Origin of the sequence: Glycomyces buryatensis, from assembly GCF_004912275.1 — a bacterium.
GTDB classification, from domain to species: Bacteria; Actinomycetota; Actinomycetes; order Mycobacteriales; family Micromonosporaceae; genus Glycomyces; species Glycomyces buryatensis.
On sequence record NZ_STGY01000001.1, the window covers coordinates 129,984 to 187,379 of the forward strand.

The window sequence follows — 57,396 nt, forward strand, 5'->3', positions numbered from 1 at the left end:
GGATCCACTTACGACAAAGAGACGCCGGTCACATTCTCCCGGTGAAGTCGTTGCAGCACAACACCTCTCACCATCACCTGCACCGCGTCCCTCCGCGCACCTTCGCACGTGGGCGCCCCACCACCCCCGGCAGCCGGACACGTTGGACCCGCCCCTTCCCACCGCTGCCGTCGTCGATGCCTTTGGCGCACAGCGACCATCACCAGACACCGGCCCCGCCGACGCACCGGTCCCCAATGCAGGCCTCCCCAAGCGCCACAACACCACCCGCAAATCCGGCAGTGAACCGCCACCCGCGCGGGCGCCCTAAACGAAAGACATTGCCCCCAGTGCCGACCGTCACCAGGAATATGCGGCCAAGGCTCAGGCGACCAGCTCCGGCGCATACCGGGCCGCGATCTCGGCGGGCGACAACTCGGCTAGGCCCGCGAACTCCGCGGCTTTGGCCCGGCCGCTGGTGGACGCGGGAAACTTGGCGGTGCGCTCCCCGACCCGGACGGTCTCGCCTTCCATGACGACACCGGCCGGCGGAGTGGCCGCACCGAGCCTCGGCATCCGCTGCTCTGAGCGCCACAAGGAACCGATGTCCATGGCCAGGTAGCGGATTGCGTCGACCAGGTCAGTGAAGACGCCTTCCGGGCGTCGCGGTCCGCCACGGGAGGTCGATTCGACGGCGAACCCGTCGGCGCCGATGACGCTGAGATACTTCTGGACCTCCAAATCGCCGATGCACAGCAAGTCATTGGTGCTGAGCGACCAGGTGCGGTGACCTGCCGCCTCGGCGAAAGCTCGTAGGTCGAAACCACCTGAGTAGATCGTCACGCGGTCGATGGCGGCCCGGGTGGCAGCGGCTGCACGATGTACGTACTCTTCGCCCCGGGCCTCGCCGTGGATGCCCCGCCAAGCCCCGCCGACATAGGTCAAATCGTTCTTCTGCCCCGGGCAACCGATCTGAATGCGGTGGTCCTCGACCATCTCGCCCACCTCGTCCGCCAGCGCGCGGATCAGCTCGACAGCCACCTGAAACGTGTCACCGATATAGACCGGCCGAGCCTCTGACGCGGTCGACACCACGTAGGTGTCTGGCCCGCCGTCGCCTGGTGCATCGCGTGTCGCAAGCAGTCCTATCGGGCCGACGGGGGTTCGGATCGACACCCCGGTCGGCTCGGCATTGATCGGCCAGCCCAACCCCATCAGCGCCTCGGCGAGCAGACGAACCTTGTCTCGGCCCCCTGCCAGCGAGAAGTCGCCTTCAACCGGATTGGGGTAAGGGTCCCACAACCGGAAGTACGGTCTGCTCAGGCGTTCGCCGTGGACTATCCGGGGTCGCAGCCACTTGTCCACGGCCACAGAGCTGGTCAACTCCGATCCGACCACTGTGGGGAGATGTGCCGACGTGGGGGCAGTTCTGGGGGTGAATTTTCCGGGCGAGTGGATCTTGACCGGTGGTCCGTCCAACGCGAAGGTCACCACGGCAGTGATATGCGCAAGGAGCTCATCGCGGCCGGTCGGCAGTTGTCCGATCGGCCCGGTATTCGCGGTCCCGTCAAGGGCGTCGCCGATCTCCTCCAAGATGACGAGCTCCGACGCGAGTCCGGGAACCGCGAGAGTGCCGATGGGCTGCAACAGGACGCCCGGCAGCAGCACGATCTCGCGCTCGTTCGGATGCGCCGACATCCGTGATACCAGGCGGCCGGTCCGGGTGAGGATCGCGGCCAGATGATCCGCGGTGAAGTTCTCACTGGCCACCCTCGGATCCTGCGAAGTCGGCAACACCTTCGGGACGCGGAAAACGGCGGCCGGTGGTTCCCCGGTAATGCCTCGGAACGTCAGGCCCGGGCGCTTGGGCATCTGAGCCAGGACAGCGATTGGTTTGCCCGCTGCGCTCACGCCGTGCTCCTTCGGTTCGGCGGACCGGAGCGGCGATAGCCGCCTGATGTTGAAGGGGCCCGGTTCGTGGGTGCTCTCCTGGTAGGAGCGAGTCCGCTTTCCGCCCCCCTGACAAAGACTCACTGAGGCGGGTTGTCTCACTCCGGTGGCAGATCTGCCACGCCCCTGCCATCGTCACTGAGAATCTGTGGCGGGGTTTGAGAACCTACACAGTGCTTCCTGCTTCACTCCGTGAAGTCGAACTCGCCGTCCCTGGCTCCGGCCAGGAAGGCGTCCCACTCGGCGCGGGTGTAGACGATCACGGAGCCTTCGGGGTGATGGGAGTGGCGCACCGCGACCCGCCCGGAGCCGTCGGCAATCGGCCCGGCCTCAACGCACTGGCCGTTGTCACTCTGGCTGCGGCTGCTCTTCCTCCAGCGAATCCCGGCCAGCTCCTGGTTCGAGAGCTCCTGCTCAGTGCCGGTCTTCATTCTTCACCCTCCAAATACCGCTTGACCAGCGCGTTCGACTCCTCAGGAGACAACGCACTCTCAACCAGATCTTTCCACACCTCCCGGATATGACTCACGGTTGGCTCCTCGATGTAGAGCGAGCCACCCACAGTCTCGACATGGGCGACGTCTGGATACGGGTCCGGCATCTCATAGAGCTGGAAGCTGCCTCGAAGTGCAGCGTGAGGTCCGACAGCGGTCGGAATCACCTGAACCTCGATGTTCTCCAGTTCGCCCAGCTCTGCCAAAAGCCGCAGCTGAGCCTGCATTTCCTCCCTGCGGCCCACCGGGCGCACCAAAGCCGACTCTTCGAGCACGATCGCGAACCGAGTCGGGTCATCCTTGTGAAGCACGTGCTGCCGCTCGATGCGGAGATCGATCCACTTGGCGATCTGCACCTCACGAGTGCGTTCCCCAGCGCCATAACGAATCAGGGTATCGGCGTACTCGCGGGTCTGGAGCAAACCATGCACGATGATGTGCTGGTAGACGCAAATTCGCTCAGCACGAGATTCGAGCCAGGGGATGTCGACGAAGTCCTGCCCGAAGTCATCGGTGTGCGGGTCCCACCAGTCCTTGCGCCAGACCTCGTCGCAAAGCTGAAGCAACCCGTTGCGCTCCAGCTCGCTGGATACCCCGTAGAAGTCGAGGAGATCGATGACATCGTTCCGGCGGAAGGGGATCTCACCGGACTCGTATCGGCCAAGCATGCTGTTGTTCCGCTGAATGTGGTCAGCGGCTTCCTGCTGGGGGATGCGAAGACCCTTGCGGATGCGTCGCATCCGCTCACCAAGCCATTGAGACCTCAAGCTGGGGCCGGGACCTGTAACACGCGTCATGAGACAACTCCTCACGCGATTGAGTGAAAATTCTCGAAGAAACTCGAATGCAAACTTGTATTCCGGTGACAATCATGCCACCATATCAATCAGGTGTGAGAGGTCCATCACGGGATTCCGGGGAGGGAGTTCTTGCGGGCGGACATTTCACGCCCTTCATTGAAGCCGACCGGGGCGGGACCCGATTTCGTAGGTCCAGTCCCGCCCCGGTCTTAGACAGCGGAGGTAAAAACCGTGTCTGCACCCATTGTCATCGATCCGACCGACACTGCCAAACTCGATTCCAGCGACGAGCCGCAGTCGTTCACCATCCGCTGCGCCGAATGCGGCGATGACCTCGGCACTCACCTGTCGCACTGCCCCGGCGTCATCGCCGCGGGCTACGACTCCCCCGGCCTCGGGGCGTTCTCCAGCACCGTCTACCCCACCGTTGGGGGCAACTTCTGCAAGCACAACAGCGCCGTCACCGCGCTCCGCTTCTACCTGATGTTCGGCCCCGTCGAACTTCACTTCGCGGACGGCCGCGTCCTCACCATGGATGACCTTCCAAACGGCCTCTTCGACTCCGCCGCATCCGAGAACGAACCGCTCGAATGAGGTTCCAACGTAATGGAAGAGGGGCGGGACGCGAAGCGTCCCGCCCCTCTTCCATTACGCCTTAAAGCAGTTCGCCTCCGGCCGATCAGCCATCAACCGCGGACTGGTCGAAGGTCCGGGTCCAGCCAACTGGGGCTGCCACTGGATCAGCCGTCGCCCGCGGACTGGTCCCTCAGTGACCTGGCATGCTGCTCCAGGCCCATGAGCTTCCCGAACAGCGACATGTACTCGTCCTTGTCCGTCGTCGGATTGATGCGCTGCAACCGCCGCTTCAAATCCGCCAGCTCCTCCTCGACCACCGGTCGCTGAATCCGCGCCAGGATCGGCCGCACGTACAGCCCATCCGGTTCCCCCTGAATGAGCAGCGGCTCCACCGCCAGCTCGTTCACCATGGCCTGCGCCGCGATCTCCCCGCAGGCACTGCCGACCGCGGCAATCCAGTTCGGACCTGCCGCGGCCTGCGCCGCTCCCCCGGCCGCGTCGATCGCCTCGCGCACCGCCCGGTAGTTCGGATCGGTATACGGCACTGAGTCGACCGCATCGAAGTACGGCCCCGCGACCTGCGGATGCTGCAATGCGACCTTCAGCAGCTCGCGCTGCGCCCGCAGCTGCGTCGAATCCGCATCCCGCGGACGCCGCGGCCTCGCGGCCTCGGCGGGCGCCTGCTGACCCGCGGCGGCCCCCGCCACCGCGCGGCGCAGCTCCGCCTTCTCCTTACCGAGCCGCCCGGCGTAGTCGCCGATGTACTCCTCGACCAGGCCGCGGTCCTTCACGCGTGCCAGCAGCGGCGCGATCGCGCGGATCGCATGCAGGCGGCCCTCCGCGGTGTCCAGGTCGTGCTTGGCGATCTCGCGGTCGAGCGCGAACTGCACCAGCGGCGTGTGCCGCTCGATCAGTTCGCGAACCGCCGCGTCGCCCGCGCTCTGGCGCAGCTCGCACGGGTCCTGGCCGCCGGGAGTGACCGCGATATACGTCTGGGAGACGAACCGCTGCTCCTCATCGAAGGCCTTGAGGGCGGCGCGCTGGCCGGCTTCGTCGCCGTCGAAGGTGAAGATGATGCGCCCATCGGCCGACTCGGAGTCGAACAGGAACCGCCGCAGCACCCGGATGTGCTCCGAGCCGAAGGCGGTGCCGCAGGTCGCGACCGCGACCGGGACGCCGGCGAGATGGCAGGCCATGACGTCCGTGTAACCCTCCACGATCACCACCCGCCCGCTCTTGGCGATCTCCCTACGCGCCAGGTCGATCCCGTACAGGACCTGCGACTTCTTGTACAGCGGGGTCTCTGGGGTGTTGAGGTATTTGGGCCCCTGGTCATCCTCGAAGAGCTTGCGGGCGCCGAAGCCGATCGTCGCGCCCGAAGAGTCGCGGATGGGCCACACCAGACGGCGGCGGAAGCGGTCGATGAGGCTGCCGGAGCGCGAAGGCTTGGACAGACCCGCATTGGTCAGCTCCTCGGCGCTGAATCCTTTGGAGCGCAAGTGCTTCGACAGCGCATCCCAGGAGTCGGGGGCGTAACCGCAACCGAAGGTCGCGGCGGCGTCGCGGTCGAAGCCGCGCCCGGTGAGGAACTGGCGGGCGATCTGCGCCTCGGGTTTGAGCAGCCCACTTGTGTAGAACTCGGCGGCCGCGGCGTGGGCGTCGAGCAGGCGCTGCTTGAGTCCCGGCTGCGCGGACGGGCCGCGCTGGACCCGGCCGTCGATGTCCTCATAGGTCAGTTTGATCCCGGCGCGGACGGCCAGGCGTTCGATGGCCTCGACGAAGCTGAGTCCGTCGATCTCGGTGAGGAAGGTGATGGCGTCGCCGCCGACCCCGCAGCCGAAGCAGTGGTAGACGCCGCGCGCCGGGGTGACGTTGAAGCTCGGGGAGCGTTCGTCATGGAACGGGCAGAGCCCCTTGAGGTTGCCACCACCGGCATTGCGCAGCGTGACGCGCTCGCCGATCACGTCGGCGATATCCACCCGCTCCCGCACCAGCTGAATATCGGCATCCCGGATCCGCCCCGCCACTGCTCACCTCATTCCCATGTCCCGACCATTCTGCCTGCCGCGTCCGACAAGAACCCAGCCGCTGCCGGGTACTTGTGAGCACCAACTTGTGAGCACAGGCTTGGGAGCACCGCCTTGTGAACACAGGATGGCGAACACCGGACCGCGACCCCAGTGCGAGCCCCGAAACCCCGGGCCGCCGGACGGCGGCGGGAGCGTCGCCGCGGTGGCGGGATTCACTAGAGACCAATGGCCGCAAGGGAGCGCCAGGTCGAAGGCTCGCGCAGGTAGACGTCCAGCTGTACCATGTTCCTCAGTCGAGTCTTTCCCGACCACGCCTCACGGTTGTGCTCGCCAATCAGCTAGAGTCGCCTATCATGCCGGACCCAACGCCCGAGCAGCCGCCTTCCTGGCCTCCGGCCAGTGAGCCGACGGCCACACCCACCAATCCGCCCCGCATCACCACCCGCGGGGTGGGGCATGTGCCGCCCCCTCCGCAGGAGGACGCGCAGCCACCAGAGGGAGTGCCGCCGCAGGCCGATCCCTACCAGCAGGCGCCACCGGCGTCCGCCGGTTACGGCGACCCCGGTGCGGGCTCCGGCATCGCCGACGCCTTCGGAAAGCGCCGCGCCGAACCCGAAGTCCCACGTCAGTCCGATTGGGGCGGTTCGGATCTCGGTGCGAGCTTCCCGCCTCGCAGCACCGAGCCCGAGGCCCCGCAGCCGACCGGCTGGGGAGCCGAACCCGAGCCCCCGCGTCAGAGCGAATGGCTCACCGAGCCCCCGGTCAAGTCCGAGTGGGCCGACTCCGACTTGGGCGGACCCGTCTCCTATCCCGCCGGTCCCCCGACCGCCGAGACCCAGCGCCCGGACTTCTCCGACCAGTGGCCTCCGCGGGAGAACTCCGAGTGGATCAGCCAGCAGTCCGCGCAGGCCGACTCCGGCTGGGGCATCTCCAATGGCGGCGCCGCCTGGCGCGACTCCGGAGTGCCCGCCGATCTGGAGCCCGAGCGCCCGGCCGACCAGTCGTACTCCCCGGACCCGAACGCGGTCCCCTATGGATCCGACCCGCAGGCGTACGGCAATCCGCAACCCGACGCGTACGGAGCTCCGCAAGCTGACGGCTTCGGGGCACCCCCGGCGGACGCCTACGGTGCGCCGCAGGCAGATGCCTTCGGGGCACCGCAGCCCGACGCCTTCGCGCCCGAGACCGGCCAGGGCGGGGCCTTCGGCTCCCAGCCGTACCAGCCCGAGCCCGCACGGAACGAGGGCTTCGGCCACGAGGGCTTCCAAGCCGAAGCGCCGCAGGCGAACCCCTACGCTCCCGAGCAGCAGCCCTACCAGGGCGGAATGTCGCAGGACGAGCAGTACTTCGCCGACCTTCGCGCCCCGGGGGCCGCTCAGAGCGACCCGTACCAGCGCGAGGAGCAGCCCTTCGGGGGAGCCGACGCGTACGCGCCGGAGCACCAGCCTCCCGCGCCCGAGTCCGCCTACCCGTCGGCCCCGGGCGTTCCCGAGCAGCGCCAGGCCGATACGGCCCCGCCGCATGAGGCCGCCCCGGCCGAACCCGCACCGCCGCAACCGGAGGAGCGCCGCACCGTCACCGCTCCGCCGACCCACCGCGGCGTCCGCTATGCCATCTACGGCATCGGCGGGCTCATCACACTCGGCCTGATCATCGGCATCGTCCTCATGCTCGGCTCCGGGGCACCGCCCGACGAGCCCGGCGACCAGGGCGGCGACGGCGACTCGGGCGGCGCGAACCCCGGCGCCGGAGACGAACTCACCCCCGAGCGCTACACCGAACTCGCCGGGTCCGTCGGCACCGCCGAATGGTTCGAATGGCGCTACGGCACCGCCGGCGAGAACGGCGCCTCCGAGGAGCTCGCGCAGGCCGGTGGCGACGCGATCGCCTCCGAACCGCTGCTCGGCGACACCGACCGCAGCATCCAGGGCCAGCTCGCCTACGCGAGCGACGACGCCGATCTCTCCGGCGTCGACCACGTCACCACCGTCGAGGCGACCGACAGCCAGCTGGGCCTGACCCCGCGGGCCGGCGGCCGGTTCTCCGAAGAGGGCCACCCCGAGCTCGAACTGCAGGACGGCTCGACCGCCGACTGCATCGCCGAGCTCGGCACCGACCTCGGCAAGCCCGTGGCGCTCGCGCGCCCCGAGCAGAGCGCGGAGGTCAACGCCCACTCGGTGATCGCGTTCTCCAGCGGCATCATCGCCACCACCGGCATCAGCGGCGCCCAGGGCGGCACCTGTCTGCAACTGCCGGACGGCCACGTCCCCACGGATGTCGCGCTCACCGACGGCAATGAACTCGCGCTCGTGACGACCTGGCAGCCCGAGTCGCAGACCGGTTCGCTGGTCGTCGTCGCGCTGTCCGACCAGGCCGGCAAGTACCAGTCCAGCTGGTCCGAGCCGTACGCGGGCCTTCCGAACACCGGCGCCTTCGGCGCGGCCGAGACCGTCGGGGTCGTGGAACTGCCGTTCACCGCGCCGACCTCGGTCGACGCGTGGTCGAACTCGTCGGGCTCGCTCTCCTTGAGCCGCGCCACGATCGAGGACGGTGCGCACGCCGACACCGTCGCGACCTCCGGCTACGCGCTGGTCGGCTCGCTCGCCGAAGGGCAGGTCACCCGCATCGACCTGGCCTCGACGCTCGCGGGCCTGGCGGCGCAGCACTACGAGGGCGCCGAGTTCGCCTTCGACGCCGCGGCCGGCGACCCGGTGGACCTCGAAGGCGGCATCGCCGACGTGGCCGCCACCGAGGACGTGCTGGCCGTCGCCACCGGCGACGGCGTGGTCCACGAGCTCGATTCCGAACTGGCCGAGCAGTCCGCCACCGAGGTCGGGGCCAACCCGACCTGCCTGGTGGTCGGCGCGCAGAGCGGCGAGTTCATCGCCACCAGCCGCGGCGACGCGAAGGTGAGCTGGGTGTCGGGCGGCGAGGTCACGCGGGAGCTGGCCGACCAGCGCCTGACCGACCCGCTGTGCGCGTCCGAGACGCCCGCGCTCGAGGCGAAGGGCTACTCGGGCTCGGCGACGATGCTGCTGGTCGCCGACTTCGGCGGCCAGGCGCTCCACTCGTACCTGGTCGGCGCGGGCCAGACGGCCGGCGGCGCCGGAATCGGCGAGGACGGCGCGATCAGCTACGCGGGGGCTTACGAAGTTGAGGGCAATCCGTTCGGCACCTCGGTGACGGTCGACCTGCCGCAATAGCGAACGCACCAACGGCTGCGGTCCCCGGCGATATCGCCGGGGACCGCAGCCGTTTCGGCTCGACGGGTCGCGGCGATGAATTGCGGCGGGCCGGCGATGTCGGACCCTCCCGGCACCATTGATAGTGGGGGGGACCCCATGGGTCCGATTTGAAGGCAAGCGCCGGGAATGCCCGGCCCGCCCGCTCTCGTCCACCCTCGTCACACTCGTTTGGCCGCGCGCGGCGCTGCTGGAATAATCGACCGGTGACCACTCAGCTCTCGCTCGCGGGCAAGCCCGTCGACCCGCCCGTGGTGCTGGCCCCGATGGCCGGCATCACCAACCTCCCGTTCCGCAAACTCTGCCGCGAGCAGGGCGCGGGCATATACGTGTGCGAGATGATCACCACCGTCGCGCTCCTCGAGCGCAACCCGAAGACCATGCGGCTCATCGAGTTCGACCCCGACGAGGAGACCCGCAGCCTCCAGCTCTACGGCGTCGACCCGGTCGCCATGCGCCGCGCCGTCGACATGGTCGTCAGCGAGAACCTGGCCGACCACATCGATCTCAATTTCGGCTGCCCCGTCCCCAAGGTCACCCGTCGCGGCGGCGGCTCGGCGCTGCCGTGGAAGCGCGAGCTGTTCCGCCAGATCGTGACCGCCGCCGTCACCGCGGCCGCCCCGGCCGGCATCCCCGTCACCGTCAAGATGCGCAAGGGCATCGACGACGATCACCTGACCTACCTCGACGCGGGCAGGATCGCCGAGGACGCGGGCGTCGCCTGGGTCGCCCTCCACGGCCGCACCGCTTCCGAGCGTTACTCCGGCACCGCCGACTGGGAGGCCATCGCCTCCCTCAAGGCCGCCCTCGACATCCCCGTGCTCGGCAATGGCGACGTCTGGGAGGCCGACGACGCGCTGCGCCTGGTCGATGAGACCGGCTGCGACGGGGTGGTCGTCGGGCGCGGCTGCCTGGGCCGGCCGTGGCTGTTCGGCGACCTGGAGGCCGCCTTCAACGGCCGCGCCGAGCGGCGCCTGCCGAGCCTCGGCGAGGTCGCGTCCGTCATGGCCCGGCACGCCAGACTCCTGGTCGAGTGGATCGGTTCGGCCGAGTCCTACGAGGCCCGCCGGAACATCTCCGCCGAGGAGCACGGCTGCAAGGAGTTCCGCAAGCACATCGCCTGGTATCTCAAGGGGTTCCCGGTGGGCGGCGAGCTGCGCCGCTCGCTCGCGATGACCTCCAGCCTCGCCGAACTCGACGACCTGCTCGGCAAGCTCGACGCCGACGCGCCCTTCCCCGAGTCCACGATCGGCAAGCCGCGCGGGCGCACCAATAGCCCCGCGAAAGTCACCCTCCCCGAGGGCTGGCTGGACGACCGCGACGACTGCACCGTCCCCGAGGGCGCCGAACTCGAGACGTCCGGCGGCTGAGCCGCACACGGAGAAGGGACCCCCTGGTGCCTGGAGGTCCCCTCGGCTAGCGGCTCGGCGCGGTTCGCGCGTCGGGCTCTAGTCCTGCTGCTTCGGCGCTTTGCCGTACTTCTTGTAGAACTTGGCGACTCGGCCTTCGTCGTCCAGGGTGCGGCTCTTGCCGGTCCAGAACGGGTGGGACGCCGCGGAGATCTGGACGTCGATCACCGGGTAGGTGTTGCCGTCCTCCCACTCCACGGTCTCCTTCGAGGAGGCTGTAGAGCGGGTCAGGAAGGAGTAGTCGGCGCCTCGATCGCGGAATACGACATAGCCGTAGTCCGGGTGAATGCCCTGCTTCATCTCTGGTTCCTCACTGCTGGTCTTTCGATTCGAAACAACCCGCGAACGGGTCCTGGTATTCCCGCCACGCCTCTCGGCCGGCGGCCAATTCGGTGTCCGTCAGCAGGCAGGCATTGAGCACCTGGGTCAGCTCGTCCGGATCGAAGTGCAGCCCGACGAACGCCAATTGCACGTCGCGGTCGCCGAAATCGGTGTCCCAATGCAGATCGGCATTGACGCGCCGCTCCGGGCTCGACTCCGCCCAGTCGGCGTCGGGGGTGGCGGCGAGCCAGGGCCCCAGCTCCCCCATCGAAACGCCTCCGCCGCTCGACTCCCACGCTACGGCCTGATCGGGCTGACTCGCGAGCCACAGGTGACCGCGGCCACGCAGCGTCTGCCCGGTCAGGGTCGGCAGCGCGGCATGGAAACGTTCGGGGTGGAGCGGCCGCCGGGACTTGAAGACCGTCGCGACGACACCGCAGTCCGCCTCGGGCTCATGGCATCCGACCGCATAACCCTCCAGCCCGCGTCCGTACAGGTCCGGCCCCTCGGGGTCGAAGCCGCCGGTGCGGCGCAGCCGGGAGGACACCCAGGCCGGCTCCGCGAGGTCGACGACGAGGTGACGGGCCCACGGGTTGAGCCGCTGGAGCAGGACCGACAGGCGGGCGTGCTCGAAGTCGGGATCGTCGTCGGGAGCCCAGAGCACGACGGTGTCGGCGTACTCGATCTGGCGGGCGACGACATCCGCGACCGAGCGCGAGTCGTCGTCGGCGGCGTGGAGCGCGCGATCGGCCAGGTCATCGGCCGAATCGAGCGAGGCCGGAACGATCTGGGGATCACACACGGCCACCACCGAGTCGAGCCGCAGCACCTCGGCGACCGGCTCGCCGTCGACGTGGCTCCAGGAGCACACCGAGGCGACGGATTCCGGTTCCAGCGCGGGCGGCAGGACCAGGACCAGGTCGCGTCCGGGATTGGCGCGGGCGAGGCGCACCAGGGTGGGGATGACGTCCTCGCGGAGCGTGCAGGAAAGGCAACCGTGGTCGAGCGTGAGGTGCTCGTCCTCGACCACGCCGGAGCCGTCTTCCACGATGCGGTGGACGCGGCCGCCGGTGAGCAGGTCGGTGAGGTCGTGGGTGACGACGAACAGCGTCGGGTCGGCCCGCATGAGCAGGTCCGCGGTCGCGCGGGTGGCCTTCGGTGAGAAGCCGGTCAGGAGCGTCAGCGCCGGGCGCAGGTCGGCGACGTTCTCGGTGCCGGCTCCCGGTTGGGCGAGCTGGGACATGGGACCTCCGATCTATTGAAAACGATTGTCATTATAGTATTCACGATCGGAAGGAGAACGACATGTCCAGACAATGCGATGTGACCGGCGCCGGACCCGGCTTCGGCAACAACGTTCCCTGGTCCAAGCACAAGACCAAGCGCAGGTGGAACGTCAACCTGCAGCACAAGCGCTACTTCCTGCCCAGCGAGGGCAGGCACGTGAACTTGCGGGTGTCGACCAAGGGGATCAAGATCATCGACCGCGACGGGATCGAAGCGGTCGTCGCGCGGATGCGCTCACAGGGAAGGAAGGTCTGATGGCGAGCAAGAGCACCGACATCCGGCCCGTGATCAAGCTGCGATCCACGGCCGGCACCGGATACACGTACGTGACCAGGAAGAACCGCCGCAACGACCCCGATCGGATGGTCCTGCGCAAGTACGACCCGGTGGTGCGCAAGCACGTTGAGTTTCGCGAGGAACGCTAGTGACGAGCGGAACCGAGAAGCACTGTAGAGAGGAGCGGTAGGCCCATGGCAAAGAAAAGCGCGATCGCCAGGCAGCGCCGACGCGAAGTACTGGTGGACCGGTACCGGGAGCGGCGGACCGAGCTCAAGCGGATCATCTCCCACCCTGACACCGACCCGGACGCCCGCGCCGAGGCCGTGCGGAGCCTCCAGCGGCTCCCCCGCGACTCCTCCCCCTCGCGGCTGCGCACTCGCGACGCCGTCGACGGGCGCCCCAGGGCCGTCTATCGCAAATTCGGACTGTCGCGTGTCCGACTCAGGGAGATGGCGCATCGGGGTGAATTGCCCGGAGTGCGCAAAGCTTCCTGGTGAAATACTCTGCCATTTCGGACAATTGTTGGTCATACGAAGGGCTTGGAGCGGCGGTCGTGGCACGAATCGGGCATGCGACCGTCGCAAAGAGCGGTTACCCTGGGCAAAGCGAGTGCGCTGTGAGACCGCTCTCAAACCCGAAACCATGTGAGCGGCTGCTGCGTTTAGCTCGTAGAACGAAGGAGCAATGACACCAATGGCCCAGCAATTGGAGACCGCCTCTCTCGAGGCTGGTGAACCGACCCGGCCCGTCGAGACGGCGGCAGTTCCTGCCAGCCCCGCCTCCTTGTGGACCTCGGAGAGCAAGGTCCACTACTCCATCACCCACACCGGCGAATTCGACCCCGCCTCCGTGATCGACTGCGACTGCGTCATCCACGGCGAGTCAACTACTACCGGTTGAGGCCGGTAGTTTGTCGCTCGTGCCCGCCGCTGGCTGCGGCGTATCGGCGACATTAGGCGTATTGACAAAAGCCCAAGTCATACGTGCGCGATCCCTGACATTGACCGCGGCTACCTGGTCGGCGGCAGCAGCGAGTCCGCAGCCGACACAGGCAAAAACATCTCGAGTAGGTCTATTGGCTTTCTCGGTGTGCCCGCATAGAGGGCACCGCCGCGAAGTGTTTCGGGCGTCGATCACCACGACCGGTACCCCGGCACGTTTCGCCTTGTAAGCGATGAATGCCTGGAGCTGGTAGAAAGACCACGAGTTGAGCTCGCCTTGCTGGGCGGCTGTGAGCCGTACCCGATCGCGGATCCCCTTGAGCTCTTCGAGCCCGATCCCACGACCGGTGCGTTCAGCCTTTGCAACAAGCTGCTTCGCGATCCGATGATTGTTGTCCTTGACCGCCCGTGCCTCCCGGCGTGAACGAGCCTTGAGCTTCCGCTTCGCCGACTTAGTGGCTTTCGCCTGCAGCTCGGCTCGGACCTTCGCCATCCGTCTGCGATAGCGCCGCAGGCCCTCGCCTTCGTAGTTGTCGCCATCGGAGGTGGCTGCGATGTTGACGATGCCCATATCGACGCCGATGAAGTCGCCCGGGTTTGTGTTCGGTGCAGCATCTGCGACCTCGGCGGTCGCCATTAGGTACCAGCTCCCATCGCGAAAGACCAGGTCCGATTCGCCCCGTCGGTGCTCCTCCAGCAGCTTCAGCTGGTCGATGTGGCCGGTGAAGGCGATGCCGCGCATCCGGCCCGCCACGGTCCAGATCGACACCGTCCGAGCGTCGTACTGCCACGACAGACACCGGTCATCGAAGGCCTGCGCCGCCTCGGCTCGGAAGGCAACCGGCTTCGCGGTGGCCTTCGCAGCGCGTTTCCCTTGTAGCCGCCCGGTCTTGATAAGTCCGGCGATCGTGGCGTAGGCGTGGCAGGTTTTCTTGATGACCAACTGCGCGATCTGGGAGCCGAGCCCACGAGCCTTCAACTCGGCGTATGTATGCTGCCGCAGCGCGTACTCACGCGGCACCCCATGAACAAAAGCGACGCCCGAGGTCCAGTTCGCGGCCACATTCACCGCCGATAGGGTCGCCGCCAACGCCGCCGCCTGAACCGGCGTCGGCACCAGCTTCACCTGCACGACCTGCTTACCCACGCGCTCAATGCTAAAGACCGGGTACGACACGAACGCCCTTCCACAACCCGAACGGTTAATATGAACACCGTCACCCACCACTCTCGGTCCCGCGGAATGGGACCCCGAGCGGCCAATCGTTCAAATACCTCCAAACTCTGAAACACTCGGGCTCCTCCACGAAACCAGCTGAATTCCCGCCACAACCACAAGGGCCATTCGGAGACACCGCTCGGTAATCCCGACTGCGATGCCCCTCTTCAATGGCGCCGTGACTCGGTCAGCTCGCCTCGACCATCGCATTGCAAGTCCGGTCGACGCCCTCGCCCGTTTCCAGCGTCACGCCGCCCTCGAAGTCGAAGGCCGCATACAGGTGCTCCACCCAGATGGAGCAGCCCAGCACCGCTCGCCGCGTCGAGCCGTCCTCTTCGGTGACGTCCACCGCCACGCTCGCCCGCCCCGGTTCCACCGTCACCAGCTGGAATCCCCGGTCCTCCTCGTACCAGGCGTTGAGCACGAACGTCGGATAGGCGACGACCTCCCATTCCGCGCCCGGCGCCACCGCGACCTCGCGCTGGTCGTCCTGCGGCAGATTGAACGGGCAGCCCTCCAGCTCCGGCTCCACCGCACATCCGGCCAGGCGATCGTGGACGAGCGACTCCACCTCGGCCAGGCCCGACTCGGTGGCTCTGACCTCCACCCACGGCAGGAAGTCCGAGGTGTACTCCTCGCCGAGCTGGCGGAACTTTCCACCCAGCGCCAGCGCAGACCGCGTTTCGACCTTCAAGGTATCGGGCACGGTCTCGTACAGCGTGTACAGGCCCGGGAGCAGGCGCATCTTCAGCTCTCCACCGGACTTCACCGAGACGCCATTGAGCTCCAGGTGCCCGACCGTGGGGTAGTAGTCGGCTTCGATGAACGGGTTGGCGATCCGGGCCCGTTCGCCCCTGATCTGGACCGAGTAGCGGTGCCCCAGCTTGGTGCCGTCGTCCGCCTCGATCTCGGCGTACACCTGAGCCACGGTGCCCGTCTCGTCGCTTCGATATTCGACCTGGTCGATGGTGTTGATGTGCCAGCGCGAGTCGAGCGCCTCGGGGACGAGGAAGTCGCCTTGGGCGTCGGGTTCGTCGGTCAGCGCCAGGGCGCCTTCGACGTCGCCGTCGTGGACGGCCTCGAGGAAGGCCCTGACGGTGGCCGCGGCCAGGGGTTCGTCGGAGTATCGAATCGTGGCGATGACGGCGGCGGTGAGGGTGATGATGGTGGCCGCGATGGCCAAGGCGGAGTTGGGGATTCGGATGCGTCGGGCCGAGGTGGTGGATTCGGGGACGGCCTCGGCGCCGGCGTCGAGGTCGATCGCGAATTCCGGTCCCGGTTCGGACGATGGCGGATCTGACACCGTGACTCCTGTGGATCAGACTGCTACCGTTGGGAACTCCAGTCTAGTCGTGTTCAACAAGGAACTCATGCCCCCGATTCGTCGCGTCGCCGCCGGCGTGCGGGCGCTGCCGCGCCTCGCATTGCAGTGGCACCACATTGCTGAGATGTGGCCGCGGCTGCCATTCGTTGTCGCAGTGGTGGTTTCGCTGGTGTTGCTGGGGGCCGCGGTGGGGCCGGGTTCGGATCTCGACGAACGTGTGTCTCCTGTGGACGAGATTGACATGTCCGATGAGAGCGTGCGGCACACCAACTCGTATTCGGAGACCCCGGGTGAACTGGAGATCGCGGAGGTCGGGTTCGGGACGGTGACCGACTCCGACGGCGGGACGCACGTGAGTGTCGGTGCGGTGCTTCGGAATCCGAACGACAAGGAATTGCTTCCCGGGGTCTTGACGGTGAACGGGCCGGGCGAGGACGGTGCGACGGTCAAGCTTGGGGAACTCTATTTGGACTATATTCCGGCCGGGTCCGAGATGCCGGTGGGCGCGGTCCTGGAGGGGAGCGCCGCCGGCGTCGACCTCGATGAGCTCCAGCTGGTTGCGGAGCAGTCGTTCCTGGTGGATCACGGCGGGGCGGACGTCGGCTACGAATGGCCGGGGCCGCCCGAGATCGAGGTGGTGGGGGTCGAGCCGCTGTTCGTTCCGGAGGGATCCCGGGTGGAATTCCGGGTGACGATGCCGGCGGACGATGAACCCATGGTGGACGTCCGGGTCGGGGTGATCTTCCGCGACGCGCAGGGTCGGATCGTGGGTGGAATGCCGGCGGTGGGCGACCCGTTCTCGCCCTCGGATTGGCTGAGCAACTACTTGTTGGTGCCGTCGGGGACGTCGACGCAGTTCTTGGAGCTGCCCGCGGGGCTCGTACCGGACGGGGCCGACCTCGATCGGATCGAGATCGGCCCCTACAAGTGAGTACTGCCTCTACAGGCGCTCGATGAGGTAGCCCTCGACCTGGTCGAGGGAGACGCGTTCCTGCTTCATCGTGTCGCGGTCGCGGATGGTCACGGCCTGGTCTTCGAGGGTGTCGAAGTCGACGGTGATGCAGTACGGCGTGCCGATCTCGTCGGCGCGGCGGTAACGGCGGCCGATGGCGCCGGCGTCGTCGAAGTCGACGTTCCAGTGGCGGCGCAGGCGGGCGGCGAGGTCCTTGGCCTTCGGCGAGAGCTGCTCGTTGCGGCTCAGGGGAAGCACCGCGGCCTTGACCGGCGCCAGGCGCGGGTCGAAGCGCAGGACGGTGCGCTTGTCGACGCCGCCCTTGGTGTTCGGGGCCTCGTCAACGTCGTAGGCCTCCATCAGGAACGCCAGGACCGAGCGGGTCAGGCCCGCCGCGGGCTCGATGACGTACGGGGTCCAGCGCTCGCCCTTGGCCTGGTCGAAGTAGGACAGGTCGGCGCCGGAGTGGGAGGCGTGGGTCGACAGGTCGAAGTCGGTGCGGTTCGCGATGCCTTCGAGCTCGCCGAACTCGCTGCCGCCGAACTGGAAGCGGTATTCGATGTCGACGGTGCGCTTGGAGTAGTGGCTGAGCTTGTCCTTGGGGTGCTCGTAGCGCCGCAGGTTCTCCTCGGACAGGCCCAGGTCGACGTACCAGTTCCAGCGCTGCTGGAGCCAGTACTCGTGCCATTCCTCATCGGTGCCCGGCTCGACGAAGAACTCCATCTCCATCTGCTCGAACTCACGGGTGCGGAAGATGAAGTTCCCGGGGGTGATCTCGTTGCGGAAGCTCTTGCCGGTCTGGGCGATGCCGAACGGCGGCTTCTTGCGCGCGGAGGTCATGACGTTGGTGAAGTTGACGAAGATGCCCTGCGCGGTCTCGGGGCGCAGGAAGTGCTCGTTCTCGCTCTCCTCGGTCGCGCCGAGGTAGGTCTTCATGAGGCCGTTGAACATGCGCGGCTCCGTGAAGGAGCCGCGGGCACCACAGTTGGGGCAGGCGAGGTCGGACAGGCCGCCCTCGGGCTCGCGGCCGTCGTGCTTCTCCTGGTAGGCCTCGATGAGGTGGTCGGCGCGGTAGCGCTTGTGGCAGGACTGGCACTCGGTCAAGGGGTCGGTGAACTCCTTGATGTGCCCGCTGGCCTCCCACACCTGGGGGTTAAGGACCACTGCCGAGTCGAGTCCGACGACATCGTCCCGCTCGCGCACCATCGCGTTCCACCACTCGCGGCGGATGTTCTCCTTGAGCTCCACACCGAGCGGTCCGTAGTCCCAAGCCGAGCGGGTTCCCCCATAGATCTCCGAGCTGGGGAAGACAAAGCCGCGGCGTTTGCTCAGGCTGATAAGCGCGTCGGTACGGTCTTGGGACACGATGATTCCTCTCGATCCGGCTGGCGGTCGGTGAGACTGCGAGTGAGTTCTCAGAACAGATTGTTCGACGAATGGCCGCCGGTCGAACCGGTTTCGCGGCGCGTCAGAAGTCGCCGCGGCCATCGCTGAGCAAGCCTACCTCGCACGGCCCTTAGCCCTGTCGCAGGTCGGCCACGTTCGGTCGGCCCTCACGCGCCGCTTTGACGCAGGTCGTTCACATGCTGCTCGAAGCCCTGACGGGCGTCGGCGAGGTCCGGCCCGTCGAGCCAGCTGAGCGCGTCCTCCCCCACACTGATCGCGCCGGCCGCGTCGTCGAGCTCGGTGAGCAGCCACATGGTCTGGTGGGCGGTGAGCGAGGCGCGCTCGAGCAGGAGCGTCCCGTCTCGGAAGACCGCCAGGGCCCTGCGTTGCAGGTCGAGTACCGGTTCGGCCTCCTCGCGGCGCAGTCCCGCCTCCCCCGCCTGGCTCTCCAGGAACTGGAACGTCAGCTGGGCGTGCTGCCGATACGTCTCGCCGAGCTCGAAGCGGGCCGCCTCCCTGACGCGTTCCTCCGCTTCCCGCTCGCCGCGCACGGATTGCAGGCGGGCCGCGATCTGCGCCATCGTCTGCAGGCCCTCGCCGAACGCGGCATCGCCGGCGATGGTGCGCAGCAGCCACACCCGGGCGCGGCTGACGCGGGCCCACGCGGTGTACTCGCCGAGCGCGTCGGTCGCCTCGACCGCCCGCGTGTAGACCTCGAAGGCGTGGTCGTGCTCGCCGAGCTTCTCCAGCAGCTCCCCGGTGAGGAACAGCGCGTCGGCCCGGAGATTGGCCAGGTAGTCGGCGCCCGCCGCGTCCACGAGGGCCAGCACGGACAGGCCGTGCTCGACGGCGGTGCGCGTGTCGTCGAGCTGGTCGTAGGACTCGGCGAGGTGGAAGCGGACGTTGCACACCCGCCACAGTTCGGTGTCGGGGAGGTCGGCGAGGGCGGCCTCCAACAGCGGGACGGCTTCGGCGCGGCGGTTCTGTTCGACCAGGGCGATGCCCATGAGGTGGCGGGCGACGGCGCCGGGGACGGTCATGGCGGCAGCGTCGCAGTGGACGGAGGCCTGGAGGGCGTGGTCGTAGGTGGCGGCGTGCTCGCCGGCGCGCATGGTGAATTCGGCGGCCTGTAGGTGGAGTTTCGCGGCGAGGTTGTGGCTGGGTTCGTCGCCGAGGGCGGCGAGGCCTTCGCGGGTGATGTCGAGGGCCTTGGCGAAGTCGCCGGTGAAGGCGATCTGGTCGGCCAGGTCGGCGTCGGCGCGGGCGAGGGCCCAGCCGGAGCCGGAGGTGCGGGCGAGCCCGACGCCGCCGCGCAGGGTGTCGGTCTTGATCTCGGTGTCGGTTTCGAGGTGGGCGCGCAGGGCGATGAGTTCGCAGCGGCGGATGAGCGCCCAGCGGGCCTCGCCGAAGGGGAACAGCTCGGCGTCGATCGCGGTGATGCGCTCGTAGAGGTGGGCGCGGAAGGCGTCGAGGTCGGCTTCGGCGGCGAAGCATTCGGCCCGCAGGGCCAGGACGCGGCCGGTGTGGAAGCTGCGGTCGTCGATGAGGCCTTCCGCCTTGAGGTTCTGGGCGGTCTCGTCGATGCGCCGGGCGCCGTCGGGGACGGTGTCGGGTGCGGTCTTGGCGTGTTGGACGAGGGTGAAGGCGTCGGCGACGAGGGCGCGGCCGGGCTGGCCGGCGACGCGGAACAGTTCGGAGGCGCGGGCGAGTCCGTCGAGGATGACGGCCGGTTCGGTGGCTTCGGCCGCTTCGGCGTGGGCGATTTCGGCGCGGTGCTCGGCGATGAGTTCGATGCCGAGGGAGTCGGCGATCGATCCGACGCGCAGCCAGGCCTTCCAGGTGTCGAACGAGCAGTCGTCGTAGGCGCTGTAGGCGGCGTCGATGGCCTGGTCGAGGTCGGGCCCGGCGACGGGCGCCTGGACCGGCGGGGCGGCCGGTTCGCGGCGGGGGATCTCTTTGAGCCCCAGGTGCACCAACTTCTCGTAGGGGGTGGAGTCGATGACGCAGGTGGAGAGGGTCGAGTGGTGGTCGTTGCCGTTGCGGGCGTCGAAGCGGGCGACGATCAGCTTCCGTTCGTTCTCGGCCCAGTCGAGGAGTTCGGCGGCGGTCCAGTCGCGGCCGCCGGGCCCGCGTAGGACGGCGTCCCCGTGGCCGAGGGCGGCGAGGCGGCGGCAGGTGAGGACGGTGACCTCCATGAGCCGCTGGCGGTCGCGCACGCCCAGGTCGAGGTCGTAGAAGCGGGCGTGGTCGGCGAGGATCTCGACGGCGCGGGCCTCGTTGCCGGTGAGGGCGCAGAACTCGACGTGGAGGGTCACCATCGTGACCATGTCCTCTTTGCCCTTGACCATGGTGTAGCCGCGCAGGTGGTTGCCGCGGGCCTCGTCGGCCCGGCCGAGTTCGACCAGGGGCAGCAGGGACAGGGCGAGGGCGTAGTGGGGTTCGTGGGCGCAGGAGTAGTCGCCGGCGAGGACCGGTTCGAGCATCTCCATGGCGGCGTCGGCGGAGTCGTCTTCGGCGTAGAACACGATGGTGGCGAGGGTGGAGTACTGGCAGGCGGCGCAGTCGGACATCTCGTCCTCTTCGGCCTCGCCGAGCGCTTCGATCGCGGCGGCGACGCGGTCGTAGTCGCCGATGTGGAAGGCCAGCTGCATCTCGTAGGTGCACGGGGCGTGCTCGGAGTAGCCGGCCTCGGCGTAGCGGCGGCGCATCTCGGACAGCCAGTGCTCGATGGATTCGAGCGGGACGTCGGGCTGCTCGATCATCTTGTCGACGATCCACTTGAACGTCCAGTACAGCGACCGGGTCAGGTAGGCGTCGAAGTGCTCGGGCTGGGAGTCGAAGTTGCGGAGCATGCGCGCGAAGGGCACCAGGATGCGGGTGGAGTCGCGGGAGAACTCGTAGGCGTCGACCAGACCGTTGAGGGCGTAGTTGATCAGCGCCGGATCGCCGACGGCGTCGGCCGCCTCGACGGCCCGCTCCAGGGCCGCGACCTTCGCCTCGCTCGCGTCCTCGAAGCGGGCTTCGTTGAGGAGCCGCCAGATCTCACCGGGGTCCGGAGTCGACATCTTAGTCCTTTGTAATGTGTGTGAGCGGGTTCATGGAGGGCACCTAATCGCTGGTGAGGTGTTCCAGGAGGTTCATGAAAGAACGGTTGAGCAGCGCCGTGTCAGCGCTCCGCAGCGGGCGGTGGCTCAACAGGAGCGCCTGCCCGTAGAGGGATTCGACCGCGGTCCCGGCCAGTTCGGGGTCGCCGATGGCACTGACGCGGCGGACGGTGGGGTTGCGGTGGTTGAGCACCAGTTGCGCGCGGGGACCGTGCTGCTTGATGGAGGCGAGGATGCCGCCCCACAGGTCGTCGGCCTCGGCCTCGGCCTCCGCGCGTTGACGTTCCCGGCGGGCGTCCCGGTCGTCCAGCAGCAGCGCGGGGACCGACACCGGGTTGAACTCGCGGACCACGACGTCGACGTCGACCGGGGCCAATCGGGCGCGCGCCGCATTGAGGAACGACTGGAGGCCCAGTTCGGCGTCCACGTCGAGCGGGTCCAGGCTGGCGGAGATGACGCCCGGCGCCAGCACTTCCACCTTCGCCTCGGGGTCCAGGCGCGGCAGGGCCTGCACCAGTTCCGTGTCGTAGGTGTAGCCGCCATTGACCACGCCGATGCCCTGCGCGGCCGCGATCTGGGCGACCTGCCGGTATTCGTCCACGCTGGTGGCCAAGTAGATCGGCTGGTGCGCGCGGACGAAGTCGACCAGGCTCACCGAACCGGCGGTCGTCTCGAACCGCAGCCACGGCAGCATCGTCTCCAGCAGCTCCTCGTCGTGGCGGGCGAGGGCCTTCACGCCGAGCTCGTGGACCGCCAGGAACGCCTCCAGCCGGGTCGGGTCGCTCGCGGCCATGTCGGCCAGCCAGTCGCGGACCTGCGCGCCGATCGCGTCCCTCGCCAGCGCCAGCGCCGCGTCGTCGTAGAGCGATTCGCGGGAAGCGGTGGGCCGCAGCGAATCCGTGTCGACCACGCAGCGCACGAAGAACGCCCACTCCGGCACCAGGTTGTCGGCGCCGGCGGTCAGCAGCATCCGCTTGAGGTGGACGCGGTGCGCGCCGCGCGCCGACGGGCTGGTCGCGTGCGGCAGCACGAACGCGACGCCCTTGACGCCCGCGATCGGCACATCCAGGTCGATGACGTCCAGCGGCGAGAAGCCCATGACGTTCTCGCAGTACTCATTGAGCGCGACGCGGCGGGCCGTCGTGCTCGGCCATTCCCGCTCCCACAGCGGCGGGGTGTCGGTGATCCGCACCGGGCCCTCCCCGCCCTCGACCGTGACCTCGACCGGCAGGAGCGAGCCGTACTCGCGGGCGAGCTCGATGACTTTGGAAGGCGCGAACCAGTCTTCACCCGGGCGGGCGACCAGTTCCACGACCGTCCCGACCTCGTGGATCTCGCCGTCCGGAAGCTCGGTGACCGTGTAGGAGCCGTCGTCTCGGGCCGTCCAGCGCACCGCGGCGGCCGCCGGGTCCTTCGCCGAACGCGAGGTGACGGTGATGGTGCGGGCGACGGTGAAGCAGGCGAGCAGTCCGATCCCGAACTGGCCCAGGAAGTCCCGCCGGGCGCCCTCGATCTCCTCGTCGCGTTTGGAGGATCCGCCGATGGTCGCCAGCAGCTGGTGCACCTCCGGAGCCGTCAGCCCCACACCGGGATCAGTGATAGTCAGGCGGTGCCCGTCGGTCCAGATGCGGACCTCGCCGGGCGAGGCGGGCTCGAAGGCGCGGCGCGCGGTGATGGCGTCGACCGCGTTCTGCAGCAGCTCACGGACGTACACCTTCGGGGACGAGTACAGGTGGTGCGACAAGAGATCCACCAGCCCGCGCAGGTCCACTTGGAACGTGTGAGTGGTCGGAGTCGTCTCAGACACGGTGCGCCCTGCTTCACTCGGAGGTCGATCGGCGTGAGTCAGATTAGCAAACCGCCGCACCCAGGGGCACTGGTCGATATCGGGTAGTCTGACCGCTACAGCCGCCCCCGCAACACAAGGAAAACGCATGGCATTCCCGCCCCAGCAGCCCACCGGTCCGCCCGGTTTCCAGGGGAGCCCCTCTCCATACTCCGCCCCCTCGCCCGCGCCCCAGATGGCGGGTCCCGGCGGTGCCTACGGCCCCATGGACATCGCTCCCGGGCAGATGATGCCGGGACAGATGCCCTCGCCGCAGATGACGATGGCCAAACCCGGCACGGTCCTCGGCATCCAGGTCATCCTGTGGATCTTCGCCGCGCTCGCGGCCGTCGGCGACGTCTTCTCGGCCATCAGCACGTTCGACACCTTCACCATCTGGGGCGCGCTCGCGCTCGCCTACTCGATCTATTCGACGATCCAGGCGCTGTTCACCCCCGTCCAGATCGCCCGCGGCAAGCGCTGGGCGTGGATCTTGAACGTCATCAGCTCCGCGGTCGGACTGGCGCTGTCGGTCCTCATCATCGTCATGGGCTCCATGGCAATCGAGTACACGGTGCTGCCGCTGATCATGGGCATCGCGCTCGCCGCGATCCAGGGGACGCTGCTGTGCCTGCTGTGCTCGAAGTCGGCGCGGCAGTGGATCCTCATGCACCGCATCCAAAGAGGCGAAGTGCAGGTTGCCGGGATGCCGGGGATGGCCGGCGGCGCGCCGGTCATGGCCGCACCGGGAATGGCTATGGGAGCCCCGCAGGTCGAACGGCCCGCCGTGCGCCCGCAGGCCGCGACGATCGCGGTGTTCGCCGCTTGGGCGCTGGCCGTCGTGGGCGCCTTCGGCTTCTACGTGATCATCAGCGCCGCAATGGACGAAGACGCGTTCCTGTTCGCGCGGGCCGCCTCCATCGACGTCCTGGCCTACGGCGACCAGTGGCTGCACGTCGGGGTGCCGATCTTCGGCTTCCCGGTGGTGCTGGTCTGCGCCGTGATCACCGCGATCGGCCTGGCGAAGGGACGGGCGGGCGCCCGGGTCTTCGGCGTCATCTTGTCGGTCTTCGTGATCGTGCTCGGCGCGACGATGCTGTTCGCCTTCTCCAGCGAATTCGAGGGCTTCGCAGAGCAGTACTCGGAGTACCAGGAGGCGGTCGACGCCGGTGCGCCGGTGTTCGACGATCTCGAGACCGTGCACCGCTACTGGGTGATGTCGGCGATCTCCCGCTGGGCCCTCGTCGCCCTGTCGGTCGCCCTATTGGCGCTCATGCTGATGCCGGGCGTCAAGGCGTGGACGCCGAAGCAGCCGCCCCGGCCTTTGATCATGATGGTCCCGGGGCAGCCCGCCCAGCCGATGATGCAACCGCAGGCCGCGGCCGGTTACGGCCCGCCGCAACAACCGGGGCCGGCCTCCTATGGGCCTCCGCACCAGCAGACTCCCGGCCAGTACCCGCCCGGCCCGCAGCAGTACTGAGCAGAAAGCGATACTGACGGATGCACAATCCCCCAGTCCCCCAAGACACACCGGACCGCAAGCCGAAGTCGGTCACCTTCCTCCAGGTGGCGGTATTCGTCATCGCGCTGTGCTCGACAGCCCTCTACTTCCTCCTCATGCAGCGGCTCGTGGGCATGATCGGGACCGCCGAAAGCTGGCGCGGCCTCGACGTCGGAGTCGATCCCGACTCCACTCCGATGGACCTGGCCACCGGCGAATACCTGTGGGCGTTCGCGTTCGTGCTCGGCCTTCCCGTCGTACTACTGATCCTGGCGTTGCTCTCCGCCATCGGCATGCAGAAGCGCAAACGCTGGGCCCGGATCCTGACCGCCGTCTGGATCGGGATCTTCCTCCTGCCGTTCGCAGCTTGGGCGGCCGGCGCCGTGCTCATCCGCATGGCCTCGGGAGTGCCCACCGGCACCAAGGATTACTTCATCGGCCCCATCGACCCGCTCACCTTGAACGCCATCGCCGGCCCGTTCTTGTTCGTGTGCGCGCTCGTCGTCTTCATCCTCGCCCTCAAACGCGGTGCGCGGCAGTGGGCTCCGAAGAAGTCCGCGACCGGATTCGCCGGTCAGGCGCCCGGAGCGCCCGCGCCTTTCGGTGCCCCGCAGGGATTCGCACCGCAGCAGATGCCGCAGCAGGCGCCTCCCGGTCAATTCCAGCAGTCACCGCAGCAGACGCCGCCGGGCCAGTTCCCGCAGGCTCCGCAGCAGCAGGGCCAGTTCACGCCGCCGCAGCAGCAGGCTCCCGGCCAGTTCGGACAGCAGCAGCAACCGCCGTTCCCGCCGCAGTGAACACTTAAGCAATCTCCTATCGGAAGCAGAACCCATGTCCTACCCACCGCAGCCTTCCTACGGTTCCGAGCCGAACTATCCGCCACCTATGCCGAATCAGCCTGCCCCGCAGGCGTACCCGGCCGGAAACTCCCCCATGCCGGGCGGCGGTGGACTGCCGGGCGGCCCCAATGGAGCGTCCGGGCCCGAGCGGCCCGCCGTGCGTCCCGGGTCGGCGACGTTCGCGCTGTTCGCGGTCCTGGCCTTCGCCGCGCTCAACGTCTGGGTGGTCTGGACCCACGTGAGTCTCATCCGGTTCGCCAGCGCTGAGTACGGCGGCTCGCTCATCGACACCTTCACCAACTACAACTTCATCTGGCTGTGGTCGGGCATTCCGATGTTCCTGGCCGGGGTGATGGTCGTCTTCGCGCTGAGCAGCGCCCCCGGCATCGCGACGGGCAAGAGCGGCGCGCGCGTCTTCACCACCGTCTGGTCGATCATCGGCGCGCTGGTCGCCCTCGGGTCGTTCGCGCTGGTGATGGTCAACTACATGTCACTGCCTCCCGGAATCCGGTCGACCGCCACCGGCTACATCGCCCCCATTGTCACCGACCTGGGCCTGGTCGTCCTGGCCATCGTCATCCTCGTGCTCATGCTGGGCCGCGGCATGAAGTCCTGGGCGCCGAGTCAGCCTGCCACCCCCATCGTCATGGTGCTCTCCTCGGGGCAGCCGGTCCAGCCGATGACGCAACAGCAGGCCCCGGGCTACGGTCCGCCGCAGCAGCCTCCCGCCGGTTACGGCCCGCCCCAGCAGCCGAACCAGCCCCAGGTCGACATGAGCAGACTGCCGCCCCCGCCCCCGGACCGGATGCACCTGGCGCCCCCGCAGCAGCCGCCGTACCCGCCGCAGTAACCCCAGAACCGTTCCCCCGAAAGGCACTCGATGTCCTATCCCCCTTACCCGCCGGCGACCGGTCAGCCGCAGCTGGCGGGCCCCGGCGGCGCCTACGGCCCCATTGAGTCCAATCCCGGGCAGATCGTGCCGGGGCAGCTTCCGCCCCCGTCGATGACGATGACCAAGCCCGGCACGGTCCTCGGCATCCAGGTCATCCTGTGGATCTTCGCCGCCATCGCCGCCATCGGCGACGTCTACCAGGCCATCCAGATGGTCGAGTACGAGAACCCACTCCTGTTGATCGGCTTGGCGTACTCGATCTACTCGACGATCCAGGGCCTGCTCTCGCCCGTCCAGATCGAACGCGGCAAGCGCGGATGGTGGCTCTGGAACGTCATCAACTCCGGGCTGGGCGCGGTCATCGCGCTCGTCGTGATCATCTACGCCCTCGGCGTCGTCGAATACACGGCCATGCCGCTGCTCATGGGTCTCGGCCTCGGTGGGCTCCAGGGCACGATGTTCGTGCTGCTGGTGACGAAGTCGGCGCGCTCGTGGATCTTGATGCACCACATCCAAAGGGGCAAGCTCAGGTCGCTCGGCACGCCCGCGCCGGGCGCCGTCGGTGTCCTGGTCAAGATCTCCCCGCAGCGCCCGGAGTCCAAGCCCGGCATGGTGACGGCACTGCAGCTGATGCTGTGGTTCGTCGCGCTGTCGCCGGTGATGTTCACGATCCTCACCATCGTCTGGGCGCAGGACGCGCTCGAACGGGAGATCCGCATCGGCTGGGAAACCCCGGGCACCAGCCCGTCCGAGTACCTCCTCGAGAGCGACTTCATCCTGGGCATCATCTTCTCGCTCGTCGCCGTGGTGGCGCTCTCGATCCTCGCGATCATCTCGGCGATCGGACTCCAGCGGGGCCGGTTCTGGGCCAGGGTCTACACGCCGATCTGGCTCGGCATCGTGACCCTCCTGCTCGCTCTGACGACCATCGCCTGCTGGGTCAACTTCTCCCCCGGCGAGTTCGACGACGTCAGCGATGCCACCGCGACCTTGGGGGTCATCGTGTCCCTCGTCTTCACCGGTGCCTTCATCACCGCGATCGTCGCCTTCATCATGGTGTTCCTGCCCGGCACCCGCAGCTGGGCGCCCGGCGAGGAAACGGTCATCTCGTACCTGCCGGGTGCTCAGGGCCAGCCGCTCCCGGGGCAGCCCGCGATGGCGACGCCGGCCGGCTACGGTCCGCCCTCGCAGGCTCCCGGCTACGGCCCGTCCCCGCAGGGATCCGGTTACCCGCCCCAGCAACAGCAACATCCCGGTTATGGTGCGCCGCAAGCACAGCAGCCGTCGCCGTACCCGCCTCCGCCCGACCGGGCGCAGGCTCCTCAGGGTTACCCGCAGCAGGGCCCGCCGCCTGGAGGGGGCGGCTATCCGCCGCAGAGCCCGCCGCCCGGAGGCGGCGGCTACGGGCCGCGGTACTGATCAGTCGGTGCGGCGCCAGTCGCACACGGCGGTGTCCATGTTCGGTCCATCGGCCAGGACCACATAGACCTCGACCTTCGTGCCGTCCGAGAATTCGAACGGCACGTAGGCGCCGCTCGTGTCCTGAGTGGGGAGGCCGGCCTGGGGTTCGCCCTCGACGTCCCAGGACTCCCACTCGCGGACGTAGTCGTCGACCGGGTTCTCCCGCAGCTGCGGGCACAGGTTCGCGTAGGCGTCGTCCCAGTTCTCGTCGGCGATGTCGGCCATGAAGGTCTCGGCGGTGGACTCGATCTTGTCCAGCAGCGAATCGGTCAGCGACAGCAGCGAGACCACCAGGGCCACAATGACACCGACAACGACGAAGAGGCCGCCGCCGATCCCGAACACGAGCTTGGCGGCGAATCGGCCGCCATTGCGCTCGGTCGGCGGGGCGGCGAAGGGGACGGGCACGCCGGTCGGGGTCGGGGGCTCGGACTGCGTGGGGTCGGTCGGTTCGACGGACAGGGTCGTCGGCGGCAGCGCCAGCGTCTTGTCGGTCTCGGGCCCGGCTGCCGGGCCCGAGACGGGCGGCGTCGAGCTCGGTTGCGCCGAAACCGGTCGGTCCGAGTCGGGTTCGGCCGAGACCGGTTGGGCCGGTTCGGGTTCCGCGGCGACCGGGGCACTGCCGGAGTCGGGGGCGACTTGGGCGGGCGCGGCGGGATCGCCGGGATCTGCGATCGGTTCGACCACGGACTTCGGCTCTGCAGCGACCTGCTCGTCAGGAGTTCTCTCGGCCGGCTCGGGCGCGGGCTCGGGACGGTCGCTCATCGGGCGGACTCCCGCCGGGCGGCCTCGGCGTCGTCCGAACGGTCCGAACCTGAACGGACGGGCGTATCGCCGGGGGCGCACTCGGCCAGGACCTCGAAGCCCGAGGCCTCGGGCAGCGCCCGGGACAATAGCGGCGTCGACATCTTCACCTGGTAGTTCCCCAGGGCCCGACGGTAAACGCCGACCCCGGTCCACTCGGTCCACAAGAGCCACGTCGCGTCCTCGTCCACGGCGCGGCCCACGCCCCCGCGGACGTATCCGTCGCAGGCGGCCAGCGCGGTCAGAGCGGTCTCGGCGTCGCGCGAGAAGTCATCCGTTTCGCTTTCGGTGACGGCGAAACGATACAGAACCAGCATGGACCGAGCCTACTTCGAGCAGTCTGCGCAGAGTCCGTGGAGTTCGAGCGTGTGTCCGACGTCGGTGAAGCCGGCTTCGGAGGCGACCTTGTTGGCCCAGCGCTCGACGGTGGGCCCGGCGACCTCGACGGTCTTGCCGCACAGTCGGCACACCAGGTGGTGGTGGTGCTCTTCGGCGGAGCAGAGGCGGTAGAGGTGGTCGCCTCCGGGCAGGCGCATCACGTCGACCACGCCGGCGTCGGCGAAGGCCTGGAGGGTGCGGTAGACGGTGGTCAGGCCGATCTTGGAGCCCGAGTCGCGGAGGATCGCGTGGAGGTCCTGGGCCGAGCGGAAGGCGTCGTCGGACTCCAGCAGTCCGAGGATCGCGGTCCGCTGCTTGGTGGACCGGGCCATGTTCTCGGCCGGCGGCTTGGCGGTCATCATCATCGCTCCTCCCGTGCGTGGTTCACCGCGTCCGTGACGATGTGCGCGATGTGGTCGTCGATGAGGCTGTAGGAGATTTCCCTGCCCGACCGCGTCCCGCGCACGATACCCGCACCCCGCAGGACGCGCAAATGCTGGGATACCAGTGGCTGGGTGACGCCGAGAACCTCGACGATCTCGTGCACGAACTTGGGGCCCGGCGCCAGCTCCATCACGATGGCGATGCGGAGCGGCGCCGAGAGCGCGCGCAGGAGCTCTCCGGCCGCTTCATAGTCGGCCGGGGTGGATTCCTCAACTTCGGTCTCAGTCCGCACCTCGCAAAAATATCGCGCCCGGTGCACATCTGCCTGCGCAGGTGCCGTCCGCCGCACCTCACTCATGCTTTCGAGGGGAGTTCGACTTCGAGCGGCTCGCCTTCGGGGGGCGGGTGGCGCCGCCAGGTGCGCCTGAGTCGGTGGACGATGGCGGCCGCGGTGGCGGTGACGACGAAGCAGGCGACGCCGATGAGCACGATGGTGGCGCCGGGCGGGACGTCTTGGACGGCGGAGGTGATGATGCCGGCGCCGGCGATGAGGAATCCGGCGGCCATGCCGCCGAACATGGTGGCCTTCAGGGAGCGGGTGAACTGCTGGACGGTGACGACGGGGATGACGAGGAGGGCGCTGACCAGCAGCAGGCCGACGGCGCGCATGGAGACGGAGACGGTGACGGCGGTGGTCATGAGCAGGAGCAGGTTGAGGCCGGCGACGGGGAGGCCGGCGACGCGCGCGTACTGCTCGTCGGCGCAGATCGCGGACATCCAGGGCCGCAGGACGAGCATGAGGAGGGCGACGGCCGCTCCCCCGCCGACGACGGTCCAGACCTCGGTCCAGCCGGTGGTGAGCAGGGAGCCGAAGAGGTACTGCTGGAGGTTGGCGACGCCCTTGTCGGCGGCGAGGCCGGTGAGGTAGACGCCGCCGGCGATGCCGCCGTAGAACATCATGGCGAGCGCGACGTCGCCGGAGGTCTTGGAGTGGCTGCGGAGCAGCTCCATGACGATGGAGGCGGCGATGGTGACGGCGAGGGTCGTCCACATCGGCGAGGTGGAGGTGAGGAAGCCGACGGCGACGCCGGTGAGGGCGATGTGGCCGAGGCCGTCGCCGATGAGCGCGAGGCGTTTCTGCACGAGGAAGACGCCGACGGCGGGGGCGCACAGGCCGACGACGAGCGCGCTGATGAGGGCGCGCTGCATGAACTCGTAATTGAGGATCGACAGGTCGAGGCTCATTTATTTGCTGCCCCAGAGGTTCTCGGTATCGGCGTCGCCATTGGCGTGCGGGTGCTCGTGCTGGTGGGCGGGGTCGGCGTGTTCGCCGACGGGGCGCGGGGGCTCGCCGTCGTGGACGACCTTGCCGTCGGCGAGGACGATGGCGCGGTCGAGCCGGTCGGTGAGCGGGCCGAGTTCGTGGGTGATGATCAGGACGGCGCAGCCGGCGTCGACCCGGTCCGAGACGACGTTGGCGAGGGCGGCCTGGGTTTCGGCGTCGACGCCGACGGTGGGCTCGTCCATGATGAGCACGTCGGGTTCGGTGGCGAGGGCGCGGGCGATGAGGACGCGCTGCTGCTGGCCTCCGGAGAGGGTGTCGACGGCGCAGCGGGCGTGGCCTTCGAGGCCGACTTCGGCGAGGGAGCGGGCGACGGCTTCCCGGTCGGCGCGGCGGGACGGCAGGCCGAGGAGGCGGTGGGCGAGGCGTCCCTGCGAGACGACCTCGGCGGCGGTGGAGGGGACGCCGGAGGCGGCGCCGGTGCGCTGGGGGACGTAGCCGACCCGTTTCCAGTCGCGGAAGCGCCTTTGGGCGGTGCCGAAGAGTTCGACCTCGCCGCCGGCGAGCGGCACCAGGCCGACGATGGCCTTGACGAGGGTGGACTTGCCGGATCCGTTGGCGCCCATGACGGCGACGGCCTCGCCGGGCTGGATGACGAGGTCGACGCCGCGTACGACGGCGCGACCGCCGTAGGAGACGGTCGCGCCGCGGGTTTCGATGACGGGCATGGTGTTGATTGTGCCTATGCCGCGCCCAGCGCGGTCTGCAACACGGCGACGTTGTCGCGCATGACGCTGAAGTAGTCCTCGTCGGCGTCGATCTGCTCGTCGGTCAGGCCTTCGAGCGGGTTGAGCACGGCGGTCTGGGCGCCGGTCTCGGCGGCGAGGGTGTCGGCGATGTCGGAGGAGACGAGGGTTTCGAAGAAGATCGTGGTGACCCCGTGCTCCTCGACGAACTCGGCGACCTCGGCCATGCGCTGCGTGTTGGGCTCCTGGTCGGGGCTCAGGCCCGAGATGGCGACCTGGTGGAGGTCGTAGCGGTCGGCGAGGTAGCCGAAGGCGGCATGGGAGGTGACGATGTCGTCCGCGGTGCGGGCGGCCAGCGCGTCGGTGAATTCGGTGTCGAGCTCGGTGAGCTCGGCGGTGAAGGCCTCGGCGTTGCCGGTGTAGGTCGACTCGTTGCCTGAGTCGATGCCGGTCAGTGCGTCGCCGATGGCCTCGCCGATCTGGGCGTAGCGCATCGGGTCGAGCCAGAGGTGGGGGTCGGTGCCTTCGAGGGCTTCGTCCTCGTGGTCGTGGCCCTCTTCTTCTTCGGCGTGCTCGTCCTCGGAGGCGGTCTCCTCGGCGTGGGATTCCTCCTCCGCGTGGGTTTCCTCCTCGGCGTGCTCGTCTTCAGCATGCTCGTCTGCGTGTTCGTCCTCGGCGTGTTCGTCCTCGGCGTGCTCGTCCTCGAAGGCCTCGGTCTCGTCGTAGTCGATCAGGTCGACCGCGGTGGCGACGTCGAGGGCCTTGTCGGAGGCGTACTGCTCGATGGCCTCGTCGAGTTCGGGGATGAATCCGCCCAGGTAGACGATGTAGTCGGCCTCTTCGATGGCGGCGATATCGGAGGGGGCGAGTTCGAGGTCGTGGGGCTCCTGGCCGGCGGGGGTCAGGTTGGAGACGTTGACGTTGTCGCCGCCGACCTGCTCGGTCGCGAAGGCGAGGGGGTAGAAGGCGGCCACGACGTCGATCGGGCCTCCGGCGTCGGCGGAGTCCTCGCCGCAGGCGGCGAGGGAACCGGCGGCGAGGAGGCCGGCGATGGGCAAGGTGATGAAGGCGGAACGGCGCATGAGCGAAGCTTGCCTCGTTATGACAATCATTGTCAACATCTAATATGTGCGGCGCGGCGGGCCGAAGTCGATCATGAGCAGGGGGTTATGCCGTTCGCCGGCCGATTGTCCGGGCGCCTCGCATGACCGGACTCACGGGAAACGCTACTGGTATTCGTTCTCGGGCGATTCGATCGGGTCGATCGATTCGACCTCGATGTAGGGGACGAGTTCGCCGTTGATCTCGTCGCGGGACTGGCGGGCCGAGTAGGTGCCGATGACCTCGACCCACTGGTCGGGCTCCAGGCCCTCGGGGACGTCGCCGTCGAAGCCGATCTTGACGGGGCGGGCGTCGGCCGCGCAGCAGGAGACGATCATGCGCGCCAGCTGCGGCTCGTCGCCGTTGTACAGGATGAAGCCGCGCAGTTGGATCCGGTGGCCCTCGAGGGTGTTGCCGTCGTCGAACACGGCGCGGGAGCCGTAGTCGAGCAGGGTGAGCGGGACGGGGTCGACGTCGTCGGGCAGTTCGGGGTAGGTCGACTGGGACTCCTGGGCGCCGATGGCGGTGCCGGTGCGTTCGGCCTCGTAGGAGCCGAGGGCGCCGGGGGCGACCAGGAGCATGCCGATGACGGGGGCCAGCAAGAGCCAGGCGACCTTGGGCTCGCCGTGCCCGTGGTCGCCTGAGTCGGGCGCAGGGTCCCGGTGCTCTTTCCAGGCGTCCCAGGCGGTGATCGCGGCGACCACGATCAACAGGACTCCGGCGGGGACGATGAGCCACAGCGCGTAGGGCTTGACGTAGTTGAGGTAATCGCCGGTGGCGGCCAGGCGCAGCAGGCCGCCGCCGACCAGGAGCAGGATCACCGCTTGGGCATCGCGTCTCACAACCAGATCACTCCCATTAGGACGCTCGCGAGGAGGGCGGTGCAGAACACCGCGGGGGCGAAGCGGGCCGCGAAGCGCCGGCCGAAGGTCCCCGACTGCATCGCGATGAGTTTGACGTCGACGAACGGGCCGACGACCATGAACGCCAGTTTCGCGGTCGGCGAGAACTGGGTCAGGGACGCGGCGACGAACGCGTCGGATTCGGAGCAGATCGAGACCAGCACCGCGAGGATCGCGAGGGCCAGGACGCCGAGCACGGGGTGCTCGGCGATCGGGGCGAGCCATGTCTCGGGGACGAGGGTGTTGAGCGTGGCGGCGATGGCCGCGCCGATGACGAGGTAGCCGGCGGCGTGCAGGAAGTCGTGGCGGATCGCCGACCAGAACGCGGCCCACTTGCCGCCGTCATGGTGGCGGTGCTTGGGAACGTTGAGCCATTCGGTCTTGCCGAGCTTCGCCCACAGCCAGCCGATGGCGATCGCGGCGGCCAGGGAGGCCGCCACGCGCGCGCCGACCATCTGGGGCTGCCCCGGGAAGGCCACGAAGGTCGAGACGACCACGATCGGGTTGATGGCCGGGGAGGCGAGCATGAAGGTGAACGCGGCAGCGGGCGCCACGCCACGGCGGACCAGGGCTCCGGCGACGGGGACCGAGGCGCATTCGCAGGCGGGCAGCACCGCGCCGGAGAGCCCGGCGACGGGAACGGCGAAGGCGGCGCGCTTGGGGACGACCTTGTGGAAGAACCCGGCCGGGACGAAGGAGGCGATGGCGGCCGACAGGACGGTGCCGAGGACGAGGAACGGGACGGCCTGGACGGTGACGGCGACGAAGCGGGCGGCCCACGCCTGCGCGAGAGGCTGCGCGAAGAGCTCGGCCAGACCAGGGCGGGCGGTGAGACCGAAGACGAGCAGGAGCGCAAGGGCCTCAATCGAAGTCAACCCGCGGCGGCGGGCGCGCGGGGGCGAGGGGTCGGCCTTCGCGCCGGCCTCGTCGGTCTTAGAGCTCACCGGTTCATTGTGCGGCATGGAACGGAAGCCGGGAAGGGCCGCCCCGCGCGGTGATCGGCGACCGGCCGGGAAGTCGCAAGCCGATACTTATTACTCTGATGCGGTGCGCGTTCCACCCACTGTCACCACACATCACGGCCGCATCGTCTCTCTGAGCCGAAGCCTGCTGGCCCACAAGCGTTTCCAAGTGCTGTCGATGCTGATCATCGTCCTCAACGGCGCTGTATTGGGCGCCATGACCTTCCCCAGGTTCGAGGACTCGGAGACGCTGGTCCAGATCGACCACGGCTGCCTGGTGTTCTTCACCTTCGAGGTGCTGCTGGGGATCATCGCGTGCGGGCCGAAGCCGTGGCGGTACTTCAAGACCGGGTGGAACGTCTTCGACTTCGCGATCGTGGTCGCCTCGTTCCTGCCGGGGCTGCGGGAGAACGTGACGATCCTGCGGTTGCTGCGGCTGGCGCGGGTGCTGCGCATCGTCCGGTCGATGCCGAGCCTCCAGCTCATCCTTGTCGCGCTGGGCAAGGCGATCCCGAAGTCCGCCGGCGTGTTCGCGCTGTGCGGGGTGGTCATGTACCTGTGGGCGATGATCGGGTGGATCGCCTTCGCCAAGAACGACCTCGAGCATTTCGACACGGTCGGGGCCGCCCTGCTGGTGCTGCTCCAGATGCTCACCTTCGACGACCTGGGCGCGACCATCCGCGCGAGCATGGCGGAGAACATCTGGACGCTGCCGTACTTCGTGGTGTTCGTGCTGTTCGCGGCGTTCCTGCTGATGAACGTCCTCATCGGTGTCGTGCTGGCCTCCATGGAGGAGGCGCAGCGGGTGGACGACGAGGACGGCCAGGTCTCGGCGGACACGGCCGTGGTCCTGAAACGGCTCGATCATCTACAGGGCACAGTGAACCAGCTGTTGGAGGAGCGCGAACGCGCCAAGGCGTTCACGCCCTTCAACGGAACGAACGGGCAGAAGGCCCCCGCGCAGGCCTCGGCGAACCAGCGGAACTAGGGGTGGTCGAGCACCTTAGTGGTGTTCACGAACCCCCGAGGACCGCACCGATTCCGATCACTTGACAGGATTCGGCTCAGCACCACCGAAGCGCCTGTCGCGCCGCGCATAGATCTCGCAGGCCTGCCACAGGTGACGGCGGTCGAAGTCCGGCCACAGCACGTCCAGGTAGACCATCTCGGCGTACGCCGACTGCCACAGCAGATAGTTCGAGGTCCGCTGCTCCCCCGAGGGCCGCAGGAACAGGTCCACATCGGGCAGGTCCGGGTTGTACATGTAGCGCGCGAAGGTCCGCTCGCTCACCCGATCCGGATTCACCTTGCCGGCCTTGACATCCCGGGCCAGCGCGGCCGCCGCGTCGGCGATCTCGGCGCGGCCGCCGTAGTTCACGCAGAACTGGAGCGTGATCTTGTCATTGTGCTTCGACATCTCCTCGGCCACCCGAAGCTCGTCGATGACGCTCTTCCACAGCTTGGGCCGACGCCCGGCCCAGCGAATGCGGACGCCCATCGCATTGAGCTCGTCGCGGCGGCGGTGGATGACGTCGCGATTGAAGCCCATGAGCCACCGGACCTCTTCGGGGCTGCGCCGCCAGTTCTCGGTGGAGAAGGCATAGGCGGAGAGGGTGCCGATGCCCATCTCGATCGCGCCCTCGATGGTGTCGAACAGCGAGGACTCACCCATCTGGTGCCCCTCGGTCCGCTTGAGCCCGCGCTGCTTGGCCCACCGGCCATTGCCGTCCATGACCAGCGCGACATGCTTCGGAACAAGATCGGGCGGCAACTCGGGCGGAACCGCCCCTGAAGGGTGCGGTTTCGGCGGCTCGTATACGCGGCTCAAAGAGACCTCCAAATCAGGCGGCGGGGACTCGATCCTAATCTGGCCGGGGCCGCACCGGATCCCCCGACCGCAACAGGGTGTCCCACCCCCGACATAGCGTTGAACGGGCGGCCTTCTCGCGCCCGATTTGCCGGGAGTTCGTCGAGGACAGGCCCTAGTGCGGCACGTACTTCAAGGTCCGCAGCGGTCGTTCGGAGTGCCATTGGAAGTGCGCCGCGATCAAACCGGCGGCTTCGGAGCGCTGGCGGCCGTCGGCGGTGGTCGCGTGGCTCCAGTCGCCGATTTCGAGGGCCCGCATGAGCTCCATCGACGCCGGGGCCGGTACCGAGGCGCCGCCGGGGCGGCAGTTCGCGCATACCGCGCCGCCGGCCGCGACCGAGAAGGCCCGGTGCTCGCCGTCCGTGCCGCAGGACGCGCACTGTTTCAGCGACGGCGCCCAGCCGGCGCTCTTCATGCCGCGCAACAGGTATGAGTCCATGATCAGCACCGGGGGGAGCGAGGTCTCGGCGAGCGCGCGGAAGGCGCCGAGGGTCAACTGGAAGACGTCCAGGTCGGCCTGGTGGTCTTCGGGAACGAGCCGTTCGGCGGCCTCGGCGATGACGCAGGCGGCGGTGTAGGCGGCCCAGTCGCCGCTGATGGCGGCGCCGGGCAGGTGCAGCCCGACCGCCTGGGTGACGGTGTGGAGCTCACCGCGTCCCTCGATGAGCTGCAGATCGACGTGCCCGAACGGGGCCAGCCGCGCCCCGAATTTGGACGAGGTGCGCCGCAGCCCCTTGGCGACGGCCCGAAAGCGGCCGCGCTCGCGGCCCAGGAGCGAAACGATCGAATCGGCCTCGCCGAGCTTGAAGGTACGCAGCACCACCGCGTCGTCGCGGAACAATTTCCGAGTGCTGACCCCCACGTCGCAAGCCTAGCCCGCCCATATGACACCGCGAGAAATTCATCGGCGAACCGACCGTCGCAATCGAGGCGGCCGTCCCGCCCGATTATCCGGTTGAAGCCCCATCGCACCTCGGATACGCTGCGGCAGTGCGCATTCTCTCCGTGAACGTCGGCCGGCCCCGCCCCAACGAATGGAAACCCGATACCGAGTTCACCGGTATCGACAAGCGACCGGTCACCGGACCGGTCGCCGTCACCGCGCCCGGCCCCAAGGGCGACGGCAGCGTCGGATTGGCGGGCGACAAGGTCGGCGATGTCCGGAACCACGGCGGCACCACGCAGGCGGTCTACGCGTATTCCCGCGAGGACTACGACCACTTCGAGACCCTGCTCGGGCGCGAGCTGCGCGCGGGCATGTTCGGCGAGAACCTCACCACCGCGGGCCACGACCTGAGCGAGGCCCGCATCGGCGAGCGCTGGCGCAGCGCCTCCGGGCTGGTTCTCGAAGTGACGTGCGCGCGAATCCCCTGCGGAACGTTCCGGGGCTGGATCGGCGAGCGCGGCTGGCTGAAGACCTTCACGGAGGAGGCCCGACCCGGCGCCTACCTGAGCGTCATCGAGCCCGGCGAGGTCGCCGCCGACGAGGAGCTCACGGTGGTCGACCGGCCCGACCACGACGTGACGATCGCGATGTTCTTCAAGGCTTGCATGGGAGAACCCGAGCTGATCCCGCAGGTCCTGGAGGCCCCGTCACTGGACCCGGCTGAGGCGGCGTTCCTCCGCCGCCGCATGCGCGAATCCTGACGCCTCCGAAATCGTCGGACCCTCGCGCCGCGCCTCCAGAATCGTCGGACCCTCGCGCCATCATTGGAACCGGGGGTCCCGAGGGGCCCGATTTGAAGGCAAACGCCAGACTTGTCCGCCCCGCCCCGCGCCGTGCCGGTCGTCGACCAAGGCGATGCGGCCCGCGCCTATTTGCGGGATTCGGCCAGGAGTTCTCGCCCGAGTCGATCGGCGGCTCGAATCGGTTCCGGGAGACGGAATTCGGGGGCCATGTCGAGCATCAGGTTCCGTGCCGTGTCCAATGTGCACCGGTGACCCACGGAGACATAGATCGGTTTCACGTCGTCGCGGGTCCGCAGCGCACAGCCGACGACCTCCTCGCCGGCCTTGATCGCCGTCCACTCGCCTCGGCTGGATCGAGGCTCGGTCACCGGCAGGTGCGGCGGGTTCTTGGCGACGCCGATCGCGGGCATGTCGAGGACGACGCCGAGATGGCAGGCCAGCCCGAAACGCCTCGGATGGGTAAGCCCGTAGCCGTCGCAGACGAAGACGTCGGGGAGTATCTTGAGCCCCCCGATCGCCTCGAGCAGGAGCGGGAGCTCCCGGAATGCCAATAGGCCTGGGACGTAAGGGAACTCGGACCTGCCGCGGGCCACCGACCGTTCGAGCACCTCGAAGTCCCGACGGCGCATGACGACGGCCGTGGCGATCGCCTCGTCGCTGTCCTTGTCGTAGGCGATATCGAGACCCGCGACCGTCTCGAACTCGTGGCCGTTGTCGGCGACGACCACGCAGCCGGCGAGCTCGGCCTGCAACGCCACCGCCTCGGCCTCGTTCTTGGGGAGTCGGGCATAGCGCAACCGGTTGCTCATCTCGTCAGCCTTCACGCCGCAAGCCTAACCATTCGAATAAGTCGGTCCCGAAACTCCCGTCCCCGCCGACCGAATTGCCGGAGTCGTCACGGCCTGCGAGGACGAGCTCCGCTGCAAGGACGAATCCGGCGCTTGCCTTCAAATCGGACCTGTACGAACCCCCGATTACAACGGTGCCTTCGGGGTACGACATGCTCCGGCCCCGGCGGCTCTCGACCGGTGGTGTCCGCTCTCGGTGAACCAGCTTGAAATCCATTCGGGCGGCGGTGATCATCAGGGGATGACTACTCAGCTGCGCGTTCTCATTCTCGGCGGCACCGTGTACCTGTCCAAGGAGGTCGCCCGCCAGGCCGCGGCGCGCGGGCACCATGTCACCGTCGCGGCACGCGGGAAGAGCGGCGGACCGCCCGACGGGGTCGAGTTCATCGGCATCGACCGGAGCAGCGCCGAAGGCGTCGAGCCGTTGCGCGGCAAGGAATTCGACGCCGTCATCGATGTCGCCCGAATCCCCGCGCAGGTCGGTCCGGTGCTCGATGCCCTGGCCGACGGCGCCGCGCATTGGACGTTCGTCTCCTCGATCTCGGTGTACGCCGATCACTCGAAAGTCGACGAGGCCCTCCTGGAGCCCGCGCCGGACGACTCCGATGACCCCGACGTCGCGTTGTACGGCGCTAGCAAGGTCACCTGCGAGAACCTGGTCCGGGAGCGCCTGGGGGACAAGGCGTTCGTCGTGCGTCCGGGACTGGTGTTCGGGCCGCACGACCCCAATGACCGCTTCGGGTACTGGCCGCTACGCGTGGCCGACGGCGGAGAGATCCTCGCGCCGGGGCGCCCCGAACGGCTGGTCCAGTGGATCGACGTGCGAAACCTGGCCGCCTGGATCCTGGACGGGGCCGAGCGGCGCCTTTCGGGAACCTTCGACGCCATCACGGACGCGGTCGGGATGGGCGACTTCCTCGACGGCGTCACCGAATCGCTCCAGGAGCTCGGGGTCGAGGCCCCGGCCCGATTCACGTGGGTCCCCCAGGAATTCCTGCTGGAGCACGGCGTCAATCCGTGGGCCGGCGTGGAGTCGCTGGGGCTGTGGGTTCCCGAGCCCGACTACGACGGAATGCTGAACCGCCCGGCCGGGCCGGCGGTCGACGCCGGGCTCCGCCTGTCGACACTGGCGGAGACGGTCCAGGCCTGGTGGGCGGCCAAGTCCGCAGAGCCGGAACTGGAAGCGAGCCTGTCACCCGAGAAGGAGGCCGAGGTCCTGGCGGCCTGGCACCTGCACGAATCCGAGCGCGCCTGATCGATATGCGAAACGGCCCCGCCGAAAGGCGGGGCCGTTCTCCGTTCGCTATTGGCCGTTGTACGGCGGCTGGCCAGGGCCTCCCGGTGGCGGATTGGGACCGGCTGGCGGTTGCCCCGGGCCTGCCGGCGGCTGGCCAGGGCCGGGCGGCTGCTGCCCGTAAGGAGGCTGTCCGGGACCGGCCGGAGGCTGGCCCGGACCGTATGGAGGCTGGCCATACGGCGGCTGACCGTACGGCGGCATCATGCCCGGCTCGTCCTTGCGGAAGAACTCGTTCGCGGCGGGGACCGCCAGCAGAATGATGATCACCAGCGAGCCGATCGTGAACAGCAGCACCGAGATCCAGTCCAGCGCCGTCACCCAGGCGGGCGTGGCCTCGAGCACCGCGTCATTGAGCTCGTCGCTGTAGTCGTCGCCATTGGCCTCGTACGTGAACGACGTGGTGCCGCCACCGCTCAGCTTGCCGATCAGGCCGCCGAGGCCGCAGCAGGCCAGGGCGATGCCCGACTGCACCCAGCTGAGGATGCGTGCGGGGCGCTTGCCCTTGTTATTGAGCAGGCCGAGCACGATATAGAACACCGCGCCCACGATGTAGACGCCCGCCAAGATGACGAACGTGGCCGTGATGATGCCGTCGACCATGTCGGTCGAAGCGCCGGCCAGTTCCGGGTCGCTCTGGATAGCGTCCACCAACTCGTCCTGTACCGCCCCCTTCACCGCGAAGAAGCCGATCCCGGTCAGGATCAGGGCGGCGGCGGTGATGAACTGCGTCCACACCACGGCCGTAACGACCCCGGGGCGCGTCCGCGGGCCCGAGGGCTGCGGCTGCTGCGGATAAGGTGGCGCCGGTGGATATGCCATTGCGTCCTCCACTTTCGTAGGTCGGGCTGACTCGTGTCGGGCTCGCCTCATCGTACGAAGTCGCGGGCCCGCCCGCCACCGATCAACGTCTTCACACGCCGACCAGCGACTCACGCATCGCCGTGTCCACCGTGGTCAGCGCCGCGGTTCCGGGATGAACGGGGGCTTGACGACCCGTGCCCGAATACGATCCTCCCCCGAACCGTCCTCCAGATGCAACTCCAGTTCGGACCCCGGCCCGAGGTCGGCCTCGATGAGCGCCAAGGCGATGCTCTTGTCCAGCGTCGGCGAATACCCCGCGGACGTCACCTCGCCGACCTCCCGGCCGCCGTCGTACACCGCGCCGGCCCGCGGGCCGCCCGGTTCGATCACCCTGTCCCCCAGCAATTCGAGACCCCAAAGCCGGTGCGAGGGACCGGCCGCCTGCTCGATGTCGAGGGCGACCTTGCCGGAGAAGGCCTCCTTGCCCCAGGCCACGGCCCAGCCGAGCCGCGCCTGGTTCGGGGTGACGCCACCGATGAGATCGGCGGGAACGCTCGGATAGCCCATCTCGATGCGCAGCTGTTCTCGGGCGCGCAGCCCGCATGGCCGCACCCCCCGGTCCAGCAACGCGTCCCACAACCGCCGGGCATCCGCATTGGGCAGGATCAACGTGTAGCCGTCCTCGCCCGAACTCCCCCACCGGTTGACGAACGGGTCTCCCCACTCATCCGAGCCGATCTCGAAGGACAGCCGGGAATGGCCGGTCGGCAGCCCCAGCTCGTCCAGGATCGCCCCCGCCTCGGGGCCCTCGACGGCGAAGCACACGTGGCTGTCGTTGAGGACCCGCACCTCGACTCCGTCCGGCGGAGAGTCCTCAATGGCCATGGCCAGGTCGTACCAGCGGTGCGAACCGCACGTCAGCATGAATCCGTCGGCGGTGAACCGGTAGAGGATGAGGTCGGCGAAGATGCCGCCGCGCTCGTCGCACGCCAGGGTGTACTGGCATTTCCCGGGGCCGTCGAGCTGGGCGACGTCATTGGTGAAAAACCTGTCGAGGGCCCCCGCGGCACCGGACCCCACGACCATGAGCAGACCGGTGTGGGACAGATCGAACATCCCCGCCGCCGACCGGACCGCCCGGTGCTCGGCGTCGGGGTCGCCGAAGTGCTCGGGGATGAGGAACCGGCGGTACGCCTCCCCGGTGAAGAGCTCCTCGGAGAACACCGCCCCCAGTTCCCCATGGCGCGAATGAAGCACGGACTGCCTGGGCGGCTTGGTCTCTTGCGTCTTCTCTGCCATGACCGAACGCTACCTGCGGAACTCGCACCGATCAACACCCAACGTCGGCACTTGACTACGCGGACGGCGGGCCGAACTCCTCCAGGATGGCCTCGATCGCCTGGGCGACACCGTCTTCGTCGTTCGCCTCGGTCATGCGGTCGGCGGCCTCCAATGCCTCGGGCTGAGCCCCGGCCACCGCATAGGAACGCCCCGCCCACGTCAGCATCGACACGTCGTTCGGCATGTCCCCGAAGGCGATCACCGATTCCGGCCCGATCCCCCGCCGCGAGCACCAGTCGGCCAGCGCGGCGCCCTTGTGCACCGCCGCGGCATTGTATTCCAGGATGGGGAAGCTGCCCCAGGTCCAGCGGACGACGCCGGGGACGGCGATGTCGTCGGAGGCGCGGCGCATCGCGTCGGCACCGGCGGCCTTGTCGAAGAGGCGGTATTCGACGACGTGTTCGGCCAGGGCAAGCGCCTCGTCGAGGGTGTCGACCCGGAGCCAGGGTTCTTCGTAGTGGTTGCCGTGGGGTCCGATCAGGGCGGAGCCGGTCTCGATGGCGAAGGCGGCGTCGGGGAGGACGTGGGTCAGGCGTTCGTGCAGTTCCCGAACAGTGGGGACGGGGATGGTGTGGCGCAGTTCGACTGCGCCGCTGGCGGGTTCGTAGAAGAGGGCGCCGTTATTGCAGATCGCGGCGTCGACGGCCTCGGCCAGGCCGGGAACGGCTGTGAGTCCGCGCGGCGTCCGGGCGGTCACCGCCACGACCTTGAAGCCCCGGGCGCGGGCGGCCAGGAGCGCTTTACGGTTCCGTTCGGAGAGGAGCCGGTGTTCGTTGAGAAGGGTGCCGTCGAGGTCGGTCGCGATCACGCTGTAGTCCTGCACCCGCCGAGTATCCAGGTTCCACCGGCACGGCCGCAATGCGTTTGGCGGCGGGAAATGCGAATGCGGGGCGCGAGGGGCGGCCATATGGTTGCCGAATGTCTTCTCTTGGAGCCCTGGCTGAGATCGCCCGGCGGCATGGGGTCGATCCCGGCGACGTCGCCGCCGTTCCGTCTCAGGGCGTGGCGAACCGGGTCTACTTCCTCGGCGGCGACCTGGTGCTGCGGATCGCGCTCGCGGAGTCCGCCGATGACCTGCGCAAGGAGGCGGTCGTGATCCCGGCGGCCGTGCGGGCGGGGGTCCGCACTCCAGAGCTGGTGGACTTCGATGACGGCCAGCTCCTGTCGACCCCGTACATGGTTGTGAAGCGGGCGAAGGGGATCGCGCCCGGCGTCCCGGGCGGGCCGCGGGACCGGCAGTGGCTGGCGCTGTACCGCGAGCTCGGCAGCGAACTATCCATATTGCACTCCGGGGTCGATGCTCTGGATGGAGTACCGGTGGACAACGACGCGGACCCGCGGCCGCTCGTGGCGGGGCTGGCCCGCGCCGGGTACCTGAGCACGGATGTCGCCGACTGGCTCACCGCCTGGTTCGACCGCCTCGATTCGCACCGGCCGCGGGAAGCGCAGGCTCGGTTGATCCACGGCGATGCCAGTCCCACGAATCTGCTGGCCGACCCGGACTCCAAGCGGCTGAACGCGATCCTGGACTGGGGCGACGCGGCCTGGGCCGATCCGGCGACCGAGTTCGCCAAGCTCCCGCTTCGCGCCGTCCCGGCGCTGCTGGAGGGCTATCTGGGCGAGTGCGACGAAGCGTGGGCGGCGCGGATCCTGTGGCACCACCTGCATTGGGCGATCGCCCGCCTCCCGACCCCGGCCGAGCAGGACGCCGCGCACTGGAGCGCCCAGCCCGGCAATCGGCTGCTGGAGATCATGCGGTTCTTCCTGAACGATCCGCCGCTTCCTTGGCCCGCATTGCGGTAGGCCCACGGCCTCACGGGCTAAGGGGGTCGCGTCACCGGGGCACCGTCGATAGGATCCGCCCATGAAGGCGAAATTGGAGTGCGTGGTCCTGGACTGTCCCGACCCGATCGCGCTGGCAGAGTTCTATCGCTCGATCATCGGTGGCACCGTCAATCAGCCGGACCGGCGCTGGACGACCGAGTACGGCGACGCGACGCTTCACCTGGAGTCCGGATTCGTGCTGAACTTCCAGCTGGTCGAGGACTACCGGCCTCCGCGATGGCCCGACCCCGCCTTCCCGCAGCAGTTCCATCTGGACTTCGCGGTCCCGGACCTGGACGAGGCACAGGAGGAGGTGCTGGCCCTGGGGGCGACCCTCCTCGATGACACACAGGGCTGGCGCACACTCGCGGACCCGGTCGGGCATCCCTTCTGCCTGGTCCGGGACTGGTCGCTCTTGCCGGACGACGGCGAAGCGGCCGGCTGAGCAACGGCCCGGCCGCGGCAGGGCCGGGTCTCGAGGAGTCCCTGGATCGGGCGGAGCGGGACGAAGCGGGCGACTCTGTCTTCTCAGCGCTCGCCCGTCTCCCAGATCGCGGCGATCGGGATGGCCCGCATTTTCGGGCCGAATGGCAGGGTCTTGTCACCGGTGTGGAGCACCACGCCGAGGAGGAAGTCATCGCCAAGACGCTGTTCGAGATGCCGGAGCCCTCGGAAGTCATCGCTCCGGATCGTGTCACCGGCCTTGATCTCGAAGGCCACCACCTGATTGCGCGGCCCTTCAAGCACGATGTCCACCTCAATCTGGTCTTTGGTTCGGTAGTGGAACATCTCGGCCCTCGCGTCCGACCAGGTGAGCTGCCTGGCTATCTCCATGGAGACGAAGCCTTCGAGAACCGGCCCAAACGGATCGCCAGGACGGCGCAGCGAGTGAGCGTCCAGTTTCAGCAGGTGCGCGGCGAGCCCCGAGTCCACCATCGCGACCTTCCGGGTGGAGACGGCCCGAGAACTGACGTTCCGGGTCCACGCCGGAATCGTCTTGATCAGGAAGACCTCTTCCAGCAGGTACAGGTACCGCTTGATCGTGTCCTTCGGGGCCTCAAGAAGTTTCGCCAGGTTGTTAGGTACAAGCAACTGGCCCGAACGACCGGCCAGCAGCTTGATGAGCGCCCGCATCTGCGGGCCCCGAGAGATCTCGGACAGCTGCATGACATCGCGGTTGACCAGATCCGAAAGGTATGAGTCGAAGAATTGCGACCGCCGTTTCACGGTGCGGGCCACCGCTTCGGGGAACCCGCCCCGCACCACCCGTTCGATATAGCCCTTCCGGTTCTCTTCGCTGCGGTAGCGGAATTCGGGCCCCTGCTCGAAGACCGCATCGATGAACCCGTCGGGAGTGCCGCCGATCTCTCCTTGGGACAGCGGCCAGAGCTCAATGGTCTCCATCCGCCCGACGAGCGTGTCCGGCAGGTTCCGGAGCCCCATGACCCGCGCGGAGCCGGTCAGCAGGAACCGCCCCGGACGGCCTTCCCTGTCCACGGTCGACTTGATCGACAGCAACAGCTCTGGATCGCGTTGGATCTCGTCGATGATCATCAAGCCGTCGCCACGAACGAAGCCAGTAGGGTCGTAGACAGCGGCCCGCCTGGTCTCGGGGTCGTCCAGGCTGAGCCATTCGGCTCCCCGTTCCTTCCCCACCTGCTGCACGAGTGTGCTCTTGCCGGATTGGCGAGCACCGTTGACCAGCACCACCCGAGTGTCGGACAGCGCCTCCTCGACAGCCACAGCGGCGTGACGTGGGATTATATGCCCGATCGGGGACGGAGGAAGTTGAATCATGGGCACGATCCTAACACCTCGTGCGCGTTTGGCCGCAGTATTCGTGCGCGTTTCGTCGCCCAGCTTGTGCGCACATAGACGCCATATTTGTGCGCGTTTCGTCGCCCTGTTTGTGCGCACATGGCCGCAATACTCGTGCGCGTTTCGCCGCAACAGCAGGCGAGCCCGGCCCGCTTCAGGGCCGGGTTTCGAGGAGTCCCTGGATCGGGCGGAGCGCGACGCCGAGCGGGACGAACCGGGCGGCGGTGTCCCGCAGCATTGCCGCGACCGGATTGCGGTTGAACATCATCGGCGCGAGCTGCCGTGAGTTCTTCTGCGCTGCTTCGACTCGGGGCCGCTGGCCTCGTTCGAACGCCGCCAGTGCCGTGGGCACCAGGTGCGGTTCGCAGTCGGCGAGGTGGCGCACGAGGGCACCGGCCGATTCCATGGCCATGCCTGCGCCGATCCCGGCCGTCGGCAGGAATCCGGCCGCGGCGTCGCCGACCAGGGCGACCCTGCCGACCGTCCATTCGGCGGCGCGGCAGTCGGTCAGCGACCAGTAATAGCTTTCGCGCCCGTCGACGGCCTCGGTGAGCACCCGGTCGAGGCGCGGGCCCGCCTCCGGTGTCCGGTCCCGCAGCCGGGCGACGAACGCGCCGAGCCCGGCGCCCTTCTCAGTCCGGGGGCCGCAGACGATGACGCCCAGCCGGTCCTTCACCGGATAGGTGCCGACGAAGTACCCGGTGCCCCAGAGCTCCTCGCCGAGATCCGAGTCGCCGTCGGCCTCGGCCCAGACCACCCAGCCGCCCCAGCCGGTGTCGAAGGTGGGCACCAGCTCGGCATCGAGCACGAGTTCGCGAGTGGAGGAGTGCAGGCCGTCGGCGACGATCACCGCATCGAACTCGCCCCGCACCTCGGTTCCGGCCTCGGAGAAGATGACGGTCACCGAGTTCGCCCGCTGGTCCATGGCCGTGACGCTCGTATGGTGGGCGACCGTCCTCGCGGGCGCTGCAAGCACGTTCATCAGCTCCCCGCGGCTGATCCCACGGTAGTCGCCGTAGGTGTTGAGCAGCTTGCCCAGGGAGTACTCGCGAACCAGCGCCCCGTGCCGATTGCGGATCCGGTAGCGGTCCAACGGCACGCTGCGGTCCCAGTATTCCTGGCTCACACCGAGTTCGGCCAGGACCGGGTCGACCAGCGGCATGAGGGCGAGCATGTAGCCGCTGGGGGCGTCGGGGCCGGCCCGATCGATGAGTACCGGGTGCAGGCCGCTGCGGCGCAGCAGACCCGCCACCGCCAATCCCGCGACCCCGGCGCCGACGACCAGCACCCGCAGCCGGTCACCTTCCATGTCCCGCAATTGGTTCCGGATTGAAGTCTCGTGCGGCACGGCCCCTCCTCGATCGAGTGGACCAGGTGGTCCACCACCACCGTACATTCTATTGGACCAGTCGGTCCACTGGAGTTGATATGCTGGGTTCCATGGCAGAACGCGAAGTCGGAGTGCTGGCGCCGGAGAGGCGCGAGCAACTGCTCGCGGCCGCGGCGGACGAATTCACCCGGGCCGGCTACGAACGGGCCTCACTCAACCGCATCATCCGAGATCAGGGCATGAGCAAGAGCTCGTTCTACCACTACTTCGCGTCCAAGGAAGCGCTGTTCAACGCCGTGGTCACCGGCCTCGCCACCGCCGTGGCCGAGGCGCTGAATCCCCCGAGCGCCGAGGATCTGACCGAGGGGGACTTCTGGCCCCGCATCACCGAACTCACCGACCACCTGGCCCGAATCAGCCGGGACGAACCCGCCGCCGCGCGCCTGGCCGGGCTCTACTACCTCGCCGACGCACCGAACGGCGCGGGCACCCCGATCACCGCCGTCAGGAACGCCGTCGACGACTGGATCGACCGCGCCCTGGAGATCGGCCGGGCCCGCGGTGAAGTGGGCGACGGCCTCCCCATCGCCCTGCAACGCCATCTGGCCAAGGCCGTCATCTGGGCCATGGACGAATGGACGGTCGCCAACCTCGACCGCCTGTCCCCCACAGATCTCGGGCGACTTCCCGCCACGCAGCTCGACGCCATCAAGCGCCTCCTCGCCGCCGATGAGGAACGCGGTTAAGCGCATTGCTGTTCGGTTTGGGCGCTTGGGCATTGGCAGTTGGCACAGGTGACGGGTTCGTTGGTGGTGTTGTCGCGCCTGGGGAGGCCTGCATTGGGAGCGGGGGCGCTGGCGGGGACGGTGTCGGTGGAAGGCCCGGCTGCGCTAAAGGCGGCGGCGACGAAGGTGTGAACGGGGCCGGTGTCCGTTCGCGGGGCAGGGCCTGCGGAGGCTCCAGGACTCCTTCGACTCGGGTGGGCGGCACGCCCGGGCGCGGGGTGCGGTCCTGGCGGTTTCCGTTGCGGCCGTGGGCATCTGGTGCGGAACGTGAGGGTTTTCTCCCCGATCGGGTGATGCGGCTGAGCCTGGAGCGAAGGACAATTGAGGTACGCACAGGGATATGGAATTAGTACAGGTGTCGAGCAGGTGTAAGCAGACTACGCCAAGCCTCTGGCCGAGACGGCGCCTGACCGGTTCCGAGAACGACTGGCCCGCACTGGGCCTGGTGTTCTCAGTCCCCGAAGTGCTATCGGGTCCCGCGGTCCACCGCGCCCTTCATGGGCCGGTGTAGGGGGGAGACGGCCTTGTCGGGATCACCTCGACTTGGCGGCACGTGTCCTGAACGAGGCACACCAGCGCTATCGATGCAACGCCGACCATAGCGGGAGTCATGCGCTACCAGGCACACACGCGAAACGGCGCCCTGCCAGTGAGCGGGACAGTGGAGCGGTGTCTGGGCCGAGGGGCGAGGCATGCCCTCCAAGGAATGACCCGCGGAGCGTGCCGGACCTGTAGGCGAAGCACACCCTCCACGGCAGGGCATGCGAAGCGTGCCAGACCAAGGACGGGGGGCCTCCCAAGCGGAGCCTGCCTGCACACCAGACGGGGCACGGGAAGGAAGCGACCAGGACACGCCCGGACCGGCCGGTCAGGACGCCCCGACAGCGGGGCTGCACTCGACCGGACGGACCGGTCAGCGGGACGCTCGTTGATCGGCACCGTTCTGCCGGAACGGAGCCGGTCGGCGGAACGGACCGGCGAGCGGGAGGCGCCTCGATGGGCTGCACCTGACCGGAACGGACCGGCGCCAGACGCGAAGCCCCTCACGGGGAAGCGGGAGCGCACGACCGACAGGCACCAAGGCCGAGGGCCGAGTGCCGATGCGTGATGCCCGAAGCGGGACAAAGGAAGGAGGCACAACGACCATGACGGACCCGAGCTTGAACTCGACCGCGCCTCGCGCTTGCCCCTTCCGACAGTCCCGCACGCGCGGCCCGGCACTGGAACCACCGACCCCGCCCGGGCCGCCGCTCCGCCGAGCCTGGCCCCGCCGGGGCGCATTCCGGCCCGACCCCGGCAACGCACCCTGGGGCGGTCCCTTCACCATCCCATCGCTGAGCGCCCGAACCCCGACCGAAGACCGGCCCGACCTCGGCAACGCACCCAGGACCGGTTCCTTCACCGCTTCATCGCTGACGGCTTGAACCGCAAGAGCGATGCCACCGGCGCTCGGCGACGCACCGACGACCACGCTGCCACCAACCCATCGCTGAGTGCCAGAACCCCCAGTCGAACCGCGGCCCGGAACGAATCGCCACCTGGACCGAACAACAGTGCCCCTAGCCAGGGCCGACGTCTCTCCGAGCGGGCTCGGGAAATGCCGGCGGCCCGGTCAGACCTCCAGGTTCAGGCGGTAGCCGCGCTTGATGACCGTCTCCACGCACGAACGCAGTTGGACGGCGTCCCGCAGGCGGGTCACCGCCATCTCCACCGCATGGCCGTCCGCGCCTCTGGGCAAGTGCCCCAGCAGTTCCGCTCGCGAGAGCACCTTGCCGTTGGCGCTCGCCAGCGCCCGGATCACCGCCATCGGCGCCGGCGGCAGCTGGAACGGCTCGTCGTCGAGCAGCACCATGTGGCCGCGCAGTTCGATGCGGTGGCCGGTGGCCAGCAGCATTCGGCGGGAGCGCTTGGGCAGCGCGGAGGCGACGGTGCGGACCAGTGATCCGAGCCGGGCCCGCTGCGGCTGGACCGTGTCGACGCCGAGGCGTGTCAGCGGGGATGCCGTGACGGGGCCGACCGCGACCGGGAGGACGCCATTGTCCTCGGCCGGTGCGCGAAAGGCCTCCAGCATGTCCGCGGCCTGGTCTCCGGCGATGCGCAGCAGCGCGTTGGCGGCGGGCGCGGAAGTGAAGGTGACGGCGTCGATCCTTCTGGCGCAGATGGCGTCGACGAGGCGCTGCACGGGCGTGATGTCGGTGGGCAGGGTCCAGCGGTAGACGGGTACCGGGACGGCCGCGCCGCCGCCGTCGCGGACGGTGCGGATGAAGTCCTCGGCGGGGTCGCCGTGGAGCTGGATCGCCACGCGCTGGCCGTCGACGCCGTGGTCGCGCAGCCATTCGACCACTTCTGTGCCGGTCTCGGAGGGCGCCGTCCACTCCTCGGTGAGTCCGGCGGCGCGGACCGCGCCGAGGGCTTTCGGCCCCCGGCACAGGATCTTCGCGTCAGCCATGACGCGGAGCAGGTCGTCGCCCATGCCCCAGCCTTCGGCCGCCTCCAACCAGCCCCGGAAGCCGATCCCAGTGGTGGCCACGATCATGTCGGGCGCCTCCCGGATCAGCTCCACAGTGGCCGCTCGCAGTGCCTCGTCATCGGGCAGCGGGACGATCCGGAGGGTGGGGGCGACGATGGTGCGCGCGCCCCGCCGCTCCAGGAGCGTGGAGAGTTCGTCGGCGCGCCGCTGCGCGGTCACGGCGACGGTGTATCCGGTCAAAGGTGCTAGCACGGTCTTGGCTCCGGTCTCGGGCTCACGTGGTGGGGCGGAGGCGCCGACCATAAGGCGCTCGCTTTCACGTCCGCTGTAGCGCCGACGCGGACCTCGCCATCGACGACTTCGACCGCGAAGACGTCGAGCGAAGCGCTCTCATCGTCGAGGCAGCGGCCGGTCTTGAGCGAGAACACCTGCTTGAGCAGGGGGCTGGCGACGGTGGGCTCGCCGCCCCGGTCGCCGACGATGCCGCGGCTCATGACGTTCGCGCCGCTGAACGGGTCCAGGTTGGACACCGCGAAGAGGCTGCCGTCGCCGAGCCGGAACACCGCGACCTGGGCGCCGTCCCCCAGCAGCGCGGCGGCGCCGCGTCCGGGGATCAGCCTGTCGAATTCACAGATTGACTCCATGTTGGTCACTCCCTTTCTGAACTGAGGCTTGCTGAGTCGAGCCTGGAAGGCGTGCCGAGCAGCACCGGCGTGGCGTGCGAGCGCTCCGAGGCCCCGGCCGGGAACTTCTGGCCGCGCACCTCTTCGAACTCGATCGTCGGGTCGGGGGCTTCGGGGGCGTTGATGAACGAGACGAACCGCTGGAGCTTCTCGGGGTCCTCGATGACGCCCTTCCACTCGTCGGCGTAGTTGTCGACGTGCTTGGCCATCAGGGCGTCGAGCTCGGCGCAGATGCCCAGCTTGTCGTCGACGATGACCTCGCGCAGGTAGTCGATGCCGCCGTCGAGGGCCTCGACCCACTTCGAGGTGCGCTGGAGCCGGTCGGCGGTGGAGACGTAGAACATCAGGAACCGGTCGATGGTCCGGACCAGCGTGTCGCCGTCCACATCGGATACGAGGAGGTCCGCGTGGCGGGGCGTGAACCCGCCGTTGCCGCCGACGTACAGGTTCCAGCCGTCCTCGGTGGCGATCACCCCGAAGTCCTTGCCGCGGGCCTCGGCGCACTCGCGGGCGCAACCGGACACGGCCGACTTCAGCTTGTGCGGGCTGCGCAGACCGCGGTAGCGCAGCTCCAGGTCGATGGCCATCTTCACCGAGTCCTGGACGCCGTAGCGGCACCAGTCGGTGCCCACACAGGACTTGACGGTGCGCAGCGCCTTGCCGTAGGCGTGACCGGACTCGAAGCCCGCGTCCACGAGCTTCTTCCAGATCTTCGGCAGGTCCTCCACGCGCGCACCGAACATGTCGATGCGCTGGCCGCCGGTGATCTTGGTGTAGAGGTCGAACTCCTTGGCGACCTCGCCGATGACGATCAGCTTGTCCGGGGTGATCTCGCCGCCGGGGATGCGCGGGACCACCGAATAGGTGCCATTGCGCTGCATATTCGCCAGGAAGTGGTCGTTGGTGTCCTGGAGGGTGGCCTGCTCGCCGTCGAGGATGTGCCCGTTGGAGAGGCTCGCCAGGATCGAGGCCACCGTCGGCTTGCACAGGTCGCAGCCGGCGCCCGAACCGTAGCGGGCGATCAGGTCCGAGAAGGTGGTGATGCCGGTGACCTTGACGATGTCGAACAGCTCCGCGCGGGACTGCGAGAAGTGCTCACACACCGACTTGGAGACCTCGACGCCGCCTTCGGTCAACAGCTGCTTCAGCATCGGGATGCACGAGCCGCAGCTGGTGCCGGCCTTGGTACAGGCCTTGATCGCCCCGACGTCCTGGCAGCCCTCGTGGATCGCGCCCATGATCTCGCCCTTGGAGACCGCGTTGCACGAGCACACCTGCGCGGCGTCGGGCAGCGTGCCCTCGACCTCGCCGGAGGACAGCAGGTCCGCGAGCTGGCCCGGGGCCTTGGCGCCGACGCTGGCCCGCAGCAGCGGGTAGGGCTCGGCATTGCCGACGAGCATGCCGCCCAACAGGGTCTGCGCGTCGTCGGACAGGATCAGCTTGGCGTACACGCCCTCGACGGGGTCGAGATAGGTCGTCGCCAGCGGGCCGTCCATGGCCCCGAACTGGGCCACGTCCACGCCGAGCAGCTTGAGCTTGGTGGACATGTCGGCGCCGGGGAACGTCGCCTCGCCGCCGGCGAGGCGGTCCGCGACGACCTCGGCCATCGAATAACCGGGGGCCACGAGTCCGTAGCAGACGCCCTCCATCGCCGCGACCTCGCCGATCGCGTAGACGTTCTCGTCCGACGTCTGGCAGGACAGGTCGGTGATGATGCCGCCGCGCTCGCCGACCTCGATGCCGCACTCGCGGGCCAGCTGGTCGCGCGGGCGCACCCCGGCGGCGAAGATGATCAGGTCGGTGTCGTAGGCGACGCCCTCCTGGTTCGTCTCCATGCGCAGCCGGTCGTCAACCACCTCGATCTTCGAGCCGCCGGTCGACGTCGCCACGTCGATGCCGAGCTTCTCGATGTGCTGCTTGAGGATCCCGCCGCCGGCCTCGTCCATCTGGCGGGCCATGAGCCAGGGGGCGAACTCCACGATCTGCGTCTTGAGCCCGAGGAGCCCCAGCGCATTGGCCGCCTCGAGTCCGAGCAGGCCGCCGCCGATGACGACGCCGTGGCGTTTGCCCTCGGCGTGGGCCTTGATGGCCTCCAGGTCCTCGATCGTGCGGTAGACGAACACACCCTCGGCGTCGGCGCCCTCCATGGGCGGCACGAACGCGTAGGAACCGGTGGCCAGCACGAGCTTGTCGTAGGGGTACTCACCGGAGTCGGTGTAGACGACCTGGCTGGTGCGGGCGATCGAGACCACCGGCTCCCCCAGCCGCACGTCCACGCCCGGCAGCTCGCCCGCGAGCGAGAGCTCCTCGGCGCTCACCCCGTCGAAGAACGCCGACAGTCGCACCCGGTCGTAGGCCGGACGCGGCTCCTCCGCGAGGACCGTGACCTCCCAGGACGGATCCCTCTCGGTGATCGCTTCCAGGAACCGGCGGCCGACCATGCCGTCGCCGATGACTACCAATCGCTTGCTCATGCTGATACCTCATTCAACTTCTCGGCGGCCTGGCCGAGACCGGCGACGGTGCCGTTCAACCACTTGCAGAGCCCGGCGACGTCCTCGGCACAAGTGCCGCAACCGGTCGAGGCCTGCGTTGCCTCCGAAAGGGCCTCCGGGGTCCGCGATCCATTCAGGAACGCGGTACTGATCTCCCCTTTTGTCACGTTGTTACAGCGGCAGACCACGACCTCATCGGGCATGGAAGCCGGAGTCTCAGGGGCCACCGACACCGACTCACCGGGGCGGCCCATCAGGAGGGTGCGGCGGTCGTGCGGCACCGGGTCGCCGGTGTCGAACAGCTGCACCACCTGGCCGACCATCGGGTTGTCGCCGAGCATGACCGCCCCGGCGAGGCGGCCCTCCTCGTCGATCACCAAGCGCGCGTAAGTGCCCCGGGTCGGGTCGGCGAAGGACACGACCTCGTCGCCCTCGGTCTCGCCCATCGCGGCCAGGTCGATACCGGAGGCCTTGAGGCGGGTCACCAGGCGCGAGCCCTCGTAACTGGCGTCGGGGTTCGTGCCCGAAAGCAGGTCGACCACCACGTCGGCCTGCTCCCAAGCCGGACCGACCAGTCCATAGGGGATGCCGCGGTGCTCGGCGCAGTCGCCGATCGCGAACACGTCGGGGTGGGAGGTGCGGCACTGGTCGTCGATGACGACGCCGCGACCGGTCTTGAGCCACATCGACTCCGCCAGCGCCGTATTGGGGCGGATGCCGCAGGAGACGACCATCAGCTGGCCGGTGACGGTGCGCCCGTCGGCCAGGACGAGGGTGAGCCCGTCGTCGCCGTGGATGACGTGGGTGGTCTGGGCGTCTGTGACGGACTCGACGCCGAGCTCGGCGTAGGTCTCGGCGAGCACCTGGGCCCCGAGGGGGTCGAGCTGCCGGTCCATGAGGTGGCCGCCGGCGTGGACGACGGTGACGTCCATGCCGCGCCCGGCGAGTCCGCGGGCGGCTTCGAGGCCGAGCAGGCCGCCGCCGAGGACGATGGCGCTGGCGCGGTTGGCGGCCTCGTCGAGGATGTTGCGGGCGTCCTCGATGGTGCGCAGGACGAAGGCGCCGGTGGGGAGGGGCGCGAGGCCGGGGATCGGGGGGACCAGGGCTTCGGCGCCGGTGGCGAGGATGAGCTTGTCGAACGAGGTGCCGTTGACGGTCTTGGCCTGGAGGTCGACGGTCTCGATGGTTTCGCCGAGCCGGAGTTCGACGCCCTCGGGCGGCACCGGCAGGGCGATCTCGGTCTCGGACTGCTTGCCGGCGATCATGCTGGAGAGCAGGATCCGGTTGTAGGCGGCCTCGGTCTCTGAACCGAAGACGGTGACCTCGATACCGCGTCTCCCGAGTTCGCGGGCGACGCGGGCTCCGGCCATGCCGTAGCCGACGATGGCGACCTTCACGCGCTGGACCTCCCGGTGTGTTGGGGGGATTTGCATTGGCGCGGCAGTGGGACTGCGCGCTGTCGCGGCGACAGCGCTGTCAGTCCCCGACGGATGTCTAGATTCACCCGGGGCTGTTACGCGATCAGGCTGGGAATGTTTCGCGTGTGCTAAGTAGTCCTCACGCCCGCTGCCCTGCGAGCCGACAGGCTCGGCCGGCTAGACGGTTCGGTGCCGTTTCGGCTTTTCACCCGTGGCGGGGGTGGTGTAGCCGCCCTGTAACCCTTAGAGTGAATGACGACGTATTCCGCCGGTTTGACATCAAGGGAGCGATATGTCTGGTAGCACGCCGTTTGAGCTGCCCGTCTTCTATCTTCCGTATCCGGCCCGCCTCAACCCGAACGTGGAGCGCGCCCGCGCGCATGCCCGCGTCTGGGCGAAGGACATGGGCATGCTCGACTCGCCCGCCGCCGACGGGGGCGTCATCTGGGACGAGGCCGAGCTCGACCGCCACGACTACGGCCTGCTCTGCGCCTACACCCATCCCGACTGCTCGGCCGAGGCGCTCGACCTCGTCACCGACTGGTACGTGTGGGTGTTCTTCTTCGACGACCACTTCCTGGACGCCTACAAGTACAGCCGGGACATGGAGGGGGGCAAGGCGTACCTCGACCGGATCCCCCTGTTCATGCCGCTCGACCTCAGTGAGCCGCCCGAACCGACCAACCCGATCGAGCGCGGCCTGGCCGACCTGTGGAAGCGCACCGCGCCGTCGATGTCGATGGGGTGGCGCGAGCGCTTCCTCGTCAGCACCGTCAACCTCCTCATGGAATCGCTGTGGGAGCTGCAGAACATCTCCACGAACCGGGTGGCCAACCCGATCGAGTACATCGAGATGCGCCGCAAGGTCGGCGGGGCGCCGTGGTCGGCGGGCCTGGTCGAGTACGCCGTCGGCGCCGAGGTCCCCGACGCCGTGGCGCACGAGCGGCCGCTGAAGGTCCTGCGGGACACCTTCTCCGACGCGGTGCACCTGCGCAACGACCTGTTCTCCTACCAGCGGGAGGTCCAAGAGGAGGGCGAGAACGCCAACGCGGTCCTGGTCATGGAGAAGTTCCTCGGCTACGACACGCAAGCCTCGGCGGACCTCGTCAACGACATCCTGACCTCGCGTCTGCACCAGTTCGAGAACACGGCGCTGACGGAGATCCCGATCCTGGCGGCCGACCGCTCGCTCACGCCGCCCGAGCAGCTGGCGATCGCCCTGTACGCCAAGGGACTCCAGGACTGGCAGGCCGGCGGCCACGAATGGCACATGCGCTCGAGCCGCTATATGAACGACGCCGCCGACCGGGTCCTGGGCGGCCCCAACGGGATCGGCACATCGGCGGCCCGCGTCTCGCAATCCGTGCTCAAACAGCATGTGCGCGAGCCGTTCCGGCCGGTCGGGCCGATGCGGACGCCCGAGTTCTACGACCGGCCGTTCCCGCTGCGGCTCAGCCCGCATCTGGAGCAGGCGCGGAGCGAGAGCAACGAGTGGGCCGCGAAGATGGGCTTCCTCGCGCCCGACTCGATGCTGCCCGGATCGGGCCTGTGGACGGCGGAGCAGTGCGCGGGCTTCGACTTCGCGCTGTGCTCGGCCGGGATCGACCCCGACGGCACCCCCGAGGAGGTCACGCTGTCCTCGGAGTGGCTGCACTGGGGCACCTACGGCGACGACTACTACCCGTGGATCTTCGGCCGGGGCCGCGGCCTCGGGGCGGCGATCGCCCAGAACCGGCGGCTGGAGCAGTTCATGCCCATCGATCTCGGTCCGACGCCCGAGCCGGCCAATCCGGTCGAGAAGGGCCTGGCCGACCTGTGGCGGCGCACCGGTGAGGGCCTGGAGGAGTCGGGCCGGGTCGAGTTCCGGGCGGCGGTCCGAACGATGCTCGAAGGCTGGCTGTGGGAGGTGCACCAGCACGGCCAGAACCGGGTGCCCGACCCCGTCGACTACGTGGAGATGCGGCGGGCCTCCTTCGGTTCCGACATGACGATGGCCTTGGCGCGCTTGACGACGGGACGGATGGTGCCGGACGAGGTGTTCGCCTCGCGGCCGGTCCGCGAGCTGGAGAACAGCGTCGTCGACTACTGCTGCCTGCTCAACGACATCACCTCGTACCAGAAGGAGATCGAGTTCGAGGGCGAGCTGATCAACGGCGTCGTGGTCGTCGAGGAGTACCTGGGCGTCAGCCGGGAGGAGGCGGCCCGAGTCGTGAACGACCTCATGACCAGCCGCGCCGAGCAGTTCGAACTCATCGCCGACACCGAGATCCCCGGCCTGGTCGAAGAGTTCGGACTCGACGGTCCCGCCCGCGAGGGACTGGACGCCTACGTCGCGGACCTGCGCTACTGGGTCGCGGCGA

Annotated in this window: 51 protein-coding genes (1 of these 51 cut by a window edge); 19 read left to right on the top strand and 32 right to left on the bottom strand. The window is 68.6% G+C overall.

Annotated features, from left to right (window positions below; genetic code table 11):
• Window positions 1–363: 363 nt before the first annotated feature.
• The 3 genes from FAB82_RS00595 to FAB82_RS00605 form a co-directional block, all read right to left on the bottom strand.
• Window positions 364–1,890, bottom strand: coding sequence for a hypothetical protein (locus FAB82_RS00595; RefSeq protein WP_136532587.1), 1,527 nt, complete (start codon window positions 1,888–1,890; stop codon window positions 364–366).
• Window positions 1,891–2,114: 224 nt separating this feature from the next.
• Window positions 2,115–2,360: a DUF397 domain-containing protein gene (locus tag FAB82_RS00600; RefSeq protein WP_136532588.1), complete on the bottom strand. Its 246-nt coding sequence runs from the start codon at window positions 2,358–2,360 to the stop codon at window positions 2,115–2,117.
• Entirely contained in the window at window positions 2,357–3,220 is an 864-nt protein-coding gene (locus FAB82_RS00605; protein WP_136532589.1) for a helix-turn-helix domain-containing protein, read from the bottom strand. Before FAB82_RS00605 ends, FAB82_RS00600 begins: the two co-directional genes overlap by 4 nt.
• Window positions 3,221–3,454: 234 nt before the next feature.
• On the opposite strand from FAB82_RS00605, the gene FAB82_RS00610 reads away from it, so the two are divergent.
• Window positions 3,455–3,817 carry a hypothetical protein gene (locus tag FAB82_RS00610; RefSeq protein WP_136532590.1) on the top strand — a complete coding sequence of 121 codons (363 nt, stop codon included), beginning with the start codon at window positions 3,455–3,457 and terminating at the stop codon, window positions 3,815–3,817.
• Window positions 3,818–3,963: 146 nt separating this feature from the next.
• Here FAB82_RS00610 and dnaG read toward each other — a convergent pair whose 3' ends face one another.
• On the bottom strand, window positions 3,964–5,826 hold the full coding sequence (gene dnaG / locus FAB82_RS00615; protein ID WP_136532591.1) for a DNA primase: 1,863 nt from the start codon (window positions 5,824–5,826) through the stop codon (window positions 3,964–3,966).
• A gap of 356 nt (window positions 5,827–6,182) precedes the next feature.
• Here dnaG and FAB82_RS00620 point away from each other — a divergent pair, with 356 nt between their 5' ends.
• Window positions 6,183–9,032 (top strand): hypothetical protein, encoded by a 2,850-nt coding sequence (locus FAB82_RS00620; protein WP_136532592.1) that lies wholly within the window; start codon window positions 6,183–6,185, stop codon window positions 9,030–9,032.
• Between the two features lie 245 nt (window positions 9,033–9,277).
• Window positions 9,278–10,441, top strand: a complete 1,164-nt coding sequence (gene dusB, locus FAB82_RS00625; protein WP_136532593.1) for a tRNA dihydrouridine synthase DusB — start codon at window positions 9,278–9,280, stop codon at window positions 10,439–10,441.
• A 78-nt stretch (window positions 10,442–10,519) separates the two neighbouring features.
• On the opposite strand, the gene FAB82_RS00630 is transcribed toward dusB, so the two are convergent.
• Both FAB82_RS00630 and FAB82_RS00635 read right to left on the bottom strand, forming a co-directional pair.
• Window positions 10,520–10,780, bottom strand: coding sequence for a type B 50S ribosomal protein L31 (locus FAB82_RS00630; protein WP_136532594.1), 261 nt, complete (start codon window positions 10,778–10,780; stop codon window positions 10,520–10,522).
• Window positions 10,781–10,790: 10 nt separating this feature from the next.
• The gene (locus tag FAB82_RS00635; RefSeq protein WP_136532595.1) at window positions 10,791–12,044 is read right to left on the bottom strand and encodes a CobW family GTP-binding protein; all 1,254 of its coding nucleotides are present in this window, start codon (window positions 12,042–12,044) and stop codon (window positions 10,791–10,793) included.
• A gap of 62 nt (window positions 12,045–12,106) precedes the next feature.
• Between FAB82_RS00635 and rpmB the strand changes: the two genes are divergently transcribed.
• From rpmB to FAB82_RS00655, 4 genes are all read left to right on the top strand, one after another.
• The gene (gene rpmB / locus FAB82_RS00640; RefSeq protein WP_136532596.1) at window positions 12,107–12,343 is read left to right on the top strand and encodes a 50S ribosomal protein L28; all 237 of its coding nucleotides are present in this window, start codon (window positions 12,107–12,109) and stop codon (window positions 12,341–12,343) included.
• Window positions 12,343–12,513 carry a 50S ribosomal protein L33 gene (rpmG, locus tag FAB82_RS00645; RefSeq protein ID WP_136532597.1) on the top strand — a complete coding sequence of 57 codons (171 nt, stop codon included), beginning with the start codon at window positions 12,343–12,345 and terminating at the stop codon, window positions 12,511–12,513. Before rpmB ends, rpmG begins: the two co-directional genes overlap by 1 nt.
• Before the next feature lie 45 nt (window positions 12,514–12,558).
• Window positions 12,559–12,864, top strand: a complete 306-nt coding sequence (rpsN, locus tag FAB82_RS00650; RefSeq protein WP_136532598.1) for a 30S ribosomal protein S14 — start codon at window positions 12,559–12,561, stop codon at window positions 12,862–12,864.
• A 196-nt stretch (window positions 12,865–13,060) separates the two neighbouring features.
• A complete protein-coding gene (locus FAB82_RS00655; protein WP_136532599.1) occupies window positions 13,061–13,267 on the top strand; it encodes a hypothetical protein in 207 nt (68 codons plus the stop codon).
• On the opposite strand, the gene FAB82_RS00660 is transcribed toward FAB82_RS00655, so the two are convergent.
• On the bottom strand, window positions 13,250–14,455 hold the full coding sequence (locus FAB82_RS00660; RefSeq protein ID WP_211116276.1) for an RNA-guided endonuclease InsQ/TnpB family protein: 1,206 nt from the start codon (window positions 14,453–14,455) through the stop codon (window positions 13,250–13,252). The two genes, FAB82_RS00655 and FAB82_RS00660, sit on opposite strands and share 18 nt — an antisense overlap.
• A gap of 259 nt (window positions 14,456–14,714) precedes the next feature.
• Window positions 14,715–15,830, bottom strand: coding sequence for a hypothetical protein (locus FAB82_RS00665; protein ID WP_136532600.1), 1,116 nt, complete (start codon window positions 15,828–15,830; stop codon window positions 14,715–14,717).
• A 49-nt stretch (window positions 15,831–15,879) separates the two neighbouring features.
• Between FAB82_RS00665 and FAB82_RS00670 the strand changes: the two genes are divergently transcribed.
• Window positions 15,880–16,782 (top strand): hypothetical protein, encoded by a 903-nt coding sequence (locus tag FAB82_RS00670; protein WP_136532601.1) that lies wholly within the window; start codon window positions 15,880–15,882, stop codon window positions 16,780–16,782.
• A gap of 9 nt (window positions 16,783–16,791) precedes the next feature.
• On the opposite strand, the gene FAB82_RS00675 is transcribed toward FAB82_RS00670, so the two are convergent.
• From FAB82_RS00675 to FAB82_RS00685, 3 genes are all read right to left on the bottom strand, one after another.
• Window positions 16,792–18,168 carry a glycine--tRNA ligase gene (locus FAB82_RS00675; protein ID WP_136532602.1) on the bottom strand — a complete coding sequence of 459 codons (1,377 nt, stop codon included), beginning with the start codon at window positions 18,166–18,168 and terminating at the stop codon, window positions 16,792–16,794.
• A 188-nt stretch (window positions 18,169–18,356) separates the two neighbouring features.
• On the bottom strand, window positions 18,357–21,254 hold the full coding sequence (locus FAB82_RS00680) for a hypothetical protein (RefSeq protein WP_136532603.1): 2,898 nt from the start codon (window positions 21,252–21,254) through the stop codon (window positions 18,357–18,359).
• A gap of 43 nt (window positions 21,255–21,297) precedes the next feature.
• A complete protein-coding gene (locus tag FAB82_RS00685) occupies window positions 21,298–23,100 on the bottom strand; it encodes an HSP90 family protein (RefSeq protein WP_211116278.1) in 1,803 nt (600 codons plus the stop codon).
• A gap of 127 nt (window positions 23,101–23,227) precedes the next feature.
• On the opposite strand from FAB82_RS00685, the gene FAB82_RS00690 reads away from it, so the two are divergent.
• The 4 genes from FAB82_RS00690 (at window position 23,228) to FAB82_RS00705 (ending at window position 27,769) form a co-directional block, all read left to right on the top strand.
• On the top strand, window positions 23,228–24,598 hold the full coding sequence (locus FAB82_RS00690) for a proline-rich domain-containing protein (RefSeq protein ID WP_136532605.1): 1,371 nt from the start codon (window positions 23,228–23,230) through the stop codon (window positions 24,596–24,598).
• A gap of 20 nt (window positions 24,599–24,618) precedes the next feature.
• Window positions 24,619–25,416, top strand: a complete 798-nt coding sequence (locus tag FAB82_RS27370; RefSeq protein ID WP_211116279.1) for a hypothetical protein — start codon at window positions 24,619–24,621, stop codon at window positions 25,414–25,416.
• Window positions 25,417–25,504: 88 nt separating this feature from the next.
• Window positions 25,505–26,308: a hypothetical protein gene (locus FAB82_RS00700; RefSeq protein ID WP_136532606.1), complete on the top strand. Its 804-nt coding sequence runs from the start codon at window positions 25,505–25,507 to the stop codon at window positions 26,306–26,308.
• A 30-nt stretch (window positions 26,309–26,338) separates the two neighbouring features.
• A complete protein-coding gene (locus tag FAB82_RS00705) occupies window positions 26,339–27,769 on the top strand; it encodes a hypothetical protein (RefSeq protein WP_136532607.1) in 1,431 nt (476 codons plus the stop codon).
• On the opposite strand, the gene FAB82_RS26820 is transcribed toward FAB82_RS00705, so the two are convergent.
• The 9 genes from FAB82_RS26820 to FAB82_RS00750 all read right to left on the bottom strand — a co-directional run bounded on the left by FAB82_RS26820 (window position 27,770) and on the right by FAB82_RS00750 (window position 34,370).
• Window positions 27,770–28,576 carry a hypothetical protein gene (locus FAB82_RS26820; protein ID WP_168801356.1) on the bottom strand — a complete coding sequence of 269 codons (807 nt, stop codon included), beginning with the start codon at window positions 28,574–28,576 and terminating at the stop codon, window positions 27,770–27,772.
• Window positions 28,573–28,932 (bottom strand): antibiotic biosynthesis monooxygenase, encoded by a 360-nt coding sequence (locus FAB82_RS00715; protein ID WP_136532609.1) that lies wholly within the window; start codon window positions 28,930–28,932, stop codon window positions 28,573–28,575. Before FAB82_RS00715 ends, FAB82_RS26820 begins: the two co-directional genes overlap by 4 nt.
• A 9-nt stretch (window positions 28,933–28,941) precedes the next feature.
• Entirely contained in the window at window positions 28,942–29,355 is a 414-nt protein-coding gene (locus tag FAB82_RS00720) for a Fur family transcriptional regulator (protein WP_136532610.1), read from the bottom strand.
• Window positions 29,355–29,669 (bottom strand): ArsR/SmtB family transcription factor, encoded by a 315-nt coding sequence (locus FAB82_RS00725; RefSeq protein WP_246039387.1) that lies wholly within the window; start codon window positions 29,667–29,669, stop codon window positions 29,355–29,357. Before FAB82_RS00725 ends, FAB82_RS00720 begins: the two co-directional genes overlap by 1 nt.
• A gap of 62 nt (window positions 29,670–29,731) precedes the next feature.
• Window positions 29,732–30,610, bottom strand: a complete 879-nt coding sequence (locus tag FAB82_RS00730; protein ID WP_425461573.1) for a metal ABC transporter permease — start codon at window positions 30,608–30,610, stop codon at window positions 29,732–29,734.
• A 12-nt stretch (window positions 30,611–30,622) separates the two neighbouring features.
• Window positions 30,623–31,387, bottom strand: coding sequence for a metal ABC transporter ATP-binding protein (locus tag FAB82_RS00735; RefSeq protein WP_136532613.1), 765 nt, complete (start codon window positions 31,385–31,387; stop codon window positions 30,623–30,625).
• 14 nt (window positions 31,388–31,401) lie between these two features.
• Window positions 31,402–32,487 (bottom strand): metal ABC transporter substrate-binding protein, encoded by a 1,086-nt coding sequence (locus tag FAB82_RS00740; protein ID WP_136532614.1) that lies wholly within the window; start codon window positions 32,485–32,487, stop codon window positions 31,402–31,404.
• Window positions 32,488–32,631: 144 nt separating this feature from the next.
• Window positions 32,632–33,348 (bottom strand): TIGR03943 family putative permease subunit, encoded by a 717-nt coding sequence (locus FAB82_RS00745; RefSeq protein ID WP_136532615.1) that lies wholly within the window; start codon window positions 33,346–33,348, stop codon window positions 32,632–32,634.
• A complete protein-coding gene (locus FAB82_RS00750; RefSeq protein WP_136532616.1) occupies window positions 33,345–34,370 on the bottom strand; it encodes a permease in 1,026 nt (341 codons plus the stop codon). Before FAB82_RS00750 ends, FAB82_RS00745 begins: the two co-directional genes overlap by 4 nt.
• Window positions 34,371–34,455: 85 nt before the next feature.
• Here FAB82_RS00750 and FAB82_RS00755 point away from each other — a divergent pair, with 85 nt between their 5' ends.
• Window positions 34,456–35,358, top strand: a complete 903-nt coding sequence (locus tag FAB82_RS00755) for an ion transporter (RefSeq protein WP_168801357.1) — start codon at window positions 34,456–34,458, stop codon at window positions 35,356–35,358.
• Between the two features lie 57 nt (window positions 35,359–35,415).
• Here the strand turns inward: FAB82_RS00755 and FAB82_RS00760 are convergent, their stop codons facing one another.
• Both FAB82_RS00760 and recO read right to left on the bottom strand, forming a co-directional pair.
• On the bottom strand, window positions 35,416–36,198 hold the full coding sequence (locus FAB82_RS00760; RefSeq protein WP_136532618.1) for an isoprenyl transferase: 783 nt from the start codon (window positions 36,196–36,198) through the stop codon (window positions 35,416–35,418).
• A 154-nt stretch (window positions 36,199–36,352) separates the two neighbouring features.
• Entirely contained in the window at window positions 36,353–37,099 is a 747-nt protein-coding gene (gene recO, locus FAB82_RS00765; RefSeq protein WP_136532619.1) for a DNA repair protein RecO, read from the bottom strand.
• Between the two features lie 128 nt (window positions 37,100–37,227).
• On the opposite strand from recO, the gene FAB82_RS00770 reads away from it, so the two are divergent.
• On the top strand, window positions 37,228–37,884 hold the full coding sequence (locus FAB82_RS00770) for an MOSC domain-containing protein (RefSeq protein ID WP_136532620.1): 657 nt from the start codon (window positions 37,228–37,230) through the stop codon (window positions 37,882–37,884).
• 167 nt (window positions 37,885–38,051) lie between these two features.
• Here FAB82_RS00770 and FAB82_RS00775 read toward each other — a convergent pair whose 3' ends face one another.
• Window positions 38,052–38,750 (bottom strand): endonuclease V, encoded by a 699-nt coding sequence (locus tag FAB82_RS00775; protein ID WP_211116282.1) that lies wholly within the window; start codon window positions 38,748–38,750, stop codon window positions 38,052–38,054.
• A 265-nt stretch (window positions 38,751–39,015) separates the two neighbouring features.
• Here FAB82_RS00775 and FAB82_RS00780 point away from each other — a divergent pair, with 265 nt between their 5' ends.
• Entirely contained in the window at window positions 39,016–40,029 is a 1,014-nt protein-coding gene (locus FAB82_RS00780) for an NAD-dependent epimerase/dehydratase family protein (protein WP_246039388.1), read from the top strand.
• Window positions 40,030–40,077: 48 nt separating this feature from the next.
• On the opposite strand, the gene FAB82_RS00785 is transcribed toward FAB82_RS00780, so the two are convergent.
• From FAB82_RS00785 to FAB82_RS00795, 3 genes are all read right to left on the bottom strand, one after another.
• Window positions 40,078–40,890, bottom strand: a complete 813-nt coding sequence (locus tag FAB82_RS00785; RefSeq protein WP_136532621.1) for a hypothetical protein — start codon at window positions 40,888–40,890, stop codon at window positions 40,078–40,080.
• Window positions 40,891–41,025: 135 nt separating this feature from the next.
• Window positions 41,026–42,171: an aminomethyl transferase family protein gene (locus FAB82_RS00790; RefSeq protein WP_136532622.1), complete on the bottom strand. Its 1,146-nt coding sequence runs from the start codon at window positions 42,169–42,171 to the stop codon at window positions 41,026–41,028.
• Between the two features lie 55 nt (window positions 42,172–42,226).
• Window positions 42,227–43,036 (bottom strand): HAD-IIB family hydrolase, encoded by an 810-nt coding sequence (locus FAB82_RS00795; protein WP_168801358.1) that lies wholly within the window; start codon window positions 43,034–43,036, stop codon window positions 42,227–42,229.
• 95 nt (window positions 43,037–43,131) lie between these two features.
• Between FAB82_RS00795 and FAB82_RS00800 the strand changes: the two genes are divergently transcribed.
• Both FAB82_RS00800 and FAB82_RS00805 read left to right on the top strand, forming a co-directional pair.
• A complete protein-coding gene (locus tag FAB82_RS00800) occupies window positions 43,132–44,016 on the top strand; it encodes a phosphotransferase family protein (RefSeq protein ID WP_168801359.1) in 885 nt (294 codons plus the stop codon).
• A 61-nt stretch (window positions 44,017–44,077) separates the two neighbouring features.
• Window positions 44,078–44,482: a VOC family protein gene (locus tag FAB82_RS00805; RefSeq protein ID WP_136532625.1), complete on the top strand. Its 405-nt coding sequence runs from the start codon at window positions 44,078–44,080 to the stop codon at window positions 44,480–44,482.
• Between the two features lie 83 nt (window positions 44,483–44,565).
• On the opposite strand, the gene FAB82_RS00810 is transcribed toward FAB82_RS00805, so the two are convergent.
• On the bottom strand, window positions 44,566–45,810 hold the full coding sequence (locus tag FAB82_RS00810; RefSeq protein ID WP_136532656.1) for an ATP-binding protein: 1,245 nt from the start codon (window positions 45,808–45,810) through the stop codon (window positions 44,566–44,568).
• A gap of 199 nt (window positions 45,811–46,009) precedes the next feature.
• On the bottom strand, window positions 46,010–47,164 hold the full coding sequence (locus tag FAB82_RS00815; RefSeq protein WP_211116284.1) for an FAD-dependent oxidoreductase: 1,155 nt from the start codon (window positions 47,162–47,164) through the stop codon (window positions 46,010–46,012).
• 131 nt (window positions 47,165–47,295) lie between these two features.
• On the opposite strand from FAB82_RS00815, the gene FAB82_RS00820 reads away from it, so the two are divergent.
• Window positions 47,296–47,931 carry a TetR/AcrR family transcriptional regulator gene (locus tag FAB82_RS00820; protein WP_168801360.1) on the top strand — a complete coding sequence of 212 codons (636 nt, stop codon included), beginning with the start codon at window positions 47,296–47,298 and terminating at the stop codon, window positions 47,929–47,931.
• Window positions 47,932–49,582: 1,651 nt separating this feature from the next.
• Here FAB82_RS00820 and FAB82_RS00825 read toward each other — a convergent pair.
• From FAB82_RS00825 to FAB82_RS00840, 4 genes are read right to left on the bottom strand one after another with little or no spacing between them, the layout of a single operon-like run.
• Window positions 49,583–50,692, bottom strand: a complete 1,110-nt coding sequence (locus FAB82_RS00825) for a uroporphyrinogen-III synthase (protein WP_136532628.1) — start codon at window positions 50,690–50,692, stop codon at window positions 49,583–49,585.
• Window positions 50,686–51,084 (bottom strand): nitrite reductase small subunit NirD, encoded by a 399-nt coding sequence (nirD, locus tag FAB82_RS00830; protein ID WP_136532629.1) that lies wholly within the window; start codon window positions 51,082–51,084, stop codon window positions 50,686–50,688. Before nirD ends, FAB82_RS00825 begins: the two co-directional genes overlap by 7 nt.
• A gap of 5 nt (window positions 51,085–51,089) precedes the next feature.
• Window positions 51,090–53,597, bottom strand: coding sequence for a nitrite reductase large subunit NirB (gene nirB / locus FAB82_RS00835; RefSeq protein ID WP_136532630.1), 2,508 nt, complete (start codon window positions 53,595–53,597; stop codon window positions 51,090–51,092).
• Window positions 53,594–55,051, bottom strand: a complete 1,458-nt coding sequence (locus tag FAB82_RS00840; RefSeq protein WP_136532631.1) for an FAD-dependent oxidoreductase — start codon at window positions 55,049–55,051, stop codon at window positions 53,594–53,596. Before FAB82_RS00840 ends, nirB begins: the two co-directional genes overlap by 4 nt.
• Window positions 55,052–55,328: 277 nt before the next feature.
• Between FAB82_RS00840 and FAB82_RS00845 the strand changes: the two genes are divergently transcribed.
• Window positions 55,329–57,396 carry the 5' portion of a terpene synthase family protein gene (locus FAB82_RS00845; RefSeq protein WP_136532632.1) on the top strand. Its footprint extends 122 nt past the window's final position, so only the first 2,068 of its 2,190 coding nucleotides appear in the window; it begins with the start codon at window positions 55,329–55,331; its stop codon lies off the right edge, out of view.

Bases quoted from the DNA above. Each gene is read 5' to 3' on its own strand.
- FAB82_RS00600 (WP_136532588.1), bottom strand. From the start codon at position 2,360: ATGAAGACCGGCACTGAGCAGGAGCTCTCGAACCAGGAGCTGGCCGGG.
- FAB82_RS00605 (WP_136532589.1), bottom strand. From the start codon at position 3,220: ATGACGCGTGTTACAGGTCCCGGCCCCAGCTTGAGGTCTCAATGGCTT.
- FAB82_RS00620 (WP_136532592.1), top strand. From the start codon at position 6,183: ATGCCGGACCCAACGCCCGAGCAGCCGCCTTCCTGGCCTCCGGCCAGT.
- FAB82_RS00630 (WP_136532594.1), bottom strand. From the start codon at position 10,780: ATGAAGCAGGGCATTCACCCGGACTACGGCTATGTCGTATTCCGCGAT.
- FAB82_RS00635 (WP_136532595.1), bottom strand. From the start codon at position 12,044: ATGTCCCAGCTCGCCCAACCGGGAGCCGGCACCGAGAACGTCGCCGAC.
- rpmB (WP_136532596.1), top strand. From the start codon at position 12,107: ATGTCCAGACAATGCGATGTGACCGGCGCCGGACCCGGCTTCGGCAAC.
- rpmG (WP_136532597.1), top strand. From the start codon at position 12,343: ATGGCGAGCAAGAGCACCGACATCCGGCCCGTGATCAAGCTGCGATCC.
- rpsN (WP_136532598.1), top strand. From the start codon at position 12,559: ATGGCAAAGAAAAGCGCGATCGCCAGGCAGCGCCGACGCGAAGTACTG.
- FAB82_RS00655 (WP_136532599.1), top strand. From the start codon at position 13,061: ATGGCCCAGCAATTGGAGACCGCCTCTCTCGAGGCTGGTGAACCGACC.
- FAB82_RS00680 (WP_136532603.1), bottom strand. From the start codon at position 21,254: ATGTCGACTCCGGACCCCGGTGAGATCTGGCGGCTCCTCAACGAAGCC.
- FAB82_RS00690 (WP_136532605.1), top strand. From the start codon at position 23,228: ATGGCATTCCCGCCCCAGCAGCCCACCGGTCCGCCCGGTTTCCAGGGG.
- FAB82_RS27370 (WP_211116279.1), top strand. From the start codon at position 24,619: ATGCACAATCCCCCAGTCCCCCAAGACACACCGGACCGCAAGCCGAAG.
- FAB82_RS00700 (WP_136532606.1), top strand. From the start codon at position 25,505: ATGCCGAATCAGCCTGCCCCGCAGGCGTACCCGGCCGGAAACTCCCCC.
- FAB82_RS00705 (WP_136532607.1), top strand. From the start codon at position 26,339: ATGTCCTATCCCCCTTACCCGCCGGCGACCGGTCAGCCGCAGCTGGCG.
- FAB82_RS26820 (WP_168801356.1), bottom strand. From the start codon at position 28,576: ATGAGCGACCGTCCCGAGCCCGCGCCCGAGCCGGCCGAGAGAACTCCT.
- FAB82_RS00715 (WP_136532609.1), bottom strand. From the start codon at position 28,932: ATGCTGGTTCTGTATCGTTTCGCCGTCACCGAAAGCGAAACGGATGAC.
- FAB82_RS00720 (WP_136532610.1), bottom strand. From the start codon at position 29,355: ATGATGACCGCCAAGCCGCCGGCCGAGAACATGGCCCGGTCCACCAAG.
- FAB82_RS00735 (WP_136532613.1), bottom strand. From the start codon at position 31,387: ATGCCCGTCATCGAAACCCGCGGCGCGACCGTCTCCTACGGCGGTCGC.
- FAB82_RS00740 (WP_136532614.1), bottom strand. From the start codon at position 32,487: ATGCGCCGTTCCGCCTTCATCACCTTGCCCATCGCCGGCCTCCTCGCC.
- FAB82_RS00750 (WP_136532616.1), bottom strand. From the start codon at position 34,370: ATGCCGCACAATGAACCGGTGAGCTCTAAGACCGACGAGGCCGGCGCG.
- FAB82_RS00780 (WP_246039388.1), top strand. From the start codon at position 39,016: ATGACTACTCAGCTGCGCGTTCTCATTCTCGGCGGCACCGTGTACCTG.
- FAB82_RS00785 (WP_136532621.1), bottom strand. From the start codon at position 40,890: ATGGCATATCCACCGGCGCCACCTTATCCGCAGCAGCCGCAGCCCTCG.
- FAB82_RS00790 (WP_136532622.1), bottom strand. From the start codon at position 42,171: ATGGCAGAGAAGACGCAAGAGACCAAGCCGCCCAGGCAGTCCGTGCTT.
- FAB82_RS00800 (WP_168801359.1), top strand. From the start codon at position 43,132: ATGTCTTCTCTTGGAGCCCTGGCTGAGATCGCCCGGCGGCATGGGGTC.
- FAB82_RS00805 (WP_136532625.1), top strand. From the start codon at position 44,078: ATGAAGGCGAAATTGGAGTGCGTGGTCCTGGACTGTCCCGACCCGATC.
- FAB82_RS00815 (WP_211116284.1), bottom strand. From the start codon at position 47,164: ATGGAAGGTGACCGGCTGCGGGTGCTGGTCGTCGGCGCCGGGGTCGCG.
- FAB82_RS00820 (WP_168801360.1), top strand. From the start codon at position 47,296: ATGGCAGAACGCGAAGTCGGAGTGCTGGCGCCGGAGAGGCGCGAGCAA.
- nirD (WP_136532629.1), bottom strand. From the start codon at position 51,084: ATGGAGTCAATCTGTGAATTCGACAGGCTGATCCCCGGACGCGGCGCC.
- nirB (WP_136532630.1), bottom strand. From the start codon at position 53,597: ATGAGCAAGCGATTGGTAGTCATCGGCGACGGCATGGTCGGCCGCCGG.
- FAB82_RS00840 (WP_136532631.1), bottom strand. From the start codon at position 55,051: ATGCAAATCCCCCCAACACACCGGGAGGTCCAGCGCGTGAAGGTCGCC.